This window comes from Ruegeria sp. AD6, from assembly GCF_056542325.1.
In genome coordinates this window covers 342,663-397,811 of sequence record NZ_JBQFZQ010000001.1, presented here as the reverse complement: position 1 = coordinate 397,811, position 55,149 = coordinate 342,663, and the positions used below count along the sequence as shown (strand labels likewise).

At 59.3% G+C, this 55,149-nt stretch carries 58 protein-coding genes and 2 tRNA genes (2 of these 60 running past the window's edge); 27 read left to right on the top strand and 33 right to left on the bottom strand.

The annotated features are described in order from the left end of the window. Positions 1 to 228, bottom strand: partial view of an MmcB family DNA repair protein gene (locus tag ACR0KJ_RS01840; protein ID WP_170451551.1) — the 5' portion only. It extends 204 nt beyond the left edge of the window; 228 of the gene's 432 nt are visible here — the first part of the coding sequence; its start codon is at positions 226 to 228; its stop codon lies beyond the left edge, outside the window. 115 nt (positions 229 to 343) lie between these two features. On the opposite strand from ACR0KJ_RS01840, the gene ACR0KJ_RS01835 reads away from it, so the two are divergent. Next, positions 344 to 664: an ArsR/SmtB family transcription factor gene (locus ACR0KJ_RS01835; RefSeq protein ID WP_480625847.1), complete on the top strand. Its 321-nt coding sequence runs from the start codon at positions 344 to 346 to the stop codon at positions 662 to 664. Next, complete coding sequence (locus ACR0KJ_RS01830) at positions 661 to 1,086, top strand: SRPBCC family protein (protein ID WP_170621580.1); 426 nt, start codon at positions 661 to 663, stop codon at positions 1,084 to 1,086. Before ACR0KJ_RS01835 ends, ACR0KJ_RS01830 begins: the two co-directional genes overlap by 4 nt. A 213-nt stretch (positions 1,087 to 1,299) precedes the next feature. On the opposite strand, the gene ACR0KJ_RS01825 is transcribed toward ACR0KJ_RS01830, so the two are convergent. Next, complete coding sequence (locus tag ACR0KJ_RS01825; RefSeq protein WP_170621579.1) at positions 1,300 to 1,605, bottom strand: hypothetical protein; 306 nt, start codon at positions 1,603 to 1,605, stop codon at positions 1,300 to 1,302. 94 nt (positions 1,606 to 1,699) lie between these two features. Between ACR0KJ_RS01825 and ACR0KJ_RS01820 the strand changes: the two genes are divergently transcribed. Then, complete coding sequence (locus ACR0KJ_RS01820) at positions 1,700 to 2,479, top strand: response regulator transcription factor (RefSeq protein WP_480625846.1); 780 nt, start codon at positions 1,700 to 1,702, stop codon at positions 2,477 to 2,479. Between the two features lie 156 nt (positions 2,480 to 2,635). On the opposite strand, the gene nusB is transcribed toward ACR0KJ_RS01820, so the two are convergent. From nusB to ACR0KJ_RS01800, 4 genes are all read right to left on the bottom strand, one after another. Continuing rightward, positions 2,636 to 3,118 (bottom strand): transcription antitermination factor NusB, encoded by a 483-nt coding sequence (gene nusB, locus ACR0KJ_RS01815; protein WP_170621577.1) that lies wholly within the window; start codon positions 3,116 to 3,118, stop codon positions 2,636 to 2,638. Then, positions 3,115 to 3,666, bottom strand: a complete 552-nt coding sequence (locus ACR0KJ_RS01810; protein ID WP_170621576.1) for a 6,7-dimethyl-8-ribityllumazine synthase — start codon at positions 3,664 to 3,666, stop codon at positions 3,115 to 3,117. The genes nusB and ACR0KJ_RS01810 overlap by 4 nt, the downstream gene beginning before the upstream one ends. A 2-nt stretch (positions 3,667 to 3,668) precedes the next feature. Continuing rightward, entirely contained in the window at positions 3,669 to 4,790 is a 1,122-nt protein-coding gene (ribB, locus tag ACR0KJ_RS01805; protein ID WP_170621575.1) for a 3,4-dihydroxy-2-butanone-4-phosphate synthase, read from the bottom strand. A gap of 108 nt (positions 4,791 to 4,898) precedes the next feature. Beyond that, positions 4,899 to 5,486: a riboflavin synthase gene (locus ACR0KJ_RS01800; RefSeq protein ID WP_170451568.1), complete on the bottom strand. Its 588-nt coding sequence runs from the start codon at positions 5,484 to 5,486 to the stop codon at positions 4,899 to 4,901. A gap of 163 nt (positions 5,487 to 5,649) precedes the next feature. On the opposite strand from ACR0KJ_RS01800, the gene ACR0KJ_RS01795 reads away from it, so the two are divergent. The 3 genes from ACR0KJ_RS01795 (at position 5,650) to ACR0KJ_RS01785 (ending at position 10,162) form a co-directional block, all read left to right on the top strand. Then, positions 5,650 to 6,945 (top strand): capsule biosynthesis protein, encoded by a 1,296-nt coding sequence (locus ACR0KJ_RS01795; RefSeq protein WP_480625845.1) that lies wholly within the window; start codon positions 5,650 to 5,652, stop codon positions 6,943 to 6,945. A gap of 79 nt (positions 6,946 to 7,024) precedes the next feature. Beyond that, the gene (locus tag ACR0KJ_RS01790; protein WP_480581718.1) at positions 7,025 to 8,158 is read left to right on the top strand and encodes a polysaccharide biosynthesis/export family protein; all 1,134 of its coding nucleotides are present in this window, start codon (positions 7,025 to 7,027) and stop codon (positions 8,156 to 8,158) included. A gap of 15 nt (positions 8,159 to 8,173) precedes the next feature. Further along, positions 8,174 to 10,162 carry a capsular polysaccharide biosynthesis protein gene (locus ACR0KJ_RS01785; protein ID WP_480625844.1) on the top strand — a complete coding sequence of 663 codons (1,989 nt, stop codon included), beginning with the start codon at positions 8,174 to 8,176 and terminating at the stop codon, positions 10,160 to 10,162. Positions 10,163 to 10,170: 8 nt separating this feature from the next. Here the strand turns inward: ACR0KJ_RS01785 and ribD are convergent, their stop codons facing one another. The 6 genes from ribD to ACR0KJ_RS01755 form a co-directional block, all read right to left on the bottom strand. Further along, entirely contained in the window at positions 10,171 to 11,271 is a 1,101-nt protein-coding gene (ribD, locus tag ACR0KJ_RS01780) for a bifunctional diaminohydroxyphosphoribosylaminopyrimidine deaminase/5-amino-6-(5-phosphoribosylamino)uracil reductase RibD (protein WP_480625843.1), read from the bottom strand. Continuing rightward, positions 11,268 to 11,738 (bottom strand): transcriptional regulator NrdR, encoded by a 471-nt coding sequence (nrdR, locus tag ACR0KJ_RS01775; RefSeq protein WP_170451578.1) that lies wholly within the window; start codon positions 11,736 to 11,738, stop codon positions 11,268 to 11,270. Before nrdR ends, ribD begins: the two co-directional genes overlap by 4 nt. Before the next feature lie 120 nt (positions 11,739 to 11,858). Next, on the bottom strand, positions 11,859 to 12,272 hold the full coding sequence (locus ACR0KJ_RS01770) for a secondary thiamine-phosphate synthase enzyme YjbQ (RefSeq protein WP_170734496.1): 414 nt from the start codon (positions 12,270 to 12,272) through the stop codon (positions 11,859 to 11,861). A gap of 21 nt (positions 12,273 to 12,293) precedes the next feature. Next, entirely contained in the window at positions 12,294 to 12,692 is a 399-nt protein-coding gene (locus ACR0KJ_RS01765) for a hypothetical protein (protein WP_170517730.1), read from the bottom strand. A gap of 79 nt (positions 12,693 to 12,771) precedes the next feature. Then, a complete protein-coding gene (locus ACR0KJ_RS01760; protein ID WP_480625842.1) occupies positions 12,772 to 13,314 on the bottom strand; it encodes a DUF4166 domain-containing protein in 543 nt (180 codons plus the stop codon). Further along, positions 13,315 to 13,752 (bottom strand): thiol-disulfide oxidoreductase DCC family protein, encoded by a 438-nt coding sequence (locus ACR0KJ_RS01755; protein WP_480625841.1) that lies wholly within the window; start codon positions 13,750 to 13,752, stop codon positions 13,315 to 13,317. 320 nt (positions 13,753 to 14,072) lie between these two features. Here ACR0KJ_RS01755 and ACR0KJ_RS01750 point away from each other — a divergent pair, with 320 nt between their 5' ends. Continuing rightward, positions 14,073 to 15,092, top strand: coding sequence for a helix-turn-helix domain-containing protein (locus tag ACR0KJ_RS01750; protein ID WP_480625840.1), 1,020 nt, complete (start codon positions 14,073 to 14,075; stop codon positions 15,090 to 15,092). 174 nt (positions 15,093 to 15,266) lie between these two features. Here the strand turns inward: ACR0KJ_RS01750 and rpoD are convergent, their stop codons facing one another. The 4 genes from rpoD to ACR0KJ_RS01730 form a co-directional block, all read right to left on the bottom strand. Then, on the bottom strand, positions 15,267 to 17,255 hold the full coding sequence (rpoD, locus tag ACR0KJ_RS01745; protein WP_480625839.1) for an RNA polymerase sigma factor RpoD: 1,989 nt from the start codon (positions 17,253 to 17,255) through the stop codon (positions 15,267 to 15,269). Between the two features lie 114 nt (positions 17,256 to 17,369). Further along, on the bottom strand, positions 17,370 to 19,319 hold the full coding sequence (gene dnaG / locus ACR0KJ_RS01740) for a DNA primase (RefSeq protein ID WP_480625838.1): 1,950 nt from the start codon (positions 19,317 to 19,319) through the stop codon (positions 17,370 to 17,372). 79 nt (positions 19,320 to 19,398) lie between these two features. Further along, positions 19,399 to 19,695, bottom strand: a complete 297-nt coding sequence (locus tag ACR0KJ_RS01735) for a hypothetical protein (protein ID WP_170451594.1) — start codon at positions 19,693 to 19,695, stop codon at positions 19,399 to 19,401. A 129-nt stretch (positions 19,696 to 19,824) separates the two neighbouring features. Beyond that, positions 19,825 to 21,255: a Glu/Leu/Phe/Val family dehydrogenase gene (locus tag ACR0KJ_RS01730; RefSeq protein WP_170451596.1), complete on the bottom strand. Its 1,431-nt coding sequence runs from the start codon at positions 21,253 to 21,255 to the stop codon at positions 19,825 to 19,827. Positions 21,256 to 21,582: 327 nt separating this feature from the next. On the opposite strand from ACR0KJ_RS01730, the gene ACR0KJ_RS01725 reads away from it, so the two are divergent. The 3 genes from ACR0KJ_RS01725 to ACR0KJ_RS01715 are packed head-to-tail and all read left to right on the top strand — an operon-like array spanning position 21,583 to position 24,672. Further along, positions 21,583 to 23,484: a pilus assembly protein TadG-related protein gene (locus ACR0KJ_RS01725; RefSeq protein ID WP_480625837.1), complete on the top strand. Its 1,902-nt coding sequence runs from the start codon at positions 21,583 to 21,585 to the stop codon at positions 23,482 to 23,484. Next, a complete protein-coding gene (locus tag ACR0KJ_RS01720) occupies positions 23,481 to 24,083 on the top strand; it encodes a TadE family protein (RefSeq protein WP_170517710.1) in 603 nt (200 codons plus the stop codon). The genes ACR0KJ_RS01725 and ACR0KJ_RS01720 overlap by 4 nt, the downstream gene beginning before the upstream one ends. Next, the gene (locus ACR0KJ_RS01715; protein WP_170451602.1) at positions 24,070 to 24,672 is read left to right on the top strand and encodes a hypothetical protein; all 603 of its coding nucleotides are present in this window, start codon (positions 24,070 to 24,072) and stop codon (positions 24,670 to 24,672) included. The genes ACR0KJ_RS01720 and ACR0KJ_RS01715 overlap by 14 nt, the downstream gene beginning before the upstream one ends. Here ACR0KJ_RS01715 and ACR0KJ_RS01710 read toward each other — a convergent pair. Beyond that, positions 24,669 to 25,082, bottom strand: coding sequence for a hypothetical protein (locus tag ACR0KJ_RS01710; RefSeq protein WP_480581731.1), 414 nt, complete (start codon positions 25,080 to 25,082; stop codon positions 24,669 to 24,671). The genes ACR0KJ_RS01715 and ACR0KJ_RS01710 overlap by 4 nt on opposite strands. Positions 25,083 to 25,303: 221 nt before the next feature. Here ACR0KJ_RS01710 and ACR0KJ_RS01705 point away from each other — a divergent pair, with 221 nt between their 5' ends. After that, the gene (locus ACR0KJ_RS01705) at positions 25,304 to 26,215 is read left to right on the top strand and encodes a pirin family protein (RefSeq protein ID WP_170621567.1); all 912 of its coding nucleotides are present in this window, start codon (positions 25,304 to 25,306) and stop codon (positions 26,213 to 26,215) included. A gap of 23 nt (positions 26,216 to 26,238) precedes the next feature. On the opposite strand, the gene ACR0KJ_RS01700 is transcribed toward ACR0KJ_RS01705, so the two are convergent. Further along, positions 26,239 to 26,826 carry a TetR/AcrR family transcriptional regulator gene (locus ACR0KJ_RS01700; protein ID WP_170621566.1) on the bottom strand — a complete coding sequence of 196 codons (588 nt, stop codon included), beginning with the start codon at positions 26,824 to 26,826 and terminating at the stop codon, positions 26,239 to 26,241. Between the two features lie 102 nt (positions 26,827 to 26,928). On the opposite strand from ACR0KJ_RS01700, the gene ACR0KJ_RS01695 reads away from it, so the two are divergent. The 6 genes from ACR0KJ_RS01695 to ACR0KJ_RS01670 all read left to right on the top strand — a co-directional run bounded on the left by ACR0KJ_RS01695 (position 26,929) and on the right by ACR0KJ_RS01670 (position 31,754). After that, positions 26,929 to 27,177: a hypothetical protein gene (locus tag ACR0KJ_RS01695; RefSeq protein WP_170621565.1), complete on the top strand. Its 249-nt coding sequence runs from the start codon at positions 26,929 to 26,931 to the stop codon at positions 27,175 to 27,177. A 118-nt stretch (positions 27,178 to 27,295) separates the two neighbouring features. Then, positions 27,296 to 28,582: a homoserine dehydrogenase gene (locus tag ACR0KJ_RS01690; RefSeq protein ID WP_480625836.1), complete on the top strand. Its 1,287-nt coding sequence runs from the start codon at positions 27,296 to 27,298 to the stop codon at positions 28,580 to 28,582. 71 nt (positions 28,583 to 28,653) lie between these two features. Then, a complete protein-coding gene (gene glpX / locus ACR0KJ_RS01685; RefSeq protein ID WP_170630339.1) occupies positions 28,654 to 29,634 on the top strand; it encodes a class II fructose-bisphosphatase in 981 nt (326 codons plus the stop codon). A gap of 94 nt (positions 29,635 to 29,728) precedes the next feature. Continuing rightward, positions 29,729 to 31,471, top strand: coding sequence for a single-stranded-DNA-specific exonuclease RecJ (gene recJ / locus ACR0KJ_RS01680; RefSeq protein ID WP_480625835.1), 1,743 nt, complete (start codon positions 29,729 to 29,731; stop codon positions 31,469 to 31,471). Between the two features lie 107 nt (positions 31,472 to 31,578). Next, positions 31,579 to 31,653 (top strand) — tRNA-Glu (locus ACR0KJ_RS01675). Between the two features lie 26 nt (positions 31,654 to 31,679). Further along, positions 31,680 to 31,754: transfer RNA gene (locus tag ACR0KJ_RS01670), tRNA-Glu, on the top strand. Between the two features lie 39 nt (positions 31,755 to 31,793). Here the strand turns inward: ACR0KJ_RS01670 and ACR0KJ_RS01665 are convergent. Continuing rightward, positions 31,794 to 32,573 carry a DeoR/GlpR family DNA-binding transcription regulator gene (locus ACR0KJ_RS01665; protein ID WP_480581738.1) on the bottom strand — a complete coding sequence of 260 codons (780 nt, stop codon included), beginning with the start codon at positions 32,571 to 32,573 and terminating at the stop codon, positions 31,794 to 31,796. A gap of 542 nt (positions 32,574 to 33,115) precedes the next feature. Between ACR0KJ_RS01665 and ACR0KJ_RS01660 the strand changes: the two genes are divergently transcribed. The 8 genes from ACR0KJ_RS01660 (at position 33,116) to ACR0KJ_RS01625 (ending at position 40,653) form a co-directional block, all read left to right on the top strand. Continuing rightward, positions 33,116 to 34,855 carry an ABC transporter substrate-binding protein gene (locus tag ACR0KJ_RS01660; protein ID WP_480625834.1) on the top strand — a complete coding sequence of 580 codons (1,740 nt, stop codon included), beginning with the start codon at positions 33,116 to 33,118 and terminating at the stop codon, positions 34,853 to 34,855. A gap of 61 nt (positions 34,856 to 34,916) precedes the next feature. Next, positions 34,917 to 35,966, top strand: coding sequence for an ABC transporter ATP-binding protein (locus tag ACR0KJ_RS01655; protein WP_480625833.1), 1,050 nt, complete (start codon positions 34,917 to 34,919; stop codon positions 35,964 to 35,966). A gap of 1 nt (position 35,967) precedes the next feature. After that, positions 35,968 to 37,044 carry an ABC transporter ATP-binding protein gene (locus ACR0KJ_RS01650; protein ID WP_170451619.1) on the top strand — a complete coding sequence of 359 codons (1,077 nt, stop codon included), beginning with the start codon at positions 35,968 to 35,970 and terminating at the stop codon, positions 37,042 to 37,044. Beyond that, on the top strand, positions 37,041 to 37,904 hold the full coding sequence (locus ACR0KJ_RS01645) for a carbohydrate ABC transporter permease (protein ID WP_058280832.1): 864 nt from the start codon (positions 37,041 to 37,043) through the stop codon (positions 37,902 to 37,904). Before ACR0KJ_RS01650 ends, ACR0KJ_RS01645 begins: the two co-directional genes overlap by 4 nt. Further along, the gene (locus tag ACR0KJ_RS01640; RefSeq protein ID WP_058280831.1) at positions 37,901 to 38,698 is read left to right on the top strand and encodes a carbohydrate ABC transporter permease; all 798 of its coding nucleotides are present in this window, start codon (positions 37,901 to 37,903) and stop codon (positions 38,696 to 38,698) included. The genes ACR0KJ_RS01645 and ACR0KJ_RS01640 overlap by 4 nt, the downstream gene beginning before the upstream one ends. A 140-nt stretch (positions 38,699 to 38,838) precedes the next feature. Next, positions 38,839 to 39,108 (top strand): DUF2160 domain-containing protein, encoded by a 270-nt coding sequence (locus ACR0KJ_RS01635; protein ID WP_480626265.1) that lies wholly within the window; start codon positions 38,839 to 38,841, stop codon positions 39,106 to 39,108. Between the two features lie 65 nt (positions 39,109 to 39,173). Next, positions 39,174 to 39,569 carry a BlaI/MecI/CopY family transcriptional regulator gene (locus ACR0KJ_RS01630; RefSeq protein ID WP_170451622.1) on the top strand — a complete coding sequence of 132 codons (396 nt, stop codon included), beginning with the start codon at positions 39,174 to 39,176 and terminating at the stop codon, positions 39,567 to 39,569. Next, entirely contained in the window at positions 39,556 to 40,653 is a 1,098-nt protein-coding gene (locus ACR0KJ_RS01625) for a M56 family metallopeptidase (RefSeq protein ID WP_480625832.1), read from the top strand. The genes ACR0KJ_RS01630 and ACR0KJ_RS01625 overlap by 14 nt, the downstream gene beginning before the upstream one ends. 5 nt (positions 40,654 to 40,658) lie before the next feature. Here the strand turns inward: ACR0KJ_RS01625 and ACR0KJ_RS01620 are convergent, their stop codons facing one another. Further along, complete coding sequence (locus tag ACR0KJ_RS01620; RefSeq protein WP_480625831.1) at positions 40,659 to 42,062, bottom strand: MATE family efflux transporter; 1,404 nt, start codon at positions 42,060 to 42,062, stop codon at positions 40,659 to 40,661. A 317-nt stretch (positions 42,063 to 42,379) separates the two neighbouring features. On the opposite strand from ACR0KJ_RS01620, the gene ACR0KJ_RS01615 reads away from it, so the two are divergent. Further along, a complete protein-coding gene (locus tag ACR0KJ_RS01615) occupies positions 42,380 to 43,480 on the top strand; it encodes a Hint domain-containing protein (protein ID WP_480625830.1) in 1,101 nt (366 codons plus the stop codon). Positions 43,481 to 43,491: 11 nt separating this feature from the next. On the opposite strand, the gene ACR0KJ_RS01610 is transcribed toward ACR0KJ_RS01615, so the two are convergent. From ACR0KJ_RS01610 to ACR0KJ_RS01560, 11 genes are all read right to left on the bottom strand, one after another. Further along, the gene (locus ACR0KJ_RS01610) at positions 43,492 to 44,592 is read right to left on the bottom strand and encodes an alpha-hydroxy acid oxidase (RefSeq protein WP_480625829.1); all 1,101 of its coding nucleotides are present in this window, start codon (positions 44,590 to 44,592) and stop codon (positions 43,492 to 43,494) included. Next, a complete protein-coding gene (comE, locus tag ACR0KJ_RS01605) occupies positions 44,592 to 45,146 on the bottom strand; it encodes a sulfopyruvate decarboxylase subunit beta (protein ID WP_480625828.1) in 555 nt (184 codons plus the stop codon). Before comE ends, ACR0KJ_RS01610 begins: the two co-directional genes overlap by 1 nt. Then, positions 45,143 to 45,649 carry a sulfopyruvate decarboxylase subunit alpha gene (comD, locus tag ACR0KJ_RS01600; protein WP_170451631.1) on the bottom strand — a complete coding sequence of 169 codons (507 nt, stop codon included), beginning with the start codon at positions 45,647 to 45,649 and terminating at the stop codon, positions 45,143 to 45,145. Before comD ends, comE begins: the two co-directional genes overlap by 4 nt. 49 nt (positions 45,650 to 45,698) lie before the next feature. After that, complete coding sequence (locus ACR0KJ_RS01595; protein WP_170517663.1) at positions 45,699 to 46,109, bottom strand: universal stress protein; 411 nt, start codon at positions 46,107 to 46,109, stop codon at positions 45,699 to 45,701. Between the two features lie 23 nt (positions 46,110 to 46,132). Beyond that, entirely contained in the window at positions 46,133 to 47,110 is a 978-nt protein-coding gene (locus tag ACR0KJ_RS01590; RefSeq protein WP_480625827.1) for an alcohol dehydrogenase catalytic domain-containing protein, read from the bottom strand. After that, a complete protein-coding gene (locus ACR0KJ_RS01585; RefSeq protein WP_480625826.1) occupies positions 47,107 to 47,868 on the bottom strand; it encodes an SDR family NAD(P)-dependent oxidoreductase in 762 nt (253 codons plus the stop codon). The genes ACR0KJ_RS01590 and ACR0KJ_RS01585 overlap by 4 nt, the downstream gene beginning before the upstream one ends. Then, positions 47,861 to 49,168, bottom strand: coding sequence for a histidinol dehydrogenase (hisD, locus tag ACR0KJ_RS01580; RefSeq protein WP_480625825.1), 1,308 nt, complete (start codon positions 49,166 to 49,168; stop codon positions 47,861 to 47,863). Before hisD ends, ACR0KJ_RS01585 begins: the two co-directional genes overlap by 8 nt. Positions 49,169 to 49,180: 12 nt before the next feature. Further along, a complete protein-coding gene (locus ACR0KJ_RS01575; RefSeq protein ID WP_170451642.1) occupies positions 49,181 to 50,509 on the bottom strand; it encodes a TRAP transporter large permease in 1,329 nt (442 codons plus the stop codon). An 11-nt stretch (positions 50,510 to 50,520) separates the two neighbouring features. Then, positions 50,521 to 51,033, bottom strand: coding sequence for a TRAP transporter small permease (locus ACR0KJ_RS01570; RefSeq protein ID WP_170517654.1), 513 nt, complete (start codon positions 51,031 to 51,033; stop codon positions 50,521 to 50,523). Positions 51,034 to 51,144: 111 nt separating this feature from the next. Then, positions 51,145 to 52,290: a TRAP transporter substrate-binding protein gene (locus ACR0KJ_RS01565; RefSeq protein WP_170451646.1), complete on the bottom strand. Its 1,146-nt coding sequence runs from the start codon at positions 52,288 to 52,290 to the stop codon at positions 51,145 to 51,147. A gap of 24 nt (positions 52,291 to 52,314) precedes the next feature. After that, positions 52,315 to 52,500, bottom strand: coding sequence for a hypothetical protein (locus tag ACR0KJ_RS01560; protein ID WP_170451648.1), 186 nt, complete (start codon positions 52,498 to 52,500; stop codon positions 52,315 to 52,317). 135 nt (positions 52,501 to 52,635) lie between these two features. Between ACR0KJ_RS01560 and ACR0KJ_RS01555 the strand changes: the two genes are divergently transcribed. Next, entirely contained in the window at positions 52,636 to 53,667 is a 1,032-nt protein-coding gene (locus tag ACR0KJ_RS01555; RefSeq protein WP_480625824.1) for a LacI family DNA-binding transcriptional regulator, read from the top strand. Here ACR0KJ_RS01555 and ACR0KJ_RS01550 read toward each other — a convergent pair. Together ACR0KJ_RS01550 and ACR0KJ_RS01545 are read right to left on the bottom strand one after the other, a co-directional pair. Continuing rightward, positions 53,654 to 54,634, bottom strand: coding sequence for a sterol desaturase family protein (locus tag ACR0KJ_RS01550; RefSeq protein WP_480625823.1), 981 nt, complete (start codon positions 54,632 to 54,634; stop codon positions 53,654 to 53,656). The genes ACR0KJ_RS01555 and ACR0KJ_RS01550 overlap by 14 nt on opposite strands. A gap of 81 nt (positions 54,635 to 54,715) precedes the next feature. Further along, positions 54,716 to 55,149: the 3' end of a LysR family transcriptional regulator gene (locus tag ACR0KJ_RS01545; protein ID WP_170451653.1), read on the bottom strand. Its footprint extends 541 nt past the window's final position; only the last 434 of its 975 coding nucleotides appear in the window; its start codon lies off the right edge, out of view; its stop codon occupies positions 54,716 to 54,718.

The window sequence follows — 55,149 nt, the reverse complement described above, 5'->3', positions numbered from 1 at the left end:
TCGGTCGCACCACTCCAGATAGCCCTGCCATTTCGAATCCGACTGATAATCGGCGCGACTGGATTTACACTCGATCACCCAAAGCTCACCCTTCGGGCCCAGCCCCATCACATCGACGCGCAGGCCACGCGCCGGAACGAATTCCTCAACGGAAACAAAACCATGCGCGGTCAGGTGACGCGCCACGCCACGCGCAAGTTTCTGTCCGGGTTGCAGATCCAGTGTCATGTGAGAAATGTGAACAATTCGTGAACAAATGTAAAGCCTCCGCACGGGACTTGACATGATACCGTATGGTACTGCATTAATATGATACCAAATGGTATCTTTACCGAGGTGACAAATGCAGACCCTAACCCAAAACGCGTTTCGTGCGCTGGCCGACCCTACCCGGCGTGACATCGTCAAACTGCTGGCGTGCGAGGATATGACAATCGGCCAACTGACGGACCGCTTCGACATGACCCGCGCCGCCGTCAAGAAACACCTGACGGTCCTGTCTGATGGCGGGTTGATCACGGTTGAGGCGCGCGGTCGTGAACGCATCAATCGCATAGAACCCCGCGGTATGGCCCCGGTTCTGGACTGGCTCAGCTACTTTGACCAGTTCTGGGATGACCGCCTCAACTCTCTCAAGGAAGCTATTGAAAGGAAAGACAAATGACCAAATCTGTATTACAAAAAACGATTTTTCTGCGGGCCGAACCGGAAACCGTATGGGCCTATTTGACCGAGCCCGATAGGCTGGCGGAATGGTTCCACAAACCCCAGCGCCCATTGGCCAAGGGTCAAAAGCTTGAGATGTACGGAACCACCAGCGGCGACCTTTTGATCTGGGGCGACGTCCGCGAGGCGCGCGCGCCGGAATATCTGGAATACACCTTCACCGTGAAACCCATGGGCGACGCCGTCAGCGTGGTCAAATGGACGCTTACTCCGGTTGCGGGCGGAACGCGTCTGAGCCTGTTGCACGAAGGCCTGCCGCAGAATGCCGACGCCTTCGGCCTTATCCTGGCGCTGGACAACGGCTGGGACGAGCATTTCGGCAAGATGCGCACGGCATTGCACGAAACTGTTGATGCGTGACCCCTTGTGCGAACCCGTCAGACGCCCTAACTAAGCGCTTGGCGGGTTCTGCCCTTCTTGTGACAGGTAGCATTCTGGTGGCCTTAAGCAATTCCGAGGGGGCTGGCTCTGTTCAGGTCCTGGCCTGATTACCCGGCGCCCACCTGTACATACAGGTCCTCGGGAATCACACCGCACGGTTGGCTGGCGGTCCCGCCACTTTTCCCCTGAAATTCAGCGCTCTGCGCGGGCTTCCTGCTTGGCCATAGCGGGCTTGAAGCTGTGCACGACGGGCGATCCGCGACGCGGACCACCGGGCTTTTCGGCCATGCTCATGATCTTGTAGGCGAACTGCACCCCGGCAAAGACGATCCCGTTCATGAACCAGATCATCGCAAGCGCGATCAACCCGACCTCGGACCCGAAAATCAGCCCCCGCAGGTTCGCGACATTCAGCGCCAGCAGCACGCCGACAAACACAGCCGAGATCACAAATCCCCATGCAACTTGCGTAATGTAAAGGCGGATCAGTTTGGGCATCACAAAGCTCCTTGTCTGATGCCACGAGGATAGCGCATGGTCGAACAGAGTAAACCGCGCCCCGCCGGGGTGCGACACTGTATGCGGAGTTTCAATGAATGCCCTCAGCCTGTTCGCGCTTGACCTACTCGAAGCGCTGTCTTTGCGTCACGACGATCAGGAACGGTGGGAGTTCACGTTAGACCGGCTGGCCGAGATCGGATTCAACGCGCTGAACATGGTGTGCTTCACGCCCGAGACCGGCGCGATCCATTGGGTGCGCAGTTCGATGTCCAAGGGCTGGCTGAACCGCTACGACACGCAAGGCTATGCCGAAGCGGACCCCATGCTGGCGCAGGTTCAGAACGGCAAGGAAAGCCTTTACGTGCAGGCCGCAAGCCTGAAACCGTCGGATGGCCATTCCGACAAGGCGCTGGGTCTGAACCACGATCTGGAGAAGGCCGGATATATCCACCTGTATTCTCTGGTCGTGCCCTGCCCCGACAACGAGACCAAGCTGGTCGTGCTGGCCTCGGACCAACAGGACGTCCAGTTGATGATGACCGAACAGCAGCGGGACATGCGCGTCTTGGCCACCGTGCTGGCCACCAATCTGGGGTCGGACATCCCCAGCAATCATGGCCGTGTCTACGACATCGCCAGCATCGCACCGACCGCGCCGGACATGACACTGCGGGAATTGCAGGTTCTGAACCTGCTGGCGCTTGGCCACCGCAACGACAGGATCGCTGAACAATTGGGCCTGTCCGAGATCACGATACGCACCCATCTGAAAAACGCGCGTGACAAACTGCAGGCCCCAACCCGCGAATCCGCCTTGGTCCGCGCGATGCAGCTGGGCCTGATCGATCCGCAGCGCTATCGGAATCGATAGGTGGCGCGTCAGAGGATTTCCGTTAAAGTGCTGGTGTCTTTGGATAAAACTGTGAGTGGTGGACACCGGAGGCTTGTTTTAACAAGTGTATTGCAAACGTTCAGGCGCAGCTCGGTTTCGAGTCTGCGCCTTATTCTTGTCGTCCGGTGATGTGGCTCAGAACGCCTCGGGCTGGGCCTCACGCGCCATGTGGTCCAGCACGGCGTTGACGAATTTCGGCTCTTTGCCTTCAGGGAAGAAGGCGCGCGCGACGTCGACGAATTCGGTGATAACCACCTTGGGCGGCGTGTCGCTTTGGGTCAGTTCGGCCCCGGCGGCGCGGAACAGCGCCCGCAGGGTCGGATCGATGCGCGAGATCGGCCATTTGGCGACCAGCGCACGGTCGGTCATCTGGTCAATCGGAGCCTGATAGTTCACAGCATTGTCCACCAGCGAGCGGAAGACGCTGATATCGCCATCCAGCATCTCGTCCCCTTCATAGACAGCGCCAAACCGGTGATCCAGAAACTCATTCACGACGGCTTCGGTCGTCTGGCCCGACTGCTCCATCTGGAACAGCGCCTGCACGGCATAAAGCCGGGCGGCGGATTTCATCAGGCGTTTCTGGTTGGCCGGTTTCGGCGCGTCTGTCTTGGTCATGCTGTCGAGGGTCCGTTGCTGTCGCCCGCCACAAGGATGGACTCGGACGGCGGCTTGAATCCGACGCCCTTTTTGGAAGAGCCCCACTTACGGCTGAGCGCGATCAGATGCAAGGCCGCAGCAGCCGCGCCGCCGCCTTTATTCATCTTTTCGGGGTTGGCGCGAACTTCGGCCTGATCGTCATTTTCCACAGTCAGGATGCCGTTGCCGATGCACAGGCCCTGCAGGCCCAGCAACTGAATGGCGCGGCTGGAGTCGTTGCAGACAGTCTCATAGTGCGTGGTCTCACCGCGAATGACGCAGCCCAGTGCGACATAGCCGTCGAAATTGCACTGGCGGTCCGCCATAGCGATGGCGGTGGGGATCTCCAGCGCGCCGGGCACCTCGACAACCTCACAGGCGCCGCCAGCTGCTTCGATCTCGGCCTTCGCACCGGCGATCAGGTTGTCTGCAATCGCGCGATAGAAAGGGGCCGCCACGATCAACAGCTTCACCGGCTTGTCGAATTTGGGTGTCGGCAAAACGCCATGTTCGTCTTGAGCAGCCATGATCAGTCTTCCTTCAGGATCGAACGGGTACCGACGATGGACAGGCCAAACGCGTCGAGCCCCAGATATACGGTTTCAGGCGAGTCCGTCAGCAGCACCAGTTCCTGAATGCCCATCTTGGACAGGATTTGCGCGCCCAGACCGGTTTGCTTGATCGTGCGCGGGCCTTCATCTTCGGCCGCATACAGCGAGTTACGCGGCTGCCGGAACAGGCAGACCACGCCGCGCCCCTCTTCTGCGATCTTCTCCATCGCGCGCGGCAACTCGCGCGAGGATTTGGGGCCGAGGCCCAGAATATCCGGCGCTTCGTGCAGGGCGTGGGTGCGGGTCAGAACCGGCTCTGGTGTAGTCACATCGCCTTTGACCATCACCACATGCTCGATGCCGTGCGTCTGATCGGTGAAAATCCGCATCTCCCATTCGCCGCCATATTCCGAGTTGACGGTTTCACGCGAGGTTTCGACTACCAGATTGTCATTGCGCGACCGGTAGGTGATTAGATCGCTGATCGTACCGATCTTCATGTCATGCTCTTGCGCGAATTCCACCAGATCGGGCAGACGCGCCATGGTGCCGTCAGCCTTCATGATCTCACAGATGACACCCGACGGATTCAGCCCCGCCAGACGCGAGATATCTACGGCGGCCTCGGTATGGCCTGCACGCACCAGTACCCCACCCCGCTTGGCACGCAGTGGGAAGATATGGCCGGGGGTTGCGATATGGGCCATCGTGTTCTGCTCGTTGATCGCAGTTGCCACCGTCAGCGCGCGGTCGGCGGCGGAAATCCCGGTGGATACACCCTCGCGCGCTTCAATCGACACGGTGAAGGCCGTCTCGTGACGCGACGAGTTGTTCACGGCCATCATCGGCAGGCCCAGAGCATCCACGCGTTCGGCGGTCATCGGCAGACAGATCAGCCCGCGCCCATGGGTGGCCATGAAGTTGATCGCCTCGGCATCGGCAAATTCAGCCGGGATCACCAGATCGCCTTCGTTCTCGCGATCCTCGTGATCGACCAGGATATACATCCGGCCCTTGCGCGCCTCGTCGATGATCTCTTCGATCGGGCTGATCGCGTCACGCAGTTGGGCCTCGACCGGACCGGGGGTTTCAAAGCTCATGGGGCAGCCTTTCACAAGAGCATTTCTGCAAGGCGGGATAGACCACACTGCGCCCAAAGGCCAGAGCGCAAACGGCGCTGGCCTGTCAGGACGCGACGTATTTCGCGGTCAGGACATCTCGGCCAGGCGGGCGACGTACCGGGCCAGCGTGTCGATTTCGAGGTTAACGTGATCCCCGACAGCAACATCACCCCAGGTCGTGACCTCTTTGGTATGCGGGATAAAGTTGATACCAAAATCACGACCGTCCACGTCATTGACGGTCAGCGAGGTTCCGTTCAGCGCAACCGACCCTTTCGGCGCAATGAACCGCGCCAGATCCGCAGGCGCGCGCAACGTGACCCTTGTGCTGTCGCCCTCATCCTCAACCGCAACAACCTCGGCAACGCCATCGACATGGCCCGAGACGATATGACCGCCCAGTTCGTCACCCACCTTCAAGGCGCGTTCCAAGTTCACCCGCGATCCGGTGGTCCAGCTGTTCAGGTTGGTTTTAGACACCGTCTCGGCGCTGATTTGAACGTCATACCAATCGTCGCCCAGCGCGATCACGGTCAGGCACACGCCATCGCTGGCAATCGACGCCCCGATATCGATGCCGGACGTGTCATAGGCAGTCTGGATGCGGGCGCGCAGGTCGCCTTGCTGCTCCAACTCGGTGACAGTGCCGACATCGGTGACGATCCCTGTAAACATCCTGTTAACCCTCGTTCCCTAACCTGAGCGTGTTTTCACAAGCTGAGGTACGCCCATCCCCTTGCGCGGGCAAGGACCCGACACGGTAAAAAAGGCCGGATTGAACAAAAAACTGGCGAGATACGGCATAGATTCGCCCAGAAGTTTGGATATTGTCACCAAGATGAACCACTCAACCACCGCCCGAAATAACCGCGTCTTCCTGTTTCTTCAGGGGCCCCATGGGCCGTTTTTCAGCGCCCTTGGGCGGATGTTGCAGGCATCGGGCGCGCAAGTCTGGCGCGTGGGGTTCAACGCAGGTGATCGGGCGTTCTGGTTCGACAAATCCAGCTATATCCCTTTTCGCGACACGCCGGATCGTTGGTCCGAAACCCTGATTGACCTGATCGTCGGAAAAGGCGTGACCGACATTGTGTTGTATGGCGACACCCGCCCGGTGCATGCGCGCGCCGTTGAAATCGCGCGGTCGCGCGGCATCACCGTGCATGTGTTCGAGGAAGGGTATCTAAGGCCCTGGTGGGTCACGTATGAGCGTGGCGGCTCGAACGGAAACTCGCGCCTCATGTCGCTGAATGTCGAGGATATGCAACAGGCGCTCGAGCATTCGGACACGCAATCCCCGCCGCCGTCCCATTGGGGGGACATGCGCCAGCACATCTTCTACGGTGCGCTCTACCATTGGTTCGTCTTGTTCCTGAACCGCCGTTACCGGAACTTCCGCCCGCATCGGGAATTGCCGGTGTCAAAAGAATTCCGCTTGTATTTCAAGCGGCTGGCGCTGATGCCGTTTCATCGCATTCAAAGGGGTTGGTCCACGGGATTGGTTCGCAAAAGCCCGCACCCCTATCACCTTGTCCTTTTGCAACTGGGCCACGACAGCTCGGTTCAGTCGCACTCCGATTACTCAGGGATGAGCGAGTTTCTCGAACAGATGATTGCGGGTTTCGCCAAGGGCGCACCGGGGCACCACCGGCTGGTGATCAAGGAACACCCGTTGGAAAACCACCGCGAACCGCTGCGCCGCCACGTGCGTCAGAGGGCACGTGCGCATGGGATCGAAGATCGCGTTCACTATGTGCCGGGCGGCAAACTGGCCAAACTGCTGGACGAGGCGAACTCGGCCGTCACAATCAACTCAACGGCTGGTCAACAGGTGCTGTGGCGGGGCATTCCGCTGCGGATTTTCGGCAAATCGGTCTATGACAAACCCGAATTCGTGTCGCATCAAGCCATCGAAGATTTCTATGCAAACCCCGGGATGCCGGATGCCAAGGCCTACCGCATCTATCGTCAGTTCCTGCTGGAAACCAGTCAGGTTCCGGGCGGGTTCTATTCGCGCCGGGGGCGCCGGCAACTGCTGCGCCGCGCCGCAGATATGATGTTGCGCGCCAACGATCCTTATCAGAGTGTCCTCAGAAACAACGAGGCACTGACGCCACAGTTGCGGCTCGTTGAGTGAAATGGGGCATCCTCTGCTGGATGTTGTATCCCGAAGCGGGTAAGTTTCCCAAAACTAAGAATACTGAGGATCATCGGCAGTGCAGAGCTTTCCAATCCGATGGATGCGGGGGATTACCCTTGTGGGCCTTTGCGGCCTTTTGGCCGCGTGTCAGCTTCCCAAATCCGGACCGAACAAATCAGAGATTCTGGCAGGCTCGGTCGAAAATGGCGGCAATGCCTTCGTGGTTGAAGTTGATGATCGCGTCACACGGGCAACCTCCAGCGTTCCGCAGTTTGGCTTTTCGTCGTCGTTCAGCAGTGCGCAAAGCGTGGCGGCCGATACGGTGCGCCCCGGCGATGTTCTGGGCCTGACCATCTGGGAAAACGTGGATGACGGATTGCTGGCTGGCGAAACCGGCTCGGCCACTGCGCTGGACGAAGTGCAAGTCGACAGCGAAGGTTTCATCTTTGTACCCTATGCCGGACGCCTGCGCGCCGCCGGAAACACGCCCGAGCAGTTGCGCATCCTGATCACCAACCGCTTGCAGGAACAAACCCCTGACCCGCAGGTCGAGGTGCGCCGCGTTGCCGGCGATGGCTCGACCGTGTCGCTGACAGGCACAATTGGAGCCCCCGGTATTTACCCGATTGAACGCCCCACCCGCACATTGCTGGGCATGTTGTCTCAGGCGGGCGGCGTGGCCGTCGGATCGGACATTGCGCTGGTCACCCTGATCCGGGGCGACCAAAAGGGTACGGTCTGGTATGAAGACCTGTTCACCAATCCAAGGCTGGATGTGGCGCTGCGTGGCGGCGACCGTATCCTGGTCGAGGCGGACAGCCGGTCCTACATCGCGCTTGGCGCAACCGGCGGGCAATCTCGTATCGCCTTTGACACTCAGGACCTGTCAGCTTTGGAAGCCCTGGCGCAGGTCGGCGGCCTGCAAGGCCTGTCATCGGATCCGACTGGGATTTTCATCCTGCGGAAAGAACGTCAGGACATCGCCCGCAGCGTGACGGGCCGGGCCGAGTTGCAAGGCGATCAGCGGATGATCTACCTGCTCAACCTCACCGCGCCGAATGGCCTGTTCATCGCCCGTGACTTTGTCATCCGCGACGACGACACGATCTACGTGACCGAAGCGCCTTATGCGCAGTGGAGCAAATCGATCTCGCTTATCGCGGGCGGGCTGACTCCGGTTGCAAACGTCGCGACCCTGACCGGCAACTGATCCGTGACCCCCGAAATGGACACCGCAGCCGGGGCGGAGCGCTCTCGGCTGTTTGTGTATAATGGGGGATTTCTGACCAATCGGCGCATTCGGCGCATCCTGTCCTTGGCTGGCTATGACATTCGTCTGGGCCTGCCGAAACCCGGTGACATGGTTGGGGTTTGGGGCAATAGTCCGACCGCCCATCGCGGCCTGCGGGTTGCGGGTAAGTACGATGCCCCGGTCCTGCGGGTCGAAGACGCGTTTCTGCGCTCGCTTCACCCCGGTCGTCAGGGCGAAGCGCCGCTGGGCCTGCTGGTGGATCGAACAGGTCTGCATTTCGACCCGTCCGCACCATCTGATCTTGAGACCCTGTTGGCCATGCACCCGCTGGATGACACTGCGCTGCTGGACCGGGCTCGGGGGGCAATCGCGCGACTGAAAGACCTGCATCTCAGCAAATACTCGGCCTTTGAACTGGATATTGCACCGCCCGACCCCGGATATGTGCTGGTCATCGATCAGACCCAAGGCGATGCGGCGGTAACGGCCAGTGGCGGCGACTATGCCCGCTTCCGAGAAATGCTGGTAATCGCGCAAGAAGAGAACCCCGGCGCAAGGATTCTCATCAAAACGCACCCGGAAACGCAGGCCGGTCATCGCGCGGGGCATTTCAGCGATCAGGACCTGTCTGACCGGGTGTCCTTTCTAAGCGACCCGATCAGCCCGTGGTCCCTGCTGGAAGGCGCGGTTGCTGTTTACACACTGTCGTCGCAACTGGGGTTCGAGGCTATTCTGGCCGGTCACAAGCCCCGCGTCTTTGGGCAGCCTTTCTATGCGGGTTGGGGGCTGACGCAGGATGAAGACCCAATCCCGCGCCGCACCCGCAATCTGACCCGACCGCAATTGTTCGCGGCATCCATGCTGCTTTACCCAGTCTGGTACGACCCATATCGGGACCAATTGTGCGAGTTGGAAACCGTTCTGGACACACTCGAAGCGCTGAGCCGCGCGTGGCGGCAGGATCGGTTTGGCTGGACCGCGTCGGGCATGCGGCTGTGGAAGCGCAAGCATCTGCAACAGATGTTTGGGTGTCACAAAAAGATGCAATTCACCTCGGCCCCGCCGACAACGTCCGATCGCCCCCACATGGTCTGGGCCAGTCAGGCCCGAGATGCCGAAGGGGCCATTCGGGTCGAGGATGGCTTTTTGCGCTCGCGCGGATTGGGGGCCGAGCTGGTTCCGCCTCTGTCACTGGTGTCGGACGATCTGGGGATTTACTACGACCCCACACGGCCTAGCCGGTTGGAGGAATTGATCGCCCAGCGCGAAACCCTGCGCCCCGATCAGGAACGGCGGGCCGAACGGCTGGTCAGCAGGCTGCTCTCGGACGGTCTGAGCAAATACAATACCGGCCAGCCCGCGCCGACCCTGCCAGATGGGCACCGCATTCTTGTGCCGGGACAAGTGGAGGATGATGCCTCGATCCTGTTGGGCACCAGCAGCGTGCGCACCAATCTTGAGCTTCTGCAAACCGCGCGGGAGGCGAATCCGGACGCCGTTTTGATCTACAAACCTCATCCCGATGTCGAAGCCGGGCTGCGTGAGGGGCGCATTGAGGCGGAGGAACTGGCGGATCTGATCCTCGACAATTGCGATCCGGCGTCTTTACTGCCTCATGTGAACGAAGTCTGGACCATGACCTCGCTACTGGGTTTCGAGGCGCTTTTGCGCGGAGTTCAGGTCACGACGCTGGGCGCGCCCTTTTATGCCGGTTGGGGGCTGACAAACGATCTGGGCGCGGTGCCTGTCCGGCGCGGCGCGCGCCCGTCCTTGATGGGGCTGGTTCATGCGACGCTGATTGATTACCCGCGCTACATGGATCCGTTGACCGGACAGCCCTGCCCGGTCGAAGTCGCCGTTGATCGGTTGGTGAGTGACACGGCCGCGCCAACGGGGCCTTTGAACCGGTTGCTGTCCAAGCTACAGGGGGCGTTTGCCACACATGCGCATTTGTGGCGCTGACTTGAACGTCACTGCGTTGGACGTCGCCAACGATGCAGGATGTCGGGACCGATAGCGCGGGTTTCGATCAGTTCGAACCGGGGGGCCGCGTCCAGCTTTTCCAGCCCCAACCGACCAACTGCGGCCAAACCCTCGGCCCCGATGGTCAGGCCCGCGGTGAAGCCGACCAGCTCATCCACCAGGTCCTTTTCCAATAGTGAGGCAGCAAGCGCGGCCCCGCCTTCGCAAAACACTCGGGTCAGCCCGGCCTGACCCAGTTGCTGCAACAGATCCGCCGCATCAATATGGTGATCCTGCAAGGCACAGGGGATCAGGCGCGCGCCCAGCCCGTCCCATGCGCGCGCACGCTCGGCATCGGGATGGGGGCCGTGGCACAGCCAGACCGGAACTTCGGCTGCTGTGCGGGCAAGCTGCCCCATAAGCGGCAGGTCGAGATGGCGGGACACGACAACGCGCACAGGCTGTTGCGCGACGCCCAGATCACGCACGGTCAGCGACGGATCATCCGCCCGCGCCGTGCCTGCCCCCACCATCACCGCATCATGGCGCGCGCGCATCGCGTGAACGGCCCGGCGCGCCTCGGGGCCCGTGATCCACTGGCTATGCCCGGTCTGGGTGGCAATGCGCCCGTCAAAGCTGCTGGCCAGTTTCAGGGTAACAAAAGGTCGGCCCTGCTCGGTCTTCAGAAAAAAGCCTGCCAGATCCCGTTCGGCCTGCTCGGCCAGAACGCCGGTTTCAACCTCGATCCCGGCTTCGCGTAACATGGCAAAGCCCTGCCCTGCCACGCGGGGATCACTGTCTTCCACGGCTGCAACAACACGCCCGACGCCGGCCTCGATCAGGGCAGCAGCGCAGGGCGGTGTCTTGCCGTGATGCGAACAGGGTTCCAGCGTCACATAGGCCGTCGCGCCCCTGGCCGCGTCTCCTGCCTGAGCCAAAGCCTCGGTTTCCGCGTGGGGTCGCCCGCCGGGTTGAGTCCATCCACGTCCAACAATCCGGCCACCCTGCACGACAACGCACCCGACTGCCGGGTTGGGCCAGCATGACCCTTGCCCGCGCTGACCCAATGACAAGGCCAGCGCCATAAATCGCTTATCTGTTTCGCTCACTCGTCCGTCGGAGGCTGCGGCGGGCGCAGTTCGTGGACAAACTCCTCGAAATCATCGGCCGCCTGAAAGTTTCTGTAGACACTCGCAAAGCGAACATAGGCGACGGTGTCGATCCGCGCCAGAGCTTCCATGACAATCTCACCGATCTTTTCGGAGGGTATGTCGGTCTCTCCCATGCTTTCCAGACGCCGGACAATCCCCGAGATCATCTGATCGATCCGCTCGGGATCAACAGGGCGTTTCTGCATCGAGATGCGGATTGACCGTTCCAGCTTGTCGCGGTCAAAATCCTCGCGTTTGCCGTTGGTTTTGATCACCACCAGATCGCGCAGTTGCACGCGCTCATAGGTGGTAAACCGACCCCCGCAGGCCGGACAAAAGCGGCGTCGGCGGATCGCGACGTGATCCTCTGCAGGGCGTGAATCTTTCACCTGAGTGTCGATATTTCCGCAAAACGGGCAGCGCATCCGCCGTCTCCTCGTCCCATGTTCGGCCTCTTTTTGTAAGCGCTACGGCTTACTTATCCACAACTATAGGGCAGCCGCTAGGATTTGGGTAGTCGGAATTTTCAACCCCTAGATAAAGGGTTACCCCAGATGCGCAGCGACCAAACGGCGATGCGGTGCGGTCCGGTGTTCGAACAGGTAAATCCCCTGCCATGTGCCAAGTGCCATACGACCCCCAGAGACCGGGATCGAAAGCGAGACCGGCATAAGCGCCGCCTTGATATGCGCTGGCATATCGTCCGGCCCCTCATATGTGTGGCGCAGATAGGCCATCGAGGGATGGTTCGAGGGCGGTACAAGCCGTTCAAAAAACGCGTGCAGATCGGTCTGCACCTCGGGGTCAGCGTTTTCCTGAATCAGCAAAGAACATGAGGTGTGGCGAACGAACAGCGTCAATACGCCATCCTTCGCCACCGGGTTCAGCCAGCGATGCACATCCTTGGTGAATTCATAGAGTCCGGGGCCTTGCGTCTGGATCGAGAATTCTGTCTGCATCCGCGCTGTTTCACCACTGCGTCAGTTTATAAACGGGCGCGTTCTACACCTTGCCTCGGCCCCTTGCACAGATACGCTGGACCCCGGAACGAAGGGCGTCAAGACAAAGCTGGGTTGCGCGGGAACCTCGGCCGGTTTTTTAAGCGTAAACTGTACGGCCGTCTTGCGCCCGGTGGTCACGCTGGGCCCATATCCGCGCAGGACGTAAATTTGCTGCTGCCAGCCGGCCCCCAATTTGCGCCGGGCAAAATCTGCGGCCGCACACCAATACCCGTCCGTGAATTGCTGGGCGCGCGGGATGACTTCGAAATCGGTGCTGTTGATCGGCTCGGTTCGGTATCCATTGCGGGCGGCATCAGCGGTGACGGGAACGCCAAGGGCAAAGGCGGCGAGCGTTGCGCAGGCTAAAATCTGTTTCATTGGTAATCTCTTCCCTGATTGTGTGTGGTCAAAATATTAGGATCGGGTCCGGCGCAGAACAGGCCCCCTCACAACCTGTTCAGACCACTGGCAGGTGACTGTGATCGGGCGTGAGCCAGCCATGATAGCGGATCAACTGCCCGACCAGCGGCGCGCGGGCGGACACGTCAAACCGGAACCGGCCCTGATCGTCCTGCCATTCGACCGTTGATGACTGCGGAAGCAGCGCGTTTGGAACGGCAATGCCCCACAGGGTCAAACGCCGGATATTGATCTGCAAACGCGCCCCGGCCACAACCGGTTTCAACCAGATGGACAAGGCACCAAAATCCTCTCGCACGCAGTTGGACTGTCGATCAAAAGACAAGCGGGACTGGGTGATATGCCCTCCGAAATCGCGCCTCCATTCCCATCCCGGCCCGCGCCGAGACACCGTGACCCTGACCGAAACGTCGCGCCCGGAGTGGGGGAACCCCCCTAACCACAAAGACAAACCGGCCAGCCACCCTTGTCCCCGCTGAATATCGCAGCGACCGATGTATGTGCCTTCCTTGCTGTGCAAGTCATGTAACGCCTCGGGAAGCCCTGTCGGTTCCGCCGCAGCCTGCAAAAATGGATCCATCTAAAACCCTTGCACAGCAAAGCGCGAGCGGGTCGCCGCATCCGGCACAAGGCAGGTTTCCGACCTTCCGAAGATGGCATATCGGTTGCGTGCAATCGCGTGATAAAGCGGATCCTTCACAAACCTAGGCAGGATCCGGCACAGCGACAGAATACGCCATGGCCCGCGCAACTGCCCCATCGCCACTGCGAAGGCATCGAGGCGCTGATGAACCACGCCATTCACAATCACAAGATTGGTTTCAAAATCCTGCGTTGGCAGACCGAGTTCCCGGTAAAGGCGCTGCCCCAATGGTGACTGAGCTGTAGCAAACTGAAACACCTGCGCCTTGTCATGCCGCAGCATAAAGCGGAAAAACCCGGAACACAGGACACAGACCCCATCAAAGACGATGAGGCTGCCATCGTGAGTTTTCCGCGAAACATCAGGCTTTTGCATGACATCACCGCCTTTCCGCGATCTGCGCAAAAATACGGTGTCACGCAGCGTTCGATCAGGCAATGCGACAAGAATGGCGGGACGGCGCGCGTGCCGGGGAGCCTCCGCGCGATCGCGGCGATCGCATGGTGGCTCTGACCTCATCCCCATAAAGGTCGCGACCCGACAGCGCTGACGATGTAGGATACGTTCGGGGCAATCTCTTGATCGCATCGGACAATTCCATTCGATTTCCGGACATTTCAGCCTATGATCCCGATGCGCCTAACAGGTTTCACACCACCTAGGGCGGTTTTGGTTAAAAGCATTAGGGCACCGCAATGGATGTTGATATTGGCCGTCTTCATATCCTGACCCAATCGCTGGACCGGCACAGCGGCAATGCCTCGACCTCGCAACGCGTTCTTGCGCAAAGCGGGTTGGCAGCAGACCACGTGGATCCCACCGCCACGACCTATGACGCGCATAAAGAAGCGCTGTTTGTCCGCTATGCCTGCGACGCGCTTCGCGACATCACCTTTGCCGCGCGGGCCGGGTTGGACGTGACCTCGGTTTCAACCCTGACAGGATATATCAGCAAGTATTCCCGCGATTTGAAGCAAGTGACTGAAAACACGTCCCGGTTTCACGGCATAATTGACCCCTCCATAGCGTTCAGTCTGCGCATGGCCGGAAATTTCGCAGCGTTCGAGGCGGATTGGAAAGACCCCAGCTTTGCCCGCTATCATCGCAGAACCGAGTTTCTGTTGTTCGCCGCGCTGGCGCGAATGCGGAACCTGACCCAGACACAGTTCTATCCCATCGAAATGCGGTTTCAGCACGAGATCGGCGAAAACGCGAAGGCCTTTCAGAAACTTGCAGGCTTTCCGGTTGTTTTTGGTGCAGAGCGGATGGAGATCATTCTGTCCTTGTCCTCATTGGACCTGCCCGTCCCAACCTATGACCCAAAGCTGCGCGCGCATCTGCTGGAATATGGCGAGCGTATCCTGGCCGAGCGCCGGTCCCCCCAGCAAAAGACCCGCGCCAAGGTCGAAGGGCTGATCACCCGCTCGCTGCCCGGCCATATCATTCAGGCCGAAGAGGCCGCCGCCAATCTGGGCATGAGTCCCAGAACTCTTGCGCGCAGGTTAAAGGATGAAGGCACAAGCTTCCGCGAGATTGTCGAAGACCTGAGATGCGATCTTGCGCAGACCTTCATCACCAACCGGATGCCGCTGGCCGAGATCGCCTATTCGCTGGGATATGCGGATCAGGCGGCATTTTCGACCGCGTTCAAGCGGTGGACGGGTCAGGCCCCCAGCGCCTTCAAAACCCGTGTCGAACATCCGATCCGCAACTAGAACCGGGGGTCATCAGCGATTGCGCCTCGCCCCGGCCCGTCCCATGAGTGGACAGGGCCGATATAAGGATGTGCTGAACCCGATCCTTGTGAGTTCGCGCCAATGTGTTTGGCGTGCTAGCCAACCGTGATGGCAAAGAAAAAAGGCGCCTCGGATCCGGGGCGCCTTTGATTTCTATTGATCCAGGAAAGACCGCAGTTTGCGCGACCGGCTGGGATGTTTCAGCTTGCGCAGCGCCTTCGCCTCGATCTGGCGAATACGTTCGCGGGTCACGCTGAACTGCTGGCCGACCTCTTCCAGCGTGTGGTCGGTATTCATGCCGATGCCGAAGCGCATCCGCAAAACCCGTTCTTCGCGCGGGGTCAGCGAGGCCAGAACGCGAGTCGTGGTTTCCTTGAGGTTTTCCTGAATGGCGCTGTCCAGCGGCAGAACGGCATTCTTGTCCTCGATGAAATCGCCAAGCTGGCTGTCTTCCTCGTCGCCGATGGGTGTTTCCAGGCTGATCGGTTCCTTGGCGATTTTCATCACCTTGCGAACCTTTTCCAGCGGCATCTGCAGCTTTTCGGCCAGTTCTTCCGGCGTCGGCTCGCGGCCAATCTCGTGCAGCATCTGGCGGCCAGTCCGGACCAGCTTGTTGATCGTTTCGATCATGTGAACCGGAATACGGATCGTCCGCGCCTGATCCGCGATGGACCGCGTGATCGCCTGACGGATCCACCATGTCGCATAGGTCGAGAACTTGTACCCGCGGCGGTATTCGAACTTGTCCACCGCCTTCATGAGTCCGATGTTACCTTCCTGAATAAGATCAAGGAATTGCAGGCCACGGTTCGTGTATTTTTTGGCAATCGAGATCACCAGACGCAGGTTGGCTTCGACCATTTCCTTCTTGGCCTGACGCGCCTCTTTCTCGCCCTTTTGAACCTGCTGCACGATGCGGCGGAATTCAGAAATATCCAGACCGACATACTGACCGACCTGAGCCATGTCGTTGCGCAGCTCTTCAACCTTGTCAGTCGAGCGTTCAATGAACATCTGCCAGCCCCGGCCCGGCTTTTCGGTCATCTCGGCCAGCCAGTTCGGGTCCAGTTCGCGCCCGCGATAGGCATCGATGAACTCACGACGGTTGATACGGGCCTGGTCGGCCAGTTTCACCATCGAGCTGTCCAGCGACATGACCCGGCGGTTGATGCCGTAAAGCTGGTCGATCAGCGCTTCGATCCGGTTGTTGTGCAGGTGAAGGCCATTCACCAGCTCGACGATTTCAGCGCGCAGTTTCTGATAGGTCTCTTCGTCTTTTTCGCTGAACGAGCCATCCTCGTTCAGAGTCGCTGAAATCCGGCTGTCCTGCATTTCCGACAGCATCGAAAAGTCGGTCGAGATCCGTTCCAGCGTGGTCAGAACCTGATCTTTCAGCGCGGCTTCCATCGCGGCCAGCGACATGTTGGCCTGATCGTCGTCGTCGTCATCGTCGTCATTGTTCAGCGGGTTACCGTCGGCATCCAGTTCGGGGCCGGTGTCCTTGGCGGGTTTGGTGGCCTGAACGGCGGAAGTATCCACCACAGGCTCCTGAACATCGCCGTCCTCGTCCATCTGGTTGCCAAAAGTGGTCTCCAGATCGATGACATCGCGCAAGAGGATGTCTTCGGACAGCAATTCGTCATGCCAGATGGTGATCGCCTGGAAGGTCAGCGGGCTTTCGCACAGACCGGCGATCATGGTGTTCCGGCCAGCCTCAATCCGCTTGGCGATGGCAATCTCGCCCTCGCGGCTGAGCAGTTCGACCGAACCCATCTCGCGCAGATACATACGGACGGGATCGTCGGTACGGTCCAGTTTTTCGGTGGCGGCACCAGCCAGCGCAACCTCACGGTTGCTTTCCGTGGTGGTCAGTTCGGTCGAGCCCTTGTTCTCTTCCTCTTCGGCCTCTTCATCTTCGATGATGTTGATGCCCATTTCGGACAGCATCGACATAACGTCTTCGATCTGTTCCGAACTGACCTGATCAGGCGGCAGGACCTGATTGAGCTGATCGTAGGTGATGTAACCTTTCTCGCGGGCCTCGGCGATCATCTTCTTGACCTGGGCCTGGCTCATGTCCAGCGAGATTTCCTGTTCCTGCTCGTCGGATTTGCGGTCTTCGTTCGTATCCTTGGCGGCCATTCAATGCTCCTGCAGGGATGGGTGATTCGTTGGAACCGAATCATTAGCGCGTGAAACTGATTCGGCCACCCGTTTACCCGTTTTTCTTTTCCAGTGCCTTATGAAAACACCACTTTACCGGCGTTTCCGCTCGAAATTGATACCGGACATGATCGCCTCAAACGCATCCTTCTCGTCGCGGTTGATTCGCGCACCGTTGTCGGCGATGTCGAAAATGGCCCTGTCCTCGTTCTGGCTGCGGCTTGCGCGGTTACGCTCTTCGGCGGCCTGACCCACCCGATACGTCAGTGACTCATCAGCCAAGTCGGACAGTTCCTCAGTTGCTTCGGCAATCTCAGCATCCAACCCCCGGAGCGCTTTGATTTTCGCGAGTTCCTCGGCCAGCGTCATCTCGGCCTTTTCAACGTCGCCCGGTTTGAACACACAGGGGATCACTGCGACATGGCGAAGGCCCAGCAGGTTTTCAAGGGGCTCGGGCCCCAAAGTTTCAGCGATGTGGTCTTTCAGATTGTCCGGGTCGTCGATCGCATGGCGCAGAATGGCATCGCGCAAGGCCGCGTGATCCGGATCGCGGCACTCCATATCCTCAAGTTGGTGTTCGAACTGAACAACCACCTGCGGGTTCAGAATGGCAATGGCCAGAATGGCCGCCTCACGCAGGTGGATATCCGCATTCTCCGAAGAGGCCAGGAATGACGACCGCGCGCCCGGCGTTGCCGGTTGCTTCGGCGGCTGCCATTTGCCACGCGGTTGCCACGCACGGTTTTGTGACTGTCTCTGCGGGCGAAACAGTTGCCAGCGCAAATCCTTGATCTCTTGCCCGTAATGGGACCGGATCGATGGGTCGCGGATCAACTTGATCTTATCGCGCAGCACCTTGTCCAACGCCGCCTTGCGTTCGGGGCTGTCGAAAACTTTGCCTTCGGTTTCGCGCTGCCACAGCAGCTTGACCATCGGGATCGCACCATCGAGAACCGCTTGTACGGCCCCCGGCCCTTCGGCGCGCAGCAGGTCGTCAGGGTCCTGCCCTTCGGGCATGATGGCAAAGCGCAGGGACTTACCAGCTTCCAGCAACGGCAGCGCCAGATCAACCGCCCGCATCGCCGCGCGCAGACCCGCCGTGTCACCATCCAGCGCGATGATCGGCTCGTCCGAAACACGCCACAGCAGTTGCAGTTGATGTTCGGTAATCGCCGTCCCCAAAGGGGCCACCGACGCACCAAATCCGGCCTCGGCCAGCGCGATCACGTCCATGTAGCCCTCGGCCACGATCAGCGGCTGCCCCTTGCCCGCCGCCTGACGCGCGGGGCCATGGTTGTAAAGACTGCGGCCTTTGTCGAACAGGTCCGTCTCGGGTGAGTTCAGGTATTTGGCGTTGTCATTCGGGTCCATCGCGCGACCACCAAACGCAATGCAGCGCCCGCGCGGATCGCGGATCGGATACATGATCCGGTTGCGGAACGTGTCATAGGGCTTTTTGCCCTTGTTCGAGGGCTTGGCCAGCCCTGCGCCCAGGATCAGATCCTCGGCCACGTTCTTATTGGTCAAATGATCCCACAGCGCCTGCCAGCCATCGGGGGCAAAGCCAATCTCCCACCGATCCAGCGCCTGCGTGTCCAGCCCGCGACGGGTCAGGTAATCGCGGGCGGCCGCCCCTGCCCCGGTCTTCAGTTGCAGCCGGAAAAACTGTACCGCCTGCTCCATCACCTCAGCCAGTTGCGAGCGGCGGTCCTGTTTTTCCTGCGCATTGGGGTCACGGGCAGGCATCGGCATCCCGGCCTCGCGGGCCAGAATCTCGACCGCTTCGATGAACGAGACATTCTCGGTCTCTTTCACGAAACTGATGGCATCGCCTTTCGCGTGACAGCCAAAACAGTAGTAAAACCCTTTTTGATCATCCACATGAAATGACGCGGTTTTTTCGTGGTGGAAGGGGCACGGCGCCCACATATCTCCCTTGCCCTGATTGGATTTGCGTGGGTCCCAAATGACCTTTCGCCCAACCACCTGAGACAGGCTCAGCCGGGTACGCAACTCATCCAGAAATCCGGGGGGCAAAGACATGGATCAAACCTGCCAGAAATGAAAACCCGCGCCAAGGGGAAGGCACGGGCTTATCCACAAGGAAATGCGGGATTGTGGATTACTGCTGCAAACACAGCTCCAACCAGGCGGCACCGAGGTCCTTTTTGCGTACATCGCGCATCTTCTGTTCGTAGACCCAAGGTGTGATCAGCGGGATCGCGGCATTGTAGTTCTCGGGCCAGGTCGGACTGCTGTCGGCAACCGCCTGCGGGACATCGCGTTCTTTCACCCTGTCCAAACGCGCCTGCTGAATCGCGGCAACCACATCGGCCTGATACTTGCAGCTTTCTTCCTTGGTTTCAGCAGCGGCCAAGGGCGTGGCAAGCACAGCGGCGGCGATAGCGATACGCAACATTTAGGTCTCCCGGAATCGTTTGTTCGACGGCAGCTTACCCGCCCGCAGCCAGACCTGCCATTGCCCATTTCGGAAAGGTTGTTGGTGTTTCATGAGGGGGCGGACCAACCGCCCCCCTTCCGGCCGAGATCAGAGGCCCTTGGCCCGATAGCTGCTGGCCACGCGGTCGATTGCGACAATATAGGCCGCGGTCCGCAAATCCTCGACATCGTCGCGGCTGTGCCAGACCTCGCGCATCGACTGGTAGGCAATGCGCATGGTGTCATCCAGGCCCGACCGCACAAGCTCCAGCTCGTCCGCGCCCTTCAGGTACTTGGCCTTGAAGTCCGGCGACATCGACCAGGCATCACCGAGATAGCGATCGAGCCGCTCCAATTCGCTGACAATCAGCTCATGCCGCGCCTCTTCCTGACGGCGCTGCATCCGGCCAAAGCGAATATGGCTGAGGTTCTTGACCCACTCGAAATAGGACACCGTCACACCGCCCGCATTGGCATACATATCAGGGATGATCACCGTGCCCTTCTTGCGCAGGATTTCATCGGCCCCGGCCGTCACCGGACCGTTCGCGGCTTCGATGATCAGCGGCGCCTGAATGCGCTCAGCGTTACTGAGATTGATCACACCTTCCAAAGCAGCCGGGATCAGGATGTCGCATTCGGCCTCCAACACGGCCCCGCCTTCGGCAGAGTGGGTCGCGTCCGGATAATTCTTGACGCCGCCATGCTTGACGATCCACTGGCGCACGGCTTCGACGTCGATACCGTCGGGGTTATACAGCGCCCCATCCCATTCGATGATCCCCACAATGCGCGAGCCATCTTCTTCGCTGAGGAATTTCGCAGCGTGATAGCCCACATTACCGAGCCCCTGCACCACAATGCGTTTCCCGTCCAGTTTGCCGGACAACCCGGCTTTGGCGATGTCTTCCGGGTGGCGGAAAAACTCGCGCAGAGCATACTGAATGCCGCGCCCCGTTGCCTCGACCCGCCCGGCGATGCCGCCCGCGTTCAACGGCTTGCCGGTCACACAGGCCCGCGCGTTGATATCGGTTGTGTTCATCCGCGCGTATTGGTCGGCCATCCAGGCCATTTCACGTTCACCGGTCCCCATGTCAGGGGCCGGAACATTCTGCGACGGATTGATCAGGTCACGCTTGGCAAGCTCGTAGGCAAAGCGCCGCGTGATCTGTTCCAGCTCATGTTCCTCGTACTGGCGCGGATCGATGCATAGCCCGCCTTTCGAGCCGCCAAAGGGCGTTTCAACCAGCGCACATTTGTAGGTCATCAGCGCGGCCAGCGCCTCGACTTCGTCCTGGTTGACCGCCGTGGCGTAACGAATACCGCCTTTTACAGGCTCCATATGTTCGGAATGAACCGAGCGGTAACCGGTGAACGTGTGAATTTCGCCGCGCAATCGAACCCCGAACCGCACCGTGTAGGTGGCGTTGCAGACCCGTATCTTTTCCTCCAACCCCGGGGGCATATCCATCAGGGACGCCGCCCTGTTGAACATCAGGTCAACACTCTCACGAAAGCTGGGTTCTTTGATGCCGGTCATAAAATCCTCCGTACCGGTAACTGACAAACGTCATGACGTTTTGTCGCACCACTTACTCGATGCTGCAATCTTCTCTTGCACTTTTTTTCATCACTTCCTGAAGGATTGGTTATCGGTTAAGGGCCTGAGTCGTCCGGTTAACACTTGCCCCGGAATTGTTCGCCCTGACGAAACAAAGCTGACAAGCAGCCCCAAACTGCGGCCGATTTTCATTCAATAATAGCATCATAGTGGCAAAGGCGCCCAAATCTCGCCACGTTCCACGGCTAATTTATTAAAGTTGCGACGGACTGAGATCAGTGTGCCTGACCGGCAGAGGGACTCATTATGAAGAAATTTGACTGGAAGCGGATTATCGACAAACCAAAGCGCGCAGACCGGCATGGATCTGCGCCGCATTCGTTTGTCCGGTCAGAAGACGGGACCATGACGATCTTTACGCTGGTCCTTATAATGATCGTATTTGCCGTCGGAGGATTTGCCGTTGACATCATGCGCTTTGACCACGAGCGCGCGCGGCTTCAATACTCGCTGGATCGTGCAGTTTTGGCGGCGACCGACCTGGCGCAGGACCTTTGCCCCACAGAAGTCATCGAAGATTATCTGGATAAAGAAGGTTTAAAAGAATTTCTTCTGAAGGATCAAATTGTCATCGAACCTGCAAACCTTTGCGGTTCCGACGCTGTGACCATTGAAGGTTTCCGTCGCGTCGAGGCGACCGCAGTTATGCCCGTCAAAATGCACTTCATGCAGTGGTGGGACGTTGATACGATCACGACTTCGGTTGTCAGCGCCGCGGAAGAAGCGCTGGGGAATGTCGAGATTTCGATGGTTCTGGATGTTTCTGGCTCGATGAACCGGAACAGCCGCCTTACGACGCTGAAACTGGCGGCACAGGAATTTGTGCAGGAAATGGTCGATAAATCCGAAGACGGCAAAATGTCGATTTCGATCATTCCTTACGCGACGCAAGTTGCGCTGCCGGATTCTGTGATGGGGTATCTTAACACAGACGGCGTTAATCCGCACGCAAACTGCATCAACTTTGAAACCGCGCAGTTTCAGACCAGCGATTTCGATCTGAACCTGGTGTATGATCGCACACTGCATTTCACGCACTGGGGCAACTACGACCAGCGCCCGATCAATAACAATTTGGTCTACAGCGAGATTTGTGAGACCGACGAGAACCGTGAAGTGATGATCTTTCAGAAGGATGCAGACCTTCTAAAAGATAAAATTGACTCGTTTGTCGCGGATGGGAATACGTCGATCGACCTTGGCGTTAAATGGGGCCTGACCCTGCTTGACGACAGCTTCCAACCCGTGATTGCGCAGATGGCTGCCGAAGGTGACGTGCCGTCCGAGTTCGCGTCCCGCCCGGACAACCCGCGAAGCGGCGACACACTCAAAGTCATGATTCTAATGACGGACGGGGCGAATACCACCCAATACTGGACGAACGATCCCTACCGCGAAGGGAAATCCGGCGTTTGCTGGAACGATAGGCTGAACGAATACGTGTCTTACGCGGAGTTGGATGACAATAACGAGATCACGATTGAATTCGGTACAGACTACATCTGGCCAGATGTCAACATGATCGAATGGGACTCGTCAAACGGCGGCGCGTATTGGGTCAGAGACGAGTTTCAGCCGACTTGCTTTGGCAATTCGATTGTGAACACCGAAACCCTCACCTACGTTAACGCGGACAGCGTCGCCACAGCTGAAGAAGTAGACCCAACCGGTGAATACGTAAGAGGGTTTATTCAGTATCGTTGCCTGGCCTTCTCCGGCACCACAGGAGAATGCGTAAGCGTTGATAGGGACAATCCGCGCGTAAAAACCTACCTTGAGTTAGACGTAGAGCCTTCGGACAACCTGACGTGGCCAGAGTTGTGGGAACGGGCAACGCGATACAACCTGTACCAACGCTTCTATGACTATTACGGTTCTAATTGGGCATACAACTTTTACTATGACGCCGTTTCGTCAAGCGGCCAGGGCACGAAAGACCCTCGTGTACGCTCGATGTGCACCTACGCCAAAGACCAAATGGGTGTCGTAATCTTTACTATCTCGTTGGAAGCCCCGAGCGCAGGCCGTGCGATAATGCAGCACTGCCGCACGGACGTCGGAACATATTATGAAGCGACACCAGAAGATCTGCCAAACGTATTTGCCTCGATTACATCGAGCATTCGGAACCTGAGGCTCACACAATGATCAAACGTCTTGTAAATAATCTGCGCCGATTTCGCAGCAAAGAAGACGGAATGGCCACCATCGAATTCGTCTTTTGGTTCCCGGTCTTCATGATGACAACCTATTCCGGTGTCGAAATGGGGATCGTGGCCTGGAACCACACCAACTTGGAACGGGCACTGGATGAGACCATTCAGGACGTCCGTATGAACCGTATTGAAGAATACGATTCTAGCATCGGCGCAGTGTGGACGCATACCTTGCTGAAACAGATCATTTGCGACAAGGCTGGCGTCATCCCGGATTGTTTCGACAATCTGGCATTGGAAATGCTCTCGATCAATCCTTACGCAGAAGACAGTATCTTCAGCGACAATCCCGAGTCAGATCTCGGCAGCGTATTCAGCAACCCTTATTGCGTTGATACGCCTGAAGAAGTGCGCGGAAAAGAAGACCAGTTGTTCACGCCCGGTACGTCCAATCAATTGATGGTCGTTCGGGCTTGCATTGAAGTCGATCCGCTGTTTTTTGGCACAACGCTGGGACGATTGGCCCAACAAGACCCAGACGGCCAGTACGAACTGCATTCAACAACGGTGTTTGTCCATGAACCGTTTTAAGAAGTACATCGTTCAACCAACAGCCAATCGGCTCGCACGTTTCTTCCGCAAGGAGGACGGGATCGTGAGCATCGAGGCGGTCATGATTTTTCCGCTTCTGTTCTGGTCAATCTGGGCCTCCTACACATTCTTTGACGGCTATCGTCAAAGCGCTCGAAACCTGAAGGCGGCCTATGCAGTCGCTGACATTCTTTCTCGCGAAAAGAACTTGGTTACGGCCAATTACATTTCGAACATGTATGACCTGCAAAAATTCATGGTCGCAGACCGGTCAACTGTGTCTATGCGAATTTCTTTCGTCCGCTTTAACGCGGGCGAAAACGAAGCGGACGGAGGAAGCTACGAAAAGCTCTGGTCTTGCGTCCGAGGCGACAGCTTTGACGAATTGGATAACCAAACTCTTAACGAAGAATTCAAAGGGCGTATTCCTGTAATGGCGGACAGGGCCACAATGATCCTGGTCGAAACAAAAGACTGGTATACTCGACCCTTCAGAATCGGGTACGGGGATCATTCGTTCGCCATCGACAAGTTTATTTTCACTCAACCGCGTGGATATACGCAGATTGTCGCAGCTGACGACTGCTAAACCCCTTCCCTCTCCATCAGCATGGCCGAGAGCATTTCTGACATGAACTTGGCCTCGGAGGCGGCGGTCATGCCGCCGACGCCAACACGTCGTCCAAGCCGCCACCACAATCCTGGTGCCCAGGTGTTACCCGGTTTCGACCGCATGCGGACCAGAAATCCGTTTGACGGCTTGAAGGCGAACACGCCCCGGTCCACCGCTTCGATCTCGTCCACGATTGCGATCACCTGCCCTGTTCCGGTGCGCAGTTCGGTACGGGTCAGTTCGATCCGGTCCTGCGTTGCGTGCCAGACGCGATAGGCCAGCCACATAGCCGCCCCACCAACGACCAGCAGGAAAATCTGCCACATCAGCGCGGGTGGGGTGGCAAAGGCGACATACAGAACAAGAAGGCCAACAGTTGACAACATAGCAACCCCCGCCCAGCGTCTGGGCGCTGAGGCCTCTATTGTTGCCAGCACTTCATCTTGCATGGATGCCTCCGCTTTGTACGGGACCCGTCTATCCGCTTTTTCCACGGAAAAACAGGGCCACCGATATCTGCACAAATTCGCACAAGTCCAGTGGGTTTATGCAAATTGACCGCAGCAATGCAGGGGTTACATGCTGTGCAAAGGAATAGGAGGCACTCATGTCCCTGAGACCCACTTTGGAAACCCGCAAAGCCATGCCCACGATGGAAGGGGCTGGCGTCAAATTACATCGCGCGTTCGGATTTCAGGATCCGTCGGAACTGGACCCGTTTCTGCTGTTCGATGATTTCCGCAACGAGCGTCCGCAGGACTATCAGGCCGGATTTCCATGGCACCCCCATCGCGGGATCGAAACCATCACCTATGTGCTGGCCGGAACGGTCGAGCATTCGGATTCGCTTGGCAACAGCGGCACGCTGGGCGCAGGCGATGTGCAATGGATGACCGCCGGGTCGGGCATTCTGCATCAGGAGATGCCGCACGGGAATACCAGCGGTCAGATGCATGGCTTTCAACTTTGGGGCAACCTGCCCTCGGCCCAGAAGATGACTGCGCCGCGCTATCAGGATGTGCAAAGCAAGGACATCCCCGAGGTCATCGACGATGACGGCACAATCGTGCGCGTGATTGTGGGTGAGTTCTGGGGCAAGACCGGCCCGGTGGATGGCATTGCAGCGGACCCTCAGTATCTGGATGTTCAGATCCCGGCGGGTGTGAAAAAGACCTTTCGCATCGATACCTACCGCCGCGCCTTTGCCTATGTCTTTCAGGGGCAGGCCGCGTTTGCCGATGCCTCGCAGCCGACCGGCGTTCTGTTGGAAAAAGAAATTGCCGGGGAAGAGGTGAACATCCGCGATATGTCCGGTGACCGTACTCTGGTGCGCTTTGGAACAGGCGATGAGGTCACCGTTCAGGCCGGGCCCGAGGGCGTGCGCTTTCTGCTGATCTCGGGCGCGCCGATTGATGAGCCTGTGGCCTGGCATGGCCCGATTGTGATGAACACGCGGGCCGAACTGGAACAGGCGTTTCGCGAACTGCGCAACGGCACCTTCATCCGCCCGGCGCATTAGCCGTCAAAGCGGCCTGGCTTCGGTCAGGCCGCGACCGCGCGGCGAACCATGTCCCAGTAAATCTGCTCGACCTCGTCCAGCGACAGCCGCCCTCCGGCCCGATACCATGTCATGACGCCGTTCAGCATTGCGATCACCGCAAGCGTCGCGATCTTGGTGTCCGAAATCGCAAATTCACCCGCTTGCTGGCCCTTGTGCAGGATCGTTTCCAGCGCGTCTTCGTATCGGCGGCGCAGGTCTTCGATCTCGGTAAAGTTCTCGGGCGTCAGATTGCGCAACTCCATATAGGCGATAAAGACCTCGTCCGGGCGTTCCAGATGGAAGCGGATATGGAAACCAACAAAGCGGCGCAACGCCTCTTGCGGATCGGATGCGGTGTTCAAATCGGCATAGGCCTGCAACAGATCCTGCATGTGTTCGCGCATCAGGCGGAACAGCAGGCTTTGTTTGTCCGGGGTGTAGTTGTAAAGCGCCCCGGCCTGTACCCCGACCTCTTTTGCGATCTGGCGCATCGACACCGCCGCATAGCCGTGACGGGCAAAAAGCCTTAACGCGGCGCCGCGAATGCGCGGTCCGGTGATGTCCGAATGTGATCCCTGTGTGCGTGCCATGAAAACACCGTATCTGAACAAACGTTCAGATAGAAGCCCGCTTGATCCGATCCGGCAAAAGGTGCATCACGGGGGGACCTGCGCCAGAGAGAGCCTTTGTCGATGAAAGCTTTGCCCTTTTTGATCCTGACGGTTGTTCTGGCAAGCTGTGCCGATATTCCGGAGTTGGACGGGGTCGAACCGCGCGGGATCCAAAAAGCCGCCTATCCACGTCTGATCCCGCTGCAGGACACGCTGGGCGCACCGGTGGATCCTGTCAGCGAGGCGGAAGAGGTCGAAGAAGACCTGACCACCCGCAGCGAGGCGCTGAAGAAAAAGGCCGAAGCGCTTCAGAACGCTGAAACCAACTAGCTTAAACCGGTCAGGGCCTAGTGACGGATTGCACCCCCGGCCTGAACCCGCTAAGGCAGCGCTGAACGGACAAAAGCGTCCGGTTTCAGAACATGTCGAGCGGAAAGGAACCCACGGAATGACACAGGCGCTGCGGCTTGGAATTGCGGGCTTGGGAACGGTTGGTGTGGGTGTCGTCAAGATCATCCGCCGTCATGCGGATCTGCTGCAGGCCCGCACGGGGCGTCGGATCGAAATCGTGGCCGTGTCGGCCCGCGACCCCAACAAGGATCGCGGCGTGAACCTCTCTGACTATGCGTGGGAGGTTGATCCGGTCGCTTTGGCCAAGCGCGACGACATTGACGTCTATGTGGAACTGATGGGCGGCGAGAACGGCCCGGCCAAAGCCTCGGTCGAGGCGGCACTGGCCAGTGGCAAGGATGTGGTCACCGCAAACAAGGCGCTGCTGGCGATCCACGGTCAGGACCTGGCGGAACAGGCCGAGGCCGCAGGGCGCGTCATCCGGTTCGAGGCCGCCGTGGCGGGCGGTATCCCGGTGATCAAATCGCTGACCGAAGGTCTGGCCGGGAACGAAATTACCCGCGTCATGGGCGTCATGAACGGCACCTGCAACTATATCCTGACCCGGATGCAATCGCAGCGTCAGGGCTATAACGCGCTGTTCGACGAATGTGCCGAACTTGGCTATCTGGAAGCGGATCCGAACCTCGATGTGGGCGGCATTGACGCCGCGCATAAGCTGGCGCTGCTGTCGTCAATTGCGTTCGGCACCAAACCGAACTTCGATGGGATCGAGATCGAAGGCATTCAGCAGATCAGCCTGGAAGATATCGATCAGGCCCATGACATGGGCTTTCGCATCAAACTGCTGGGCGTGGCTCAGCGCACTGCGCGCGGGTTGGAGCAGCGGATGCAGCCTTGCCTTGTGCCCAGCGACTCGCCACTGGGTCAGTTGGAAGGCGGAACCAATATGGTCGTGATCGAAGGCGACGCGGTGGAACAAGTTGTGCTGCGTGGCCCGGGTGCGGGCGAAGGCCCGACCGCAAGCGCGGTGATGGGCGATGTCTGTGATCTGGCTCGTGGCCTTCAGATCCCGACCTTCGGACGCCCGGCGACCACGCTGGAAGACGCCACCCCGGCCCGTACCGGCCTGCCTGCCCCTTACTATCTGCGGCTGGCCCTGTTCGACAAACCGGGCGCACTGGCCAAAATCGCCGCCATTCTGGGCGATGCGGGTGTCTCGATCGACCGGATGCGTCAGTATGGGCACAGCGAAGATACCGCGCCTGTTCTGATCGTGACGCATAAGACCACCCGCGCGACCCTTGACGTGGCGCTGGACGGGTTCCGCGACACGGATGTTGTTGCCGGTGAGCCTGTTGCCTTGCGGATCGAACAGGTCTGACCCCTTGCGGCCTGCGCCTTGTGCAGGCTATGCCAGACGTACCGTCATTGCCGACCAAAGGAATACATCGCATGAGTGCTGCCAAGATCGATTTTAACGACCGCCTGTTGTCATTGGGACTTGCGCGTGTCGCAGAACAGGCGGCGCTTGCCTCGGCCTCGCTGGTGGGGCGCGGTGACGAGAAAGCCGCCGACCAGGCCGCAGTCAACGCGATGCGCGAGCAGTTGAACCTGCTGGATATCGCGGGCGTGGTCGTCATCGGTGAAGGTGAACGGGATGAGGCACCGATGCTGTATATCGGTGAAGAGGTCGGCACCGGGAACGGCCCCGGAGTGGACATCGCGCTGGACCCGCTGGAAGGCACCACGCTGACGGCCAAGGACATGCCCAATGCGCTGACCGTGATCGCCATGGGTCCGCGCGGGTCGATGCTGCACGCGCCGGATGTTTATATGGACAAGCTGGCCGTGGGTCCGGGCTACGCTGAAGGCGTCGTTAATCTGGACATGAGCCCGCGTGAGCGTGTTGAGGCCCTGGCCAAGGCCAAAGGCTGCGAGCCTGCCGATATCACCGTCTGCATTCTGGAACGCCCGCGCCACGAGGCGATGATTGCCGAAGTGCGTGAAACCGGAGCCTCGATCCGCCTGATCACCGATGGTGACGTGGCGGGCGTGATGCATTGCGCCGAAAGCGAAGTGACCGGCATCGACATGTATATGGGTCAAGGCGGCGCGCCCGAGGGCGTTCTGGCCGCGGCCGCGCTGAAATGTATGGGGGGTCAGATTTTTGGCCGCTTGCTGTTCCGCAATGATGACGAACGTGGCCGTGCGGCCAAAGCGGGCATCACCGATCTAGACCGCGTCTATGCGCGCGATGAAATGGTGACCGCAGATGTGATCTTTGCCGCGACCGGCGTGACCGGAGGCTCGCTGCTGCCGCGCATCAAGCGTGAGCCGGGTTGGGTTGAGACCACGACGCTGCTGATGCGCTCGAAAACTGGCTCAGTCCGCCGTATGTCATATCGCACGCCGATGTGGTCGCACGACACCTGATAGCGGCTTGCGCCGCTGCCTTCGGCGAGAGTATTTGTAAAAAGATGAAGAGGCCGGGTCCGCAAGGGTCCGGCCTTGGCACATGAGGGGCGCGATGGGTTTTCTTGGGGTGGAGCAATCGTTGACGGGGCGGTGTTGGGTGGGCCCCTCGCCCGAGGTTGAGCGCGCGACCGAGATGCTGGCACAACAAGCCGACCTGCCGCGCGCGGTTTGTCAGGTTCTGGCGCGGCGCGGTGTTCCTCCGATGGAGGCGGCTGGCTTTCTGGAGCCGAAGCTGAAAGAGCTGTTGCCGGATCCGCGCAGCTTGAAGGATATGGAGGTCGCAGCGGCGCGGTTTCTGAAAGCTGTTCGGGACAAACAGCGGATCGCGGTTTTCGCGGACTATGACGTGGATGGCGGCAGTTCGGCAGCTTTGCTGCTGGTTTGGTTACGTCAGATGGGGCTTCAGGCGACGCTTTACGTACCCGACCGGATTGATGAGGGGTATGGGCCGAATGTTCCCGCCATGCAGGAACTGGCGGCGCGGCACGATCTGATAATTTGCGTTGATTGCGGCACTTTGAGTCATGAGCCGATCGCGGCGGCCAAAGGCGCGGATGTCATCGTTCTGGATCACCATTTGGGCGGTGAGACCCTGCCTGATTGCGTCGCCGTCGTGAACCCGAACCGACAGGATGAAAGCGGCGATCTGGGCTATTTCTGCGCGGCTGGGGTGGTCTTTCTGATGCTGGTTGAGGCCGGGCGGCAAATGCGTGAAGCCGGGGCGCAGGGACCGGATCTGGTGTCTCTGCTGGATTTGGTTGCTCTGGCCACCGTCGCCGACGTGGCCCCTTTGATCGGGGCCAATCGTGCTTTGGTGCGACAGGGGTTGAAGGTCATGGCCGGGCGGCAACGGCCCGGTCTTGTTGCCCTGTCGGATGTCGCGCGGATGGATTCCGCCCCCAACAGCTATCACCTAGGATTTCTGCTGGGGCCTCGGGTCAATGCGGGCGGGCGCATCGGTCAGGCCGATCTGGGCGCGCGGTTGCTCAGCACCGACTCGATGACCGAAGCCGAAGCCCTGTCCCAGCGACTGGATGCGTTGAATTCCGAACGACGTGACATTGAAAATGCCGTGCGCGCTGCAGCGCTGGAACAGGCTGAGGAACGCGGTCTGGACGCGCCACTTGTCTGGGCCGCTGGCGAGGGCTGGCATCCCGGCGTCGTCGGTATTGTCGCCTCTCGCCTAAAAGAAGCCGCGAACCGCCCCGCCATCGTCATCGGCTTTGACGGGGATGAGGGCAAGGGCTCGGGCCGGTCGGTGTCGGGTGTCGATTTGGGGGCTTCGATCCAGCGGCTGGCGGCCGAGGGGCTGCTGGTCAAAGGCGGCGGCCACAAAATGGCGGCGGGGCTGACCGTGATGCGGGACCAATTGGAACCGGCGATGGAACGTCTGTCGGAACTGCTGGCCAAACAAGGCGCGGGGCAAGGCGGCCCGGCGGACTTGAAGCTGGATGGCGCTTTGATGCCCGGCGCGGCCACCGTAGACCTGATCGAACAGATTGAAAAGGCAGGCCCTTTTGGGGCCAGCGCCCCTGCCCCACGCTATGCCCTGCCCGATCTGCAGGTACGGTTTGCCAAACGCGTGGGCGAGTCGCATCTGAAACTTTCCCTGTCCGACGGGCTGAGCAGCGGGTTGGACGCCATCGCCTTTGGGGCATTCGACGGGCCCTTGGGCGAGAGGCTTTCGAACCACGGCGGCGCGCGGTTTCATTTTGCCGGTCGGCTCGAAGTGAATTCCTGGGGTGGTCGTCAAAACGTACAGCTTCGGCTTGAGGATGCGGCGGAGGCCAATTGAGCGGATTTCCGGTCTGTTTCGAGCCACCAAAAAACTTTCGCATCCCTGCATTTTTCGGCTTGCGGGGGTCGGGGTGAAACCGTAAAAGGCCCTCCACAAGCCAGCGTGGCCCGTTCGTCTATCGGTTAGGACGCCAGGTTTTCAACCTGGAAAGAGGGGTTCGATTCCCCTACGGGCTGCCATTTTTGCTTGTGCGCCAATACCCAGTGGCCCGTTCGTCTATCGGTTAGGACGCCAGGTTTTCAACCTGGAAAGAGGGGTTCGATTCCCCTACGGGCTGCCATTTCCTTCCTATATCGCGAACGAAAACAGCTGCGATGGCTCAGGCAGACGCGATTTGCATGTCTATGCCCCATTCTGCGATCTGATCGGCCAGCGCTCCGTCCGGGGCTTTGTCCGTTACCAATATGTGAATCCGGCGCGGATCCGGGCCCACATAGGGTGCCGATACGTCGTATTTGTAATGCGCTGCCGCCATCACAACCTGATCCGCATTCTGCACCACGACGGATGCAAGATCCGCCTCGCCAAGGCTTTGATACAAAAACCCTTTGCTGTCCGAAATCGCGTCGGTGCTGAGGATCGCAAGGTCAAAGGCATAACGCTGCAGCTGCCGGTGCGCCACGTGGCCGAATGTTCCCCGTTCGTCGCTTTGCATCTCGCCCCCCAACAAATGCACCCGGTTGCCATTGACGCCCACCAGGGTCAGCCCCACCACGATTGAGTTTGTCACGATGGTCAGGTTCTCGGCATGGCGCAGTTCCTCTGCCACAAAAGCGGTCGTCGATCCGACGTCCAGAAAGATGGTCATCCGGTCCCTGACCATCCGCGCGACATGCTGCGCTATGAGGCGTTTTTCGTCAGCATGTTGCGAAATACGGCGGAAAAATCCGGGATCGCCCTGTGCCCCCGCCAGATAAACACCGCCATGAACGCGTTCGACTGTGCCGGCGCTGGACAAGGCTTTGATCGTACGACGCACCGTCTCTTCGGAGACATTCAACATCGTGGCCAGTTCCGAGTTCCGGGCCGTCCCGCCAAGACGTTTCAGGGCGTCCAGCAGTTCAAGCTCGCGATGGGTATTGAGGACGGGCTTTTTCAAGGTCGGCTCCGAAAAATCAAACTGGCGTACAAACTACGAAGCCGAGCCGGCAAATCCAGCAGATTTACAATTCGCACTGCGATCTCTGGCAGGGTTGGTTATTCGGGCAACAGCGCGGATCGGTACTATGAGGGGGCCATTGCCTTGGCATTGGGGGCGAATCGCGATTCTGGCTGCGCCGTAGGGCTGCGAGCGTGTAATTGGCCCCTAAAAACAGTGTCCGCCAAATGAGCCAAAAACAGCCGCATATAAGGTGTATCGCCGTCGGTCTTCGGAACAGAATTTCAGAGCATATGGGTTCAGGGCATCGATTATTCTCACGCGAACGCGTCACGTATCCCAAGGTTGATTGCGCTTTTTAAATATTACTTTACAATTACTTAGATACAAGATGCGAACCAAGAAACGGCGCGGGGTTCGCATCCGAATTCCTCTCCGATCCTCATTTACTAAAAATTTAGTTTGACACATATGCAAAAAATCGCTGATGCTGAGCGCCATCCGGTTAGCGCCGGACAACCATAATCTTTGGGAGGAGACAGATGCGGAGACATCTACTTTCCGCAGTGGCGGCGGCTGCCGTCATTGCGGGGCACGGTCCCGTTTGGGCCGACGAAGCCGCAGCACAGCGTTGGATCGATGATGAGTTCCAGCCGTCCAGCTTGTCGAAAGACGAACAGATGGCGGAAATGCAGTGGTTCATCAAAGCTGCCGAACCCTATGCCGGAATGGAACTGAACGTTCTGTCGGAAAGCATCCCCACGCATTCCTATGAATCCGAGGTTCTGGCCAAAGCGTTCGAGGAAATCACCGGTATCAAGGTCAATCATCAGATACTTGGTGAGGGCGAAGTGGTTCAGGCCGTTCAAACCCAGATGCAGACCGGCCGAAACCTGTATGACGGCTATGTCAATGACAGCGACCTGATCGGCACCCACTCGCGCCTGCAACTGGCTTATAACCTCACCGAACAGATGGGCGGCGACTGGGCGGCGACAACCTCACCGACGCTGGATCTGGATGACTTCATGGGCATTCAGTTCACCACTGGCCCGGATGGCAACCTGTATCAGCTGCCGGATCAGCAGTTTGCGAACCTCTACTGGTTCCGCAAGGACTGGTTCGATGACGAAGCCAACAAAGCCGCGTTCAAAGAGAAATACGGCTATGATCTGGGCGTTCCGGTCAACTGGTCGGCCTATGAGGACATCGCCGAATTCTTCACCAATGACGTCAAGGAAGTCGACGGTGTGGCGATCTATGGCCATATGGACTACGGCAAACGCGCGCCTGACTTGGGCTGGCGTATGACCGACGCATGGCTGTCGATGGCCGGTGCCGGTGACGTGGGCGAGCCGAACGGTGTTCCGGTCGATGAATGGGGCATCCGCATGGAAGCGGGCACCTGCAATCCGGTTGGCGCTTCGGTGTCGCGCGGTGGTGCTGCAAACGGTCCGGCTGCGGTCTATGCGATCCGCAAATGGGATGAATGGCTGCGGGCTTACGCCCCTCCGGGTGCGGCGTCCTATGACTTCTACCAGTCGCTGCCCGCGCTTAGCCAAGGCAACGTGGCCCAGCAGATCTTCTGGTACACCGCCTTTACCGCCGACATGGTCAAGCCGAAGTCCGAAGGCAACAATACTGTCGACGGCGAAGGCACGCCGCTATGGCGGATGGCGCCCAGCCCGCATGGCCCCTATTGGGAAGAAGGCCAGAAGGTTGGCTATCAGGACGTGGGGTCGTGGACCTTCCTGAAATCGACCCCTTCGGATCGTGCTCAGGCGGCCTGGCTGTACGCTCAGTTCGTGACGTCGAAAACTGTCGATGTGAAGAAATCCCACGTGGGTCTGACCTTCGCACGCGACAGCTCGGTCAATCACGAGTCGTTCACCGAACGCGCGCCCAAGCTGGGTGGTCTGGTCGAGTTCTACCGCTCGCCTGACCGTGTGGCCTGGTCGCCGACCGGCATCAACGTGCCGGATTATCCGAAGCTGGCCCAGATCTGGTGGCAGCAGATCGGTGACGTGAACTCGGGCGCGTTCACTCCGCAAGAGGCGATGGATCGTCTGGCCGAAGAGATGGACATCACCATGTCCCGGATGCAGGCGGCGGACGAAGCAGCCAATGTCTACGGCGGCTGTGGCCCCCGCCTGAACGAGCCGCAGGATCCGTCCTTCTGGCTGGAAAAGGCCGGTTCGCCCAAGGCGAAGCTGGAGAACGAAAAGCCGCAGGGTCAGACCGTCAACTATGACGAACTGGTTCAGCGCTGGCAGTCCCAGTAAACGCAACATCGTAGGCCGGGCTTCAGCCCGGCCTACCCCAAATACCCCACGAGTTTCCCCGATGATCGAACTACAGGACGCGACCAAACGGGTCGGCAACGTCATCCATATCAAGCCTACAAACCTGACGCTGCAAACCGGCCATTTCAATGTGCTGCTGGGCGCGACCGGCTCGGGAAAGACCTCGCTTATCAAGATGATGGCCGGGCTGGACCCGATCGCCTCGGGCAAGGTTTTGATGGATGGGCAGGATGTGACCCGGCTGAACACGCAGAAGCGGCAGATCAGTCTGGTGCACCAGTTTTTCGTCAACTACCCGCATATGAGCGTGTTCGACAACATCGCCTCGCCCCTGCGCGTGGCGGGCATGGCAAAGTCCGAGATCGAGGGCCGCGTCGAAGAGGCTGCCGACCTGCTGCAACTGCGTCCCATGCTGCACCGCCGCCCGCATGAGCTGTCGGGCGGGCAACAGCAACGTACTGCGCTGGCGCGGGCGATTACCAAGGAAAGCCGCGCTGTTTTTCTGGACGAGCCGCTGGCCAATCTCGACTACAAGCTGCGCGAAGAACTGCGTGAGCAACTGCCCGACCTGTTTGCAGGACGCGGCGCAGTGGTGGTCTATGCCACATCGGAACCCGAAGAGGCCCTGCTGTTGGGTGGTCACACCGCCCTGATGGAAGATGGCTGCGTGACACAGTTCGGCCCCACCGCCGACATTTACCGCAACCCAGAAAACATCGCCGCTGCGCGCGTCTTTTCGGATCCGCCAATCAATGTGGGTCGGGTCAAAGTGACAGGCGCGATGGCGCAATTGGAAGGCGGCGGACGCTGGAATGTCTCGGGCATGGCAGATGGCGACTACTCCGTCGCCGTACGCCCGCATCGCGTAACTCCGTTCCGAACGTCGGAAGCGGATGTTGAACTGACGGGCCGGGTGATCGTGACTGAACTGTCGGGCTCAGATTCCAGCGCACATTTCCAGCATGGCGAGGATGCATGGGTCTCTCTGGCCGCAGGGGTACATCCCTACCGGGTGGGTGAGGACCACAGTTTCTACATGAACCCGGCCCATTGCCGGTATTTCGGCCAAGACGGCCAAAGGGTCGCGTGACATGGCTCAGATCAAGCTTTCAAACCTGCGGCACAGCTATATGCCCTCACCCAAAGGCCCTGAGGACTATGCGCTGAAGGAAATCGACGTAACCTGGCGCGACGGCGGCGCATATGCGCTGCTTGGCCCGTCGGGCTGCGGCAAGTCCACGTTGCTGAACATCATCTCGGGCCTGCTGACACCGTCTGAGGGGCAGATTCTGTTCGATGGTCAGGACGTCACCGCCCTGCCCCCCGATCAGCGTAACATCGCACAGGTGTTCCAGTTCCCGGTGATCTACGACACGATGACAGTGGGCGAAAACCTTGCTTTCCCGTTGAAAAACCGGGGTGTTGACCCGGCGACCATCAAACGCCGCGTCGATGAGATCGCCGAGATGCTGGACGTCACGGATATGCTAAACACCCGCGCCTCGGGCCTCAGCCCTGACAACAAACAGAAGATCTCGATGGGTCGCGGGCTGGTCCGCGACGACGTGAACGCGGTGATGTTCGATGAACCGTTGACCGTGATCGACCCGCATCTGAAATGGAAGCTGCGGTCCAAACTGAAAGAACTGCACCAGCGCGTGCAGGCCACGATGATCTACGTGACCCACGACCAGACCGAGGCGCTGACCTTCGCTGATGAAGTCGTGGTGATGCAAGACGGCGAGGTGGTGCAGATCGGCACACCGGTTGAACTGTTCGAGCGCCCTCAGCACACCTTCGTCGGCCACTTCATCGGCTCACCCGGCATGAACGTGCTGCCCTGCGAGGCCAAGGGCGATCGGGCCGTGTTCGAGGGCCACGAGGTCATGCTGGAAGGCCCGACCCATGGCGACGGAGGCCGCACCGATCTGGGCATCCGCCCTGAATATGTGGGCTTTGGCGATACCGGTATCCCGGCGCATGTGACCAAAGTTTCCGACATTGGCCGCCACTACGTCGTCAGCGCGATGGTCGGCAACACCGCCCTCAAAGCTGTCACGGAACATGAGGTTCCCGAACCGGGATCACAGGTTTTTCTGCAATTCAAACCCGAACAATCCCGCGTCTACCGCGACGGCTGGATCGCAACTCAGGAGCGGGCACAATGAGAACGGAAAACCAAAAGGCATGGTTCTTTGTCCTGCCGGTTCTGGCGCTGGTTGCTTTCAACGCGCTGGTGCCGATGATGACAGTGGTCAACTACTCGGTGCAGGAAACCTTCGGCAACAACCAGTTCTTCTGGGAAGGGCTTGGCTGGTTCGAACAGATCCTGCGGTCCGACCGGTTTCAGGCCGCGCTGGGGCGACAGTTCCTGTTCACCTTCCTGATCCTGCTGATCGAGGTGCCGCTGGGCATCATCGTCGCCCTTTCGATGCCCCGCAAAGGCTTCTGGGTGCCGGTCTGTCTGGTGCTGATGGCCCTGCCGATGCTGATCCCGTGGAACGTCGTGGGCTCGATGTGGAACATCTTCACGCTGCCCAAGATCGGGTTGTTGGGGTATTTCCTGAATGACGTTCTGGGCATCAACTATGACATGACGCAACAGCCGATCTCGGCCTGGATTACCGTCATCGTCATGGATGTCTGGCACTGGACGTCGCTGGTCGTGCTGCTGTGCTATGCGGGATTGGTCTCGATCCCGGATGCCTATTATCAAGCCGCCAAGATCGACGGGGCCAGCCCATGGTCGGTGTTCCGCTATATTCAGTTGCCCAAGATGAAAACCGTCCTGACCATCGCCGTCCTGCTGCGGTTCATGGACAGTTTCAACATCTATACCGAGCCCTTCGTTCTGACCGGCGGCGGCCCCGGAAACTCGACCACCTTGCTGTCGATCGACCTTGTGAAAATCGCGCTGGGACAGTTCGACCTTGGCCCTGCGGCGGCGATGAGCCTGATCTATTTCGCCATCACGCTGCTGGTGAGTTGGGTCTTCTACACTCTGATGACAAAGGATGACGCGCAATGAAGAAGCGGTCCCTTATCCCGATCCTCTATATCGCGTTCCTGATGCTGCCGATCTATTGGCTGGTGGCGATGTCCTTCAAAACGACAAACGAGATCCTGTCGGGCTTTTCCCTGTTTCCCCAGACCTTTACGCTGGAGAACTATATCACCATCTTCACCGATCCGACATGGTACTGGGGCTACATCAACTCGATCATCTACGTGACGATCAATACGGTGTTGTCGGTCTGTGTGGCCCTGCCTGCGGCCTATGCGTTCTCGCGCTATCGGTTCCTGGGCGACAAGCAGTTGTTCTTCTGGCTGCTGACCAACCGGATGGCCCCGGCGGCGGTTTTCGCGCTGCCCTTCTTCCAGCTTTATTCGTCGATCCACCTGTTCGACACCTATCTGGCTGTGGCGCTGGCACATACGCTGTTCAACGTGCCGCTGGCGGTGTGGATTTTGGAAGGCTTCATGCGCGGCATCCCCAAGGAACTGGATGAAACGGCTTATGTCGACGGCTATTCCTTCCCGCGCTTCTTCGTGACGATCTTCCTGCCCAATATCAAAGCGGGCGTCGGCGTCGCTGCCTTCTTCTGCTTCATGTTCTCATGGGTCGAGATGCTGCTGGCCAAAACCCTGACGGCGGTCGAGGCCAAACCCATCGCTGCCGTGATGACCCGCACCGCCTCCAGCGCGGGGTATGAGTTAGGTCTGCTGGCCGCCGCCGGAACCCTGACCATCATCCCCGGCGCCATCGTCATCTGGTTTGTCCGCAACTACATCGCGCGCGGTTTCGCGATGGGACGTGTGTGAGGTTCGATATGCGTAAACTTCTTCTCACCCTGCCCTTTTTGCCCACCATGGCATTCGCCCAGCAATCCGGATGGGGCAACGTCGGCCAGCAAGAGGAAAAAGGCTTCTCGTGGACCGATCCCCTGTGGCCCGATTTCTGGATGGCCTGGACCCCGGCGACCTTGGCCCTGTTTGTCGGCATCTTCTCGGCCATCGCCCTGATCGGTATTCTGGAAGGCTTCAAATACCGCGACGGGGTCGAGCGGCGCGGGGTTTTGGGCCTGACGACCACACTGGGCGACCGGCTGTTCATCACGCTTCTCGGCTCGGCCTATATCTTCCTCGCCTGGCTTGGGCTGGTCGGCCAACCGGTCTGGACCCCGCTTTTCCTGTCCATCGGCTGGGGCATCTTCGTCTTCTGGAAAGTTTAGACTTTGCGAAACGGCGAAAGGATGCTTGTCTGACAGGCAGACCAATCATGACGACACCGAGATCGATGCGTAAGAAAAAGACAACAAATCTGCTGACCGAAGTTGAACTGGAGTTCATGAACGAGCTTTGGGCGCTTGGTCACGGCTCGGTGCGGGATGTATTGGACCGCCTGCCCCCGGAACGGAATCTGGCCTATACATCAGGGGCCACGATCCTGCGTATTCTCGATGAAAAGGGATTTGTCGAAAGCCGCAAGGACGGCAAGACCCTGATCTACAGACCGCTTCTGGACAAGGACAGGTATCAGGCACGCTCACTTCAGAACCTGTCGCGGACGTTGTTTGACAACACGCCCGCCTCACTGGTCGCCCGGCTGGTCGATGATGAAGGTCTGAGCGAAACCGATCTGGAGGAAATTCGAGCACTGGTAGAGAGGAGACTGCAAAATGACCGCGGTTAAACCGGTACTCGACGCATTTCTGGAAATGAACATCGTGCTGGGCCTGTCGGCCCTTATCTGGCTGATCGCCCGCGCGGCTCTGGCCCGCACGTCACTGCGCACCGGGTTTATCTCGCAGCTGCACGCGTTCAAGGCGCTGTGTATTTGCGTTCTGGTCAGCCCGATCCTTGCGCTTGGCGTTTCGGCACTGTCCAGTCTGGCCTGGCCTGATCGGGGGTTTGCCCTTGGCGATATCGCGGTGGCCGCCTATCTGCGTGGCGACATTGCGATGCCTGCGACCCAGTTCGAAGCGTTGCTGAATACGCGCGAGCGTTGGGTCGATCTGGTGCTGTCCGGTCAATCCTCTGCCGTTACCGTTCTATTGGCCCTGCTGGCATGTGTCGCTGCCCTGCTGGCTTTGCGTGTCACACGCGACGCGCTTGCGATCCGCGACACGGTCACGTCCAGCTTTCTCTGGCGGCGATCCAACAAGGTCGATATCCGCCTGTCCGACCGTATCACCGTTCCTTTCGCCGTCCGCGGCCTGCGCCGCCGCCACGTGGTCTTGCCCAGTCACCTTCTGGATACCCCGCGCGAGCTGCGATTTGCACTGGCGCATGAGTTTCAGCACATCCGCGCAGGCGACGTCGAGTGGGAGTTGGGGTTCGAACTTCTGCGCCCCCTGCTGTTCTGGAACCCGGCTTATCTGATCCTGAAATACCAGTTCGACCGGTTGCGCGAACTGGCCTGCGACCAGTCGGTTGTCGCGCGCAAGCGGATTGATACAAGGGACTACACGACGTGTTTGCTGGATTACTGCGCACGTTCGGTCGCCAAAGGCAGCCCCCGTGTGTTGCATGTCGCAATGGTCACAAGCGGAAACGCCAAGCGCGTGCTGCGACAGCGGGTCATCGCGTTGACCGACACTCCGACCGTTTCCGCGCCCTTGCCGGTGGCCTTTCTGGGACTGACGCTGATCTTCGCGGCCTTGCTGGCCTTGGGATCCGCTTCGATCCAACAGACCGGAGACTGGAGCCATGATCGCATCATGCTGTCAACGGTCGTGAATTTGGAGCGGCTGGAAGCCCGCAATCAGGGCAACTGACGCCGTTACCACCCTCGCCGCCCGAATAGAGAGTGAAGGCGGTTTTGATCCGCAAAAGGCTCAATCGCTTGCGATCTTTGCAGGCCCGAGACAACGCGCATCACCATCACCCAACTGATGACGGCGAAAATGACGCCGCCAAACGCTTGACCCAGCAGAACTCCGGGCGCGCCTGCAAGGTATGAGCCCAAGGTCGCAAACACCCAGGTTCCAACCGTGTGGCGGCCCCAGTTGATCCATGTGGAATAGACCGGGTGGCCCAGATTGTTGAAGCTGGCATTGGCAACAAAGATCACCCCGTTGAAGAACGACGCCAGGGCCAGCGGCCCGCAGAACAGGTAGATCAGCACGCGGGTCTCGCCCTGCGCCACAAACAGATCCGCAATGGGGGCACGTAGCAGAAACAGGATTGCGGCCATGCCAAGGACATAAATCGCCGTGAATTTGATCCCTGCCAGATAGGCCGCGCGAACCCGGTCGAACTTCTCGGCCCCGAAATTCTGGCCGATAATGGGCCCGATCGCGCCAGAAAGCGCGAAGATCACCGAAAACGCCACCGGCAACAACCGCCCGATCACCGCCATACCCGCGACCGCATCTGTCCCGTACTGAGCAATCTCACGCACGACAATCGCGTTGCCAATCGGCGTTGCCACATTGGTCAGAACAGCGGGGATCGCGATGGCACGCACAGGCCGAAGGTCGCGCCCGACCTGTTTCAACGAGGGGCGCGCAAAGCCCTGATGCACGCGCAATGCGGGCCACAACGCCGCCGCCAACATGCACACCCGCGCCACGACCGAGGCAATGGCCGCGCCGTCCAGCCCCAGCCCAACCCCAAAGATCAGGATCGGATCGAGCACCGCGTTGACAAGCCCGCCATAGATCGTGGCCATCATCGACCGTCTGGCGTCCCCGTGCGCGCGCAGAAGGGCCATCGCCGCCATGGCAATCGACATAACCCACATGGTAGGCAGAATGATCGAGACATAGCGGGTCGCCAGCCGCAAAACCTCGCCTTCCGCGCCAAGCAATGACAGCAAAAAGCTGATATTTAACAATACCAAACCTGAGGTAATTGAACCGACAATCAGGCCCAGTGTCGCAACGCTGGACGCGTAGTGCCGTGCTTGTTCGGGCCTGCCTGCCCCAAGCTCGCGCGCGACAAGCGCCCCGGCCGCGATAGACAAGCCGATATTGATCGCGTTGGTGAAAAACAGCAGCGTCCCGGCATATCCGACGGCTGCGGCCAATGCGTCATTGCCCAGCATCGAGATAAAAACCATATCGACGAAATCGACGGCAAAAATCGCCATCAAACCAATGCTGGTTGTCAGTGACATCCGTGTCACATGCCGCATCAGGCTTCCGTTCAGAAACACCGCCTCACGCGGGGAAGTATCGGCCAAGGTTCTGTCCCATTATTGTGGTTTTGCAATCGTGTTCCGAAACGGTCCCAATGTGAAATACCTTATCCAAACTGAAACCGCTGTGTGAGGTTTTTGCGCCAAAAAGGTCTGATCACATGGGGACTGGCGCACCTGTTTCAGTTCCTTTCAAAACTCTGGCCACCTCACCCAGTTTTGATCGCCTGCGCCCACAAATTGCCTCAAAGGCGCACTAGCTCAGCCGCAGGTTGGTGCCGTTAAGGGAACGCCAACCTCCCTGGCTTAATCAATGAATTGAAACAGGGCGGTTTGTTAGGGGATGAGGTTTGGGTTAGGTCATGGCGAACTACTCGTATATCGGCTACGCGCCGGACGTTATTTCAGTGAACTTTGTCGGGCAGGATACGATCACACTGGCGGCCAGCTACAGCCCCGGCACGGATCGCAGGGTCTTTGATGTTCAGGACGACGCAGGCGGCACCATTCTGAACGGCGCGAATCCTTTGCCGGATGACGGCACCATCTTCAACGGGGACCGCTTCAATAACGAAAACGGCGATGACGCAACACAGACCGGTGTTGTGACCAGTCTGGACGGTTCGACCACTTTTGGCAGCGGTGACATCTATCTTGAGGAATCCTATATCCTGACGGTACCCGGTGGCGGCAACATCACGGTTTATGCCGTTGAAATCGAAGGCACGCTGGTTGGCTACATCACGTCCGAACCGTTGGATCCGGGGGTCACTTATGACATCCAGGTGGTCAATGTCACGCCGACCAACGCGCCTGACACGTCAGACCCAACCGCGATCATCGACGTGCCCTGTTTTGTCGCTGGCACCCTGATCACGACTCCTGCGGGGCCAAAACCGATTGAATCTCTGTCCGCCGGTGATCTGGTCTGCACTGCCGATCACGGTGATCAGCCCATCCGCTGGATTGGCGCGTGCCAGTTGGATCAGGCGGCTTTGGCCGCCAAACCCAAGCTAAGGCCGATACGGATTGAAGCTGGCGCTTTAGGCAGCGGTTTGCCCCGTCGCGATCTGCTTGTATCGCCGCAGCACCGGATGCTTGTCCGCTCACCCATCGCCACGCGGATGTTCGACGCGGCCGAGGTGTTGGTGCCTGCGCATATGCTGACCGAACTGCCGGGCATTGATTGCGAAGACACCGCAAGGAAGGTCACCTATTACCACATGCTGTTTGACCGGCATGAGGTCGTCTTTGCCGAAGGTGCACCGTCAGAAAGCCTGTTCACCGGTCCGCAAGCCATGCGCAGCCTGCCGTCCGCCGCCCGCGCCGAAATCTTAGAATTGTTCCCGTTCCTACGGCTGCCGGGCTACGTGGCACACTCTGCGCGGCGCATCCCGTCGAAAGGCCGACAGGTCCGCAACATGGTGCAACGGCACCTCAAAAACGACCGGTCCTTGGTCTGATACATGGTGCCCTATTCGGCTGATCGCGCGACCCGTGTCGCCCCGATCTGAGCCATGGCGATGCTCATCTCATCGCTCAGCACCTGCCAAAGCTGGTTCAGCCCCGCCTCGCCTCCGGCGGCTATGGCGAATTGCAGAATGCGCCCGAAAAAGGTGAAATCAGCGCCGTTCCGGATTGCCTTCAGCGCATCTTCGCCGGATCGCAGCCCGCTGTCGTAGAACAACGGATAGTCTTCACCGACCGCCGCGCGGATGTCGGGCAGAACCGAGAACGGGGCCGGTGCGCTTTCCAATTGCCTGGCCCCATGGCTTGAGACCTGAATTGCGTCCACACCAGCTGTTTTCAAAGCAACTGCATCCTCGGCATCCAGAACGCCTTTGACGACCAGATGCCCCGGCCATTGATCCCTGAGCCTTGCTAGAGTGTCCCAATCGGCTTTGGCGCGGCTTTCGGTTCGGTCGAACGTGTAGCCCTCCATCAGGAAATTCGCCATCTGAGGCTTGCCATGCGCGAGGGTCGACAGGGACCAGCGCGGATGCAGGGCAAAGTCCAGAAACTGACGCGGGCCCAGCCGGAACGGCATACGGAACCCATGCCGCAATTCGCGCGGTCTGCGCCCGACCTCGGGCACGTCAACGGTCAGGACCAGTGTCTCGTAACCTGCCGCCTTGGCCCGATCCACTAGCTTGGCTGTCCCCGATCCATCGCCACTGAAATACAGCTGAAACCAGGCGTTGCCTTCGGACACGTCCAGCATCTCTTCCATGGGCGTTGAGGCCACAGTCGAGACCCCCAAAGGCACCGAATAACGCGCAGACAGCCGCGCCAACATCAGGTCGGCCCCCGGACCGGACAGGTTACACATGCCCATGGGCGCAATGCCAAAGGGACGTTGCGCGGGTTTGCCGAAAACCGAGCTTTCGAGCGAACGGTCACTCACATCCCGCAGGATCCGCGGGCGCAGGGTCATCGCGTCCATTGCGGCGCGGTTGCGCGCAGCCCCGACCTCGGACCCCGCTGCACCGTCGATATAGTCGAACACCATCCAAGGCAAACGCCGCCGCGCAAGGCGGCGGGCGTCTTCGGCGCAGTGAATGGCGCTTGCGCCCATCAGGCCTGAACGGCCTTCATAAAGCGGTCGCGGATCACCACCGGATCCATGGTGATAACCGGCATCTTGGCGTTGCCGCTTTCGCATTTGGCGACGATGATGGTCATCTGCTTGGCATCCAACGCCTCTTGCAGCACACGGCCCGTGTCTTCGGCGGCGCATTCAATCACACGTTCGCACCCGGCGGCCTGTGCCATTTTCGTCAACGAGGTCTTCTGGCCTGCATAAGTCGGCTGATCCCCGGTCGACCCGTACGAGCCATTGTCGACAATCAGCAGGATATAGTTATCCGCCACGTTGTTGGCGATGGTCGGCAACGTGCCCAGATTGGTCAGGATCGAGCCATCCCCATCGATCACAATCACCGGTTTCGGTTGCGACAGCGCAAGCCCCAAACCGATTGATGAGGCCAGACCCATCGTACCCAGCATGTAAAAGTTGGTCGGCTGATCGTCGATTGCGTGCAGTTCCTGGCTGGGAATACCGATATTGCAGACCACCAGTTGGTCACGCACGATCGGGGCGATTTCTTTCAGAATCTCGGAACGGATCATTGGTCGCCATAGCCTCCCCAGAAATTGGCATCGGTCAGAATGGCGACCGGCTTGTTGCACATGAAGGTGTATTTCAGGATCATGTCGAGCTCTTCGACATCCGATTGTTTGTGGAAATGGTAGGTCGGGATGTTCATCTGCGCCAACAGGGCTTTAGTGTGCACAGCCATCTCGACCTGACAGGCCACAGGCTCGCGCAGCTCTCCGCGATACGAGATCAGCATGGGCAGCGGCATCCGGTAATACTGGATCAGCGTCGCCAGCGTGTTGATCGTCACGCCGATGGCCGTGTTCTGCATGATGATGGCCGGGCGTTTGCCGCCCATCCAGGCACCGGCGCACAGGCCCATGCCTTCGTCTTCCTTGTTTGACGGGATGTGGAAGATGCCGTCGCGTTGGTCGATCTCTTCTATCACCCCGGCCAGTTGCTTGCAGGGGACGGTGGTCACGAACGAGATATCGTTCGCCACCAGATCGTCAGTGATCTTCTTGTCTATGTTCATGGTCCGGCTTTTGGTCCTGATTGGGGCGCGATAAGCGCGTTTGAGGAATTCAGCCCCCGCGATGCACATGCACGGCGCAGGGGGCATGGCGAACGACGCGCGACGCGGTCGATCCCAGAAAATAGTCGCTGAGGTCGGGCTTATGAGAACCGATGACAATGCAATCCACATCGTTGCTGCCGGCATAGTCGATGATTGTCCGCGCGGTGTGGCCCTTCACGATCTCAGCGGTCACGCCGTCCAGCCCTTCGACCTTTTTCAGCAGCTCCAGACGGGCGCGCTGAAAGCCTTCGGCGACCGCCGCCTTGTCGAGATATGCGCTGACCGAGCCCTGCGGCATCTCGTAGACATGCAGGGCGACGATCTCGGCCCCCTCTTCGGACAGCGCGCGGGCAACCTCGAGCGTGTGCTGCGAAATGCCGTGATCCAGCGCCATCGGGACAAGAACTTTTTTGTACATATCAAACTCCTTTTCAGCCCGGTCTATTGCCACGGGTCCAGGATAATCTTTGGCGCGGCAACCACGCCAGAGCGCAGATCGCGAAACGCCTGAGCGCCTTCGGACAAGGGTCGCGCTTCGGTCCAGTCCAGCGGGCCAAGACGGCCGTCGAAAATGGCCTGCGCCGTTTGGCGGAAATCTTCGGCGGTGTAGGTGTAGGTTCCGATGAACGTGACCTCTTGCAGGGTCATGCGGCGAATGTCCAAGCCGCCCGTATCCTCGCCCAAACCGACATGAGCAATAACGCCACCGGGTTCGGCGCAGGCCGAGGCGGTCGCACGGGTCGCTGCAAAACCGACCGCATCGATCACGATCGGATAGGTTCCTATGACGCCGTCCACGACGCGCAGGCCAAGCCCCAGCAGAAAGTCGCGCCGCCCCGGATTCGGTTCGGCCAGAGTGACCTCTTCGACGCCCATCGCGGTTAACGCCAGCGCAGCGGCCAGCCCAATTGCGCCGCCGCCCAGCACCAGGGCGCGCTTTTCGCTTGCCGGATGCAGCGCTGCGATGGCCAGCCGAACCGCATGCCAGCTAACCGCCAGAGGTTCGGCCAAAGCGGCCTTGCTTAGCGGCACATCCTCGGGCACCTCGACCAGATTGCGGTCTGGCATGGTGACATATTGCGCAAAAGCCCCTTCGCGCGGGGGCATCGAAATGATCTGGCGGTTTGGGCACAGGTTTCCCCGACCCGACCTGCAGGCGGGACAGACCTCGCAGGTGACCAGAGGGTTGACCGTCACGCGCGCGCCGTCGCGCGGACCGCCGACAATCACGCCTGCGGCTTCGTGGCCCAGGATCAGCGGCGCGGGGCGTCGCGCGTCATGCCCCAGATAGGCATGCACGTCCGAGCCGCAGATACCAACCGCCTCAACCCGGATCAGATGCTCGCCAAATTCCGGCACGGCATCCGGCACCTCACGATGCACAACTTGTTCGACACCTTCATAGACAAGCGCTTTCATTTCGCTGTGAACCCCCCGTCCACCATGAGGATTTGCCCGGTGACATAATCCGACGCCTTCGAGCACAAAAACAGGATCGGCCCGTCCATATCCTCCATCCGCCCATTGCGTTGGATACAAGTCTGTGCGGCGTTTCGGGCGGCGCGCTCGGGGTCGTCGAACACGGCCTGCGTCAGTTCGGTCGGGAAGAACCCCGGCCCGATGGCGTTGGCGGTGATGCCATGTGGCGACCATGCCTCGGCCATGGCGCGGGTCAACTGTCCGATCCCGGCCTTGGTCGCGCCATAGGCGATGCCACCCGGAAAGGCCCGTGTTGTTTGCAGCGAGGCAAAGTTTACGATCCGCCCCCAGCCTTTTTCCTTCATCGCAGGCACCATCGCCTGGCTCAGGAAGAACGGTGCGCTCAGGTTCAGGGCCAGAGTCGTATCCCATCCCTGCCCGGTCACATCATCCGCCGCCTCGCGCGTGTTCACCCCGGCGGCGTGGACGACAATGTCCGGCGGACCGAAGGGGGAAGAGATTTTGGCGACCAAAACCCCCATATTCCCTCGATCCGCAACATCGCCAGTCACTGCGGCGGCATTTCCCCCGATCTCATCGCACAGCTGAGACAGCGCATCGGCCCGCCGCGCGACGCCGACCACCTTGGCCCCAGCCTGCGCCAGTACCAAAGCCACCCGCCGCCCCAGCCCCGAGCTTGCGCCGATGACGCAGGCCACGCGCCCTGTCAGGTCAAAGAGCGAACGTGGGTCATCCATCTGCGGTCAGGTCGAATTGCTCATCCGGGAAATACTTGGCCAGCCGCACATCGGCGGCGCGGGCGTGGCCTTCCATCCCTTCCAGACGTGAAATGCGGGCGGTTGCGACTGCGATGGGCTTGGACCCTTCGCGCGTTGCCCGCTGCCATGTCACGATCTTCATGTATTTATGGACGCTGAGGCCCCCGGTGTAGCTGGCCGCGCCCGAGGTGGGCAGAACGTGGTTGGTGCCGGTGGCCTTGTCGCCATAGGACACGGTGGTTTCCTCACCCAGAAACAGCGAGCCATAGCAGGTCAACCGGTTCAGCCACCAATCCAGATCCTCGGCCTGAACGGTCAGGTGTTCAGGCGCGTAGTCGTCGGAACATGTGGCCATTTCCTCGCGATCTTCACAGACGATCACCTCAGCATAGTCGCGCCACGCGGCGGATGCGTTTTCGCGGTTCAGTTCCGGCAGGTCTTCGATCAGCGCGGGCACAAGCTCCATCACCTTTTGCGCCAACGCCCGATCATCGGTCACCAGCCAGACGGGCGAGTTGTAGCCGTGCTCGGCCTGACTGACCAAATCGGTCGCGACCACATGCGCATCTGCGCTGCTATCGGCAAGGATCAGGCTGTCCGTCGGTCCCGCGATCATGTCGATGCCGACCTTGCCATAGAGAATACGCTTTGCCTCGGCCACGAACTGGTTGCCCGGCCCCACAAGAATATTCGCGCGCGGCAGGCCAAACAGGCCATAGGTCATCGCGGCCACGCCCTGCACACCGCCCATTGCAAGAATACTGTCGGCCCCGCAGATATGCGCGGCATAGACAATCGCAGGGGCGACACCCTCGCCCGGACGCGGCGGCGAACAGGCGGTGATGTGGCGGCACCCGGCTACCTTCGCCGTCGTCACCGTCATGATCGCGCTGGCGATGTGGCTGTAGCGCCCGCCGGGCACATAGCACCCTGCCGCATCCACAGGGATGGCCTTTTGGCCCGCGACGACGCCCGGTACGATCTCGGTCTGCACATCCGACACGGTGGCCTTTTGCGTTTCGGCAAAGCGGCGCACATTGTCATGGGCAAAGCGGATATCGGCCTTCAGCTTCTCGGGCACCAGCGCGATGGCGGCGTCGATCTCACCTTGGGTCATCAGAACGTTACCCTCGAATTTGTCGAACTTCGCGGCGTATTCCAGCGCCTTGGCATCGCCACCCACCTCGATATCGGACAGAATGGTCTTGACCGTATCGTGAACCTCGGACGCATGAGATTGCGCCGTCAGGGTTGCCTTTTTCAAATAGTCACGCGGCATATTCAGCAGATCCTATTGGTAGATTGCAGGAAGCAAAGTGGTTGAAACGGCTGGTACATAGGCGATCAGGATCACCACGATCAGCATGGTCAGTACAAAGGGCACAGCACGAGCGGCGATTTTCAGGATCGACTCTCCGGTAATGCCCGAAACAACGAACAGGTTCAGACCCAGCGGCGGGGTGATGAAGCCAACGCCAAGCGCAGTGATCATCATGATGCAGAACTGAATCTCGTTCATGCCGATATTGTCTGCCAGAGGCTTCAGGATCGGCGCAAGGATCACGATGTTCGGTGTCGTCTCCATCACACAGCCTGCGGCGATCAGGATGCCGATCATCAGCAGGATCAGCAGATACGGGTCATCGGTCAGGTTGGTCACGGATGTCACAAAGCCCTGCGGCACGCCCATGATCGCCAGCGCCTCGGCTAGCGGGGCCGAGAAGGCGATGATCGGCAGGATCACCCCGTTGACCTTGGCCGAGCTGACCAGCATCGAGGGGAAATCAGCCAGCGTCAGCGTGCGCAGGATGAAGCCCATGATAATGGTGACGACAACTGCGGTCGCCCCTGCCTCGGTCGGCGTCAGACGGCCCGAGAAGATGCCGTAGAAGATGATGCCCGGCACGATGAAAGCATACCAGCCGGATTTCAGGGCCTTGCCCAGATTTGCCAACCACTCACCCATCGTCATCATGCCGCCGCCCTCATAGGCATAGAGACGGTTCATGATGATGTTGGTGATGAGGATTGACACCAGAATGGCCAGACCGGGGATCAGCGCCGCAAGGAACAGGGTCGAGGCGGATATGCCCAGCACAAGCCCGATGATGATGTAGGCAATCGATGGCGGGATCAGGATGCCGGTACAGGCCCCCGCCGCAACCAGTGCGCAGGCGTAGGGGCGCGGGTAACCGCTTTCGACCAGACGGTTGATCGTCATCCGGCCCACGGCGGCGGCACCCGCCGCGTCCGAGCCCGAGATCGCCGCGAACATGCCGCAGACCAGCACGGTGGCCGAGCCGAAGCCGCCCTTGGCGAAACAGGTCAGCGCCTCGGCCACGTCGAGGAATTTGCGCGACAACCCGGTGCGGACCAAAACGTCCCCGGTCAGAATGAACAGCGGCACGGCGGTCAGGGCGAAGGCGTCGATGCCGGTGAACAGGCTTTCGCCCACAAGGCTCAGCGGCAGGTCGCCGGACATGACCAGCATGACGATCGCGGCAGTGCCAATGGCGGCCCAAACGGGCACGGCCATGGCGATCAGGCCAACGAACAGAATGACGGGCAGGTAAAAATCCCAGCCAAGTTCAACGGTTTGATTGAGGGAATTCCAAAGCATTGCGGGTCTCCTCAGTCAAACAGCTTGTCGCCTTCGAAGACGGGCGTGCCGTCGCGAAGGGATTTCAGGTCGCGCATCAGGGATTGGATCAGCCGCCAGATCATCAGCGCAAATCCGGTCGGAACCGCCATCAGGAACCAAACTTTTGAGACCCGCAGACCATCCGTTACCGAGCCGAACTTGGCCGAGACATGCACCGCCTCGTAAGACCAATAGAGCGCGATGACCGCCACAACGAACATCACCAGATCACCGAAGATATACAGCAGTGCCTTGGGCCGCTGCGGCAGGTAATGCATGATCACATCGATGCGGATATGCGCGCGCTCTTTCACGGCGGCGGCGGCCCCGATCCAGGCGAGGTAAATAAAGGAATACCGGACGATCTCTTCGCCCCAGATCGAGGAATAGGCGAAAATCTCGCGCCGCAGAACCTCGATTGCCATGGTGATGACCAGCATCACGTAGAACACCAGCAGCAGCCAGCGCTCGGCATCCCGGTCTATTTTCTGAAGTACAGTCATGTCCGGTCCCAATTCTTGGCAGCACTTCAGAAGGCAGTCACGCTAACCGCTTCAATATGCTGCTTATTGTGGAGCAAACGGGCGCGCCGCAGCGCACCCGCCTAGATCGCTTTAGGCGTCGTGGACGTAGTATTTGCCCTGCGTACCGGCCGCTTCGACAAGCTTCTCGAAGTTGTCCATCGACCCGGCCAGCTCGGTCTTGAACGGATCCCAGTCGGCGTTCTGATAGCCGCCTGCGTCCTGCCATTCGGCCAGTTGATCGTCGCTGAGCGAGTGGAACTGCACGCCCGCCTTGTTCAGTTCCGCCATGGCATAGGCGCGCGCAGAAGGCACCTTGGACAGATTCTGGTGGCTGGTCATTTCCGAGCCCCACATGATGCCTTCCTGCACATCGGCGGGCATCGAGTTGAACCATTCCAGGTTACAGGAATAGACCTGACTGTCCGGCACTGCCTGGGTAAAGGTCACGTGGCTGAGGATGTCCTTGAAGCCAAAGACAAACAGCGCGCCCACGGACGGGTCAAGCGCATCCGCCACACCCTGTTTAATGGCCGAGGGGGTCTCACCCCATGCCACCGGCGTCGGGTTGGCACCGACCATGCGGTAATACTGCTGCAGCATTTTCGAGCCCGGCACGCGGAACTTGATACCGCTCATATCGCCCGGGGTGAGAACGGCATCGCCGCCCTGACGGACCGCAACCACGCGCGGATCGATGACAACATAGAACAGCGCCTTGAAGCCCGCGGCCTCGACCTTGGGATGCACTTCGTTTTTCCAGGTGTCGGAATGCACTAGGTTGGTGAACCGCTGGTTCGAGCCACACAGATACGGCATGTTGATCAGGTCGACGGTCGAAGCAAACGGCGCAAAGTTCGACAGCGAGTGCTGCGCGGCCTGAATGGTTCCGCCCTGCACCTTCTGCACAAGCGAGCCACCTGCACCCAACTGACCACCCGGCGCCAGTTTCACGTAAACCTTACCATTGGTGGCGTTCTGGATGTTTTCTTTCAGGTCCAGCTGCATGATCGGATAGCTGCGCGACGCGCCCAGCACATAGGCCGTTGCGATGGTCATCACATGATCGGCTGCCTTTTCCCGCTCGCTTTCTTCCTTGGCGGTCTGCGCTGCGGCCTCGGACGACCAAAGCACCCCGCCTGCCCCTGCGACCAGCGCCGCCGTGAACGCCCCACTGGCGCTGAGTTTCAGAAAATTGCGACGTTCTGCGGACGCCAGCTCGTTCTTGTCGTTGTTCATAAATTGCCCTCCCAAGCAAAAAATTCAGCCGCCGTTTTCGGTGTCCCGGTCGGCCTCCTTTTTCAGAATTGCGACAACGAACAGGATCGACGCCGCGAACAGGACCAACATCTCTCCGACATCCCCAAGAAACGCTGCGTTCGAGAAAGCACCCAACGCAACATTCGCAAAGTAGATGACGAATACGACAATCGAGGCTGCAAGAAACATTTCCGGGACTCCCTATAGAATCGGTCCAATTCCATTTGTAAGCGCTTACATCACAAATGCAAGCGCTTACATTGATGCTTTTCCCTGCCCGCGGAACGGGGTAGAGTTAAGAGAAATCGAAACCTGAGTTTGAAGATGCCAAAACCCCATTCCGCGCCAACCCTGGATGACGTCGCCAAAAAGGCGGGTGTGTCCACGGCAACGGTGTCGCGATGCCTGAACAATCCGCAGCGTGTGGTCGAAGCGACCCGCGCCCGGGTGATGACGGCGGTTTCAGACCTTGGATATACGCCGAACTTCGCAGCGCGTGTCATGGCAGCCAAGCGTTCATTCACAATAGGCGCGATCATCCCAACCATGGAAAACGCGATCTTTGCCAGAGGGTTACAGGCCTTTCAGGAGGAAATTCACAGCCAGGGCTACACCCTGCTGGTCTCTAGTTCCGCCTATCAGCCAGAAGCCGAGGAAGAACAGATCCGCACCCTTGTCGCGCGCGGCGCGGACGGGCTGTTGCTGATCGGACATGACCGCGATCCGCGCATTTTCGACTATCTGGAAACGCAGAAAGTTCCGGTGGTCGTAGCCTGGTCATTTGCCCCGAACCAAAGCGCCCCGTCGGTCGGGTTTGACAACCGTCAGGCGATGCAGGCCCTGGCGGAACAGGTGATAAAACTGGGTCACACGCGCCTTGCCGCCATATCCGCTCTTACCAAAGGCAATGACCGGGCGCGGTTCAGAATCGAAGGGATACGGGATGCGATGCGGGCAAATGGCCTGCCCGAAACCTCTCTGTCGGTGGTCGAGACGACCTATGAAATCGAAAACGGCGCCGACGCCTTCGGGCGGCTGATGTCCCTGCCCCAGCGCCCGACCGCCGTGTTGTGCGGCAATGACGTGCTGGCCGTTGGTGCGGTGCGGCAAGCGCAGAAAATGGGTATCTCAATCCCGGATGAAGTTTCCATTACAGGGTTTGACGATATCGAGCTTGCGCGAATCATTACCCCATCGCTGACAACCGTGCACGTCCCCCACCGAGAGATGGGCCGCAAGGCCGCCGCCGAGCTTATTGATATGATCGAGACACGCTCGGCCGGGACTTCGCTGCGTCTGGACACCACCGTAATCACCCGCCAATCGCTGGGGCCAGCGCAAGCTACTTCCCCGTAATCGACTTGCGCCTGTCCTGCATCCGCTCGTTCGCCTCGACGGTGCCATCGTGGAACGAGCCGAACCATTTGTCCCACGGCATCTCGAGCGAGCCGTAGTTACATTCGAAATACCGGTGATGCATTTGATGGTGGAACGTGCCCAGCGCCAGCCGGTTTTTGTCTTTGATCACCAGCCCCTGAAACCCGGTATGCGTCGTGACCGCTGTCAGCGTGTAATATTGCAGGTGGAAGATAATATGCAGCGGATGCGCGCCGATGACGAAATGGATCAGGACGGACCCCAGATAAATCGCATGCTCTGCCGGGTGCATCGACAGGCCGGACCACGGCCCCACATTGACGTTCCTGTGATGGACAGAATGGATGTGTTTATACAGAAACGGAATGTGGATCAGCCGGTGGATCCAGTAGAAAAAAAAGCTCTCCCATAGTGGGATCAGCAGGAAGATAGCAACAAACCAGATCGGGTTTGCAGCCCAACTGACATACGGGACAAAGCCGTTTGCCATCGACCAGAACATCAGCACTTCGTAAGCGGTCCAGAAGAATACACCGGAACCGAGCGTCCAGAACACATTATCCCGCACCTGACCGCCCAGAGTGAACTGTTTACCCTTCAGCATCAGGGGCCGGGGGTCGTATTTCAGCCGATCGCCTTGGGCCGAATACCTATAAAACCACAGGTGCAGCAGCCCGGCGATGCAAAAGATCAGCACCAGATTGCGAACGTAGATTTGCGCGATCCAACCGAACTGCAACTGCGTCGTCTCTGCCAAGGATGGGCTGAGCCACAGGTAACAGGCGCAGGAAATCAGCAGGATAATCAGCTTTTCCGAGATCAGCAGCCAAGAGTCCCAGACCCAGCGCAGCATCCGAACCGGCCTGAGCGGCCAGGTGAAAAAGGGCGAGACCTGTATCGGAACCTCGGGCATGTGGTTCCAGCCTTTAAGCTTTGCGTCAGACATAAGCGCGATCCCGGTGCGATGACCCGATCATTGTGGCACGAAGCGACGCCCTGCACCAAGAACTAGCTTGATACGCCCGCGCTAACCGTCGGCCCCGCTGGGCAAGGTTCTGAACTCGTTCTCCATCCAGCGGTGTTTTGCGCCGATGGGGTCGCAATAATTGGTTTGGATCAGTTTACCGAGAACACGGTGGATCAGCAGAGAGGTCGATCTTGGATACACATCCGTGGTGAACAGGGACACGGTGCGCACAAAGTTCCGGCCCGGGAAGGGCTGTGCATTAATGCTGTCATGAAACCGCCGCGCGCGCCGAAAACTGGCCGCCGTGGTCACCGCCCACCCGCTACCTTCGGCCACAAGCCCGACGATGGATTGATTGCATTCCAGCTCAAACCGGTTGGGCAGGTTGTACTTGCTGCGCGTCAACTGAATCTCGATCTGTTTCCCGATGGTATAATCGCGGGAATAGCGCAGGAAAGGCAGGTCCGAGTCGGGTTTCAGCACATCCTCAATCG

Coding starts and splice junctions, on each gene's coding strand:
- ACR0KJ_RS01835 (WP_480625847.1), top strand. CDS start 344: ATGCAGACCCTAACCCAAAACGCGTTTCGTGCGCTGGCCGACCCTACC.
- ACR0KJ_RS01830 (WP_170621580.1), top strand. CDS start 661: ATGACCAAATCTGTATTACAAAAAACGATTTTTCTGCGGGCCGAACCG.
- ACR0KJ_RS01825 (WP_170621579.1), bottom strand. CDS start 1,605: ATGCCCAAACTGATCCGCCTTTACATTACGCAAGTTGCATGGGGATTT.
- ACR0KJ_RS01820 (WP_480625846.1), top strand. CDS start 1,700: ATGAATGCCCTCAGCCTGTTCGCGCTTGACCTACTCGAAGCGCTGTCT.
- nusB (WP_170621577.1), bottom strand. CDS start 3,118: ATGACCAAGACAGACGCGCCGAAACCGGCCAACCAGAAACGCCTGATG.
- ACR0KJ_RS01810 (WP_170621576.1), bottom strand. CDS start 3,666: ATGGCTGCTCAAGACGAACATGGCGTTTTGCCGACACCCAAATTCGAC.
- ribB (WP_170621575.1), bottom strand. CDS start 4,790: ATGAGCTTTGAAACCCCCGGTCCGGTCGAGGCCCAACTGCGTGACGCG.
- ACR0KJ_RS01800 (WP_170451568.1), bottom strand. CDS start 5,486: ATGTTTACAGGGATCGTCACCGATGTCGGCACTGTCACCGAGTTGGAG.
- ACR0KJ_RS01795 (WP_480625845.1), top strand. CDS start 5,650: ATGAACCACTCAACCACCGCCCGAAATAACCGCGTCTTCCTGTTTCTT.
- ACR0KJ_RS01785 (WP_480625844.1), top strand. CDS start 8,174: ATGGACACCGCAGCCGGGGCGGAGCGCTCTCGGCTGTTTGTGTATAAT.
- nrdR (WP_170451578.1), bottom strand. CDS start 11,738: ATGCGCTGCCCGTTTTGCGGAAATATCGACACTCAGGTGAAAGATTCA.
- ACR0KJ_RS01770 (WP_170734496.1), bottom strand. CDS start 12,272: ATGCAGACAGAATTCTCGATCCAGACGCAAGGCCCCGGACTCTATGAA.
- ACR0KJ_RS01765 (WP_170517730.1), bottom strand. CDS start 12,692: ATGAAACAGATTTTAGCCTGCGCAACGCTCGCCGCCTTTGCCCTTGGC.
- ACR0KJ_RS01760 (WP_480625842.1), bottom strand. CDS start 13,314: ATGGATCCATTTTTGCAGGCTGCGGCGGAACCGACAGGGCTTCCCGAG.
- ACR0KJ_RS01755 (WP_480625841.1), bottom strand. CDS start 13,752: ATGCAAAAGCCTGATGTTTCGCGGAAAACTCACGATGGCAGCCTCATC.
- ACR0KJ_RS01750 (WP_480625840.1), top strand. CDS start 14,073: ATGGATGTTGATATTGGCCGTCTTCATATCCTGACCCAATCGCTGGAC.
- rpoD (WP_480625839.1), bottom strand. CDS start 17,255: ATGGCCGCCAAGGATACGAACGAAGACCGCAAATCCGACGAGCAGGAA.
- dnaG (WP_480625838.1), bottom strand. CDS start 19,319: ATGTCTTTGCCCCCCGGATTTCTGGATGAGTTGCGTACCCGGCTGAGC.
- ACR0KJ_RS01735 (WP_170451594.1), bottom strand. CDS start 19,695: ATGTTGCGTATCGCTATCGCCGCCGCTGTGCTTGCCACGCCCTTGGCC.
- ACR0KJ_RS01730 (WP_170451596.1), bottom strand. CDS start 21,255: ATGACCGGCATCAAAGAACCCAGCTTTCGTGAGAGTGTTGACCTGATG.
- ACR0KJ_RS01725 (WP_480625837.1), top strand. CDS start 21,583: ATGAAGAAATTTGACTGGAAGCGGATTATCGACAAACCAAAGCGCGCA.
- ACR0KJ_RS01720 (WP_170517710.1), top strand. CDS start 23,481: ATGATCAAACGTCTTGTAAATAATCTGCGCCGATTTCGCAGCAAAGAA.
- ACR0KJ_RS01715 (WP_170451602.1), top strand. CDS start 24,070: ATGAACCGTTTTAAGAAGTACATCGTTCAACCAACAGCCAATCGGCTC.
- ACR0KJ_RS01710 (WP_480581731.1), bottom strand. CDS start 25,082: ATGTTGTCAACTGTTGGCCTTCTTGTTCTGTATGTCGCCTTTGCCACC.
- ACR0KJ_RS01705 (WP_170621567.1), top strand. CDS start 25,304: ATGTCCCTGAGACCCACTTTGGAAACCCGCAAAGCCATGCCCACGATG.
- ACR0KJ_RS01700 (WP_170621566.1), bottom strand. CDS start 26,826: ATGGCACGCACACAGGGATCACATTCGGACATCACCGGACCGCGCATT.
- ACR0KJ_RS01695 (WP_170621565.1), top strand. CDS start 26,929: ATGAAAGCTTTGCCCTTTTTGATCCTGACGGTTGTTCTGGCAAGCTGT.
- ACR0KJ_RS01690 (WP_480625836.1), top strand. CDS start 27,296: ATGACACAGGCGCTGCGGCTTGGAATTGCGGGCTTGGGAACGGTTGGT.
- glpX (WP_170630339.1), top strand. CDS start 28,654: ATGAGTGCTGCCAAGATCGATTTTAACGACCGCCTGTTGTCATTGGGA.
- recJ (WP_480625835.1), top strand. CDS start 29,729: ATGGGTTTTCTTGGGGTGGAGCAATCGTTGACGGGGCGGTGTTGGGTG.
- ACR0KJ_RS01660 (WP_480625834.1), top strand. CDS start 33,116: ATGCGGAGACATCTACTTTCCGCAGTGGCGGCGGCTGCCGTCATTGCG.
- ACR0KJ_RS01655 (WP_480625833.1), top strand. CDS start 34,917: ATGATCGAACTACAGGACGCGACCAAACGGGTCGGCAACGTCATCCAT.
- ACR0KJ_RS01650 (WP_170451619.1), top strand. CDS start 35,968: ATGGCTCAGATCAAGCTTTCAAACCTGCGGCACAGCTATATGCCCTCA.
- ACR0KJ_RS01645 (WP_058280832.1), top strand. CDS start 37,041: ATGAGAACGGAAAACCAAAAGGCATGGTTCTTTGTCCTGCCGGTTCTG.
- ACR0KJ_RS01640 (WP_058280831.1), top strand. CDS start 37,901: ATGAAGAAGCGGTCCCTTATCCCGATCCTCTATATCGCGTTCCTGATG.
- ACR0KJ_RS01635 (WP_480626265.1), top strand. CDS start 38,839: ATGGCCTGGACCCCGGCGACCTTGGCCCTGTTTGTCGGCATCTTCTCG.
- ACR0KJ_RS01630 (WP_170451622.1), top strand. CDS start 39,174: ATGCGTAAGAAAAAGACAACAAATCTGCTGACCGAAGTTGAACTGGAG.
- ACR0KJ_RS01625 (WP_480625832.1), top strand. CDS start 39,556: ATGACCGCGGTTAAACCGGTACTCGACGCATTTCTGGAAATGAACATC.
- ACR0KJ_RS01615 (WP_480625830.1), top strand. CDS start 42,380: ATGGCGAACTACTCGTATATCGGCTACGCGCCGGACGTTATTTCAGTG.
- ACR0KJ_RS01610 (WP_480625829.1), bottom strand. CDS start 44,592: ATGGGCGCAAGCGCCATTCACTGCGCCGAAGACGCCCGCCGCCTTGCG.
- comE (WP_480625828.1), bottom strand. CDS start 45,146: ATGATCCGTTCCGAGATTCTGAAAGAAATCGCCCCGATCGTGCGTGAC.
- comD (WP_170451631.1), bottom strand. CDS start 45,649: ATGAACATAGACAAGAAGATCACTGACGATCTGGTGGCGAACGATATC.
- ACR0KJ_RS01595 (WP_170517663.1), bottom strand. CDS start 46,109: ATGTACAAAAAAGTTCTTGTCCCGATGGCGCTGGATCACGGCATTTCG.
- ACR0KJ_RS01590 (WP_480625827.1), bottom strand. CDS start 47,110: ATGAAAGCGCTTGTCTATGAAGGTGTCGAACAAGTTGTGCATCGTGAG.
- ACR0KJ_RS01585 (WP_480625826.1), bottom strand. CDS start 47,868: ATGGATGACCCACGTTCGCTCTTTGACCTGACAGGGCGCGTGGCCTGC.
- hisD (WP_480625825.1), bottom strand. CDS start 49,168: ATGCCGCGTGACTATTTGAAAAAGGCAACCCTGACGGCGCAATCTCAT.
- ACR0KJ_RS01575 (WP_170451642.1), bottom strand. CDS start 50,509: ATGCTTTGGAATTCCCTCAATCAAACCGTTGAACTTGGCTGGGATTTT.
- ACR0KJ_RS01570 (WP_170517654.1), bottom strand. CDS start 51,033: ATGACTGTACTTCAGAAAATAGACCGGGATGCCGAGCGCTGGCTGCTG.
- ACR0KJ_RS01565 (WP_170451646.1), bottom strand. CDS start 52,290: ATGAACAACGACAAGAACGAGCTGGCGTCCGCAGAACGTCGCAATTTT.
- ACR0KJ_RS01560 (WP_170451648.1), bottom strand. CDS start 52,500: ATGTTTCTTGCAGCCTCGATTGTCGTATTCGTCATCTACTTTGCGAAT.
- ACR0KJ_RS01555 (WP_480625824.1), top strand. CDS start 52,636: ATGCCAAAACCCCATTCCGCGCCAACCCTGGATGACGTCGCCAAAAAG.
- ACR0KJ_RS01550 (WP_480625823.1), bottom strand. CDS start 54,634: ATGTCTGACGCAAAGCTTAAAGGCTGGAACCACATGCCCGAGGTTCCG.